This window comes from Bordetella genomosp. 11 (assembly GCF_002261215.1).
Classification (GTDB): Bacteria; Pseudomonadota; Gammaproteobacteria; order Burkholderiales; family Burkholderiaceae_B; genus Bordetella_C.
In genome coordinates this window covers 114,923-172,593 of record NZ_NEVS01000002.1, presented here as the reverse complement: position 1 = coordinate 172,593, position 57,671 = coordinate 114,923, and the positions used below count along the sequence as shown (strand labels likewise).

The following is a 57,671-nucleotide window of genomic DNA, read 5'->3' as shown; positions in this document are numbered from 1 at the left end:
CGGCACCACCGCGTGCGTGAACACCTGCATCCGGCTCGCGCCGGTCAGCGTCAAGGCCTCGACGGGGCCCATATCCATGTCCTCTATCACCTCGGCGAAAAGGCGGCCCAGCATCCCCACCGAATGAACGGCCAGCGCCAGGGCCCCCGGGAAGGGTCCCAGCCCCACCGCCGTCACGAACAGCAAGGCCCACACCAGGTCGGGCACCACCCGGCATACGCCGATTACCGTCCGCGCCGCGACGTACAGCGGTCGGGATGGCGTCACGTTGGCGGCGGCCAGCACGGCCAGCGGGAAGGCCAGCAAGACGCCGAACACCGTGCCGAAGATGGCCAGGTCCACGGTTTCCAGCGCCGGCTGCAGGCTGGGCATGAACTGGTCGAAGGCGGGCGGCAGGGAGCGCGCAAGGATGTCGGCCATGCCATGCACGCCGGTGATCAGGTCCTGCGGCCGTGCCTGGACGACGATGCAGGCCTGGACGAACACGGCAATCAGCAGGATCGCCAGCAGGGCCGGATAGACGGTACGTGTCCGGGACAGGACGGGGGACGGGCCGGAAGCGGGCAGGACGCGGGACATGGATGGCAATCAGGAAGCGTAGAGGCTGGAGATGCGCTGCATGGATACCCGGGATGCGGGATCGTCGAACTGCATGCGGCCGCGCCGCAGGCCCACCAGGCGGTCGGCGTACTTCGTCGCGAGCTCCGGCTGATGCAGGACGCACACCACGGCAAGCCCGTCGTCGGTGGACAGGCGGCGCAGCAGGCGCATGACTTCGTCGGCGGCTTCCGGGTCCAGGCTGGCGACGGGTTCGTCGGCCAACAGCACATGGGGCCGCTGCGCCAGCGCGCGCGCGATGGCCACGCGCTGCGCCTGGCCGCCGGAGAGCGTGCCCGCCCGCTGGCTTGCCAGGTGCAGCAAGCCCACTTCATCCAGGAAACCCAACGCCGGTTCGACCTCGACGCGCGGTATCCGGCCGCACATCGAGGCCAGGGTGCGATGCCGTCCGAGCGTGCCGGCGCAGACATTGGCCAGGACGCTGCGGCGCTTGACCAGGTTCGCGTTCTGCGAAATCAACGCGATCGGCATGCGCGCTGCCCGCAGCGCCTTGCCCGTCAACGTCGCGAGATCGCGTCCGGCAACCTCGACCGAGCCGCCGGTGGGCCGGTTCAGGCCCACCACGCACTTCATGAAGGTCGATTTGCCGCAGCCGTTGCTGCCCAGGATCACCACCATCTCGCCGGCCCGCACCGACAGGTCGAAGCGATCCAGCGCCAGATGCCCATCGGCATAGCGCATCGAGAGCTCGCGCACCGTCAGGCGTCCGTGGCGATCCGCGGCCATGGACCGCTCGAACGCCGAGGGGCCCGGACCGGAGCCCAGCAGCGTAGCGTCCAGGGCCATTTCCATAGGGGTTGCGTGTCCTAGGCTCATAGCTTGGTCAGGTCTATTTTCAGCGTCGATACCAGATCGCGGATCAGGTTGTAGGAATCGTCCGTCTGCGGCACCGTCTTCAGCGCGGGGGTCGCGTTGGCGGCCAGGAACTTCTGGTCGGCCTCGGGCAATTCGCGGAAGTCCAGCGATTGCAGGACGGCGGTCAGCCTGGCCTTGAAGTCCGCCGGCAGGTCGCCGCGCACCACCAGCGGATCCAGAGGAATCTCATCGGATTTCCACAAGGTCACGAAGCCCTTCGGATCGTATTCGTTGTGCAGCTTGGCGCTGGAAATCTCTTCGCTGTTCAGCTCGCCGGATTGCACCTTGTGGTTGCGCAGTGCCTCGTAGGAAGCGGTATGGCTGCCCGCGTAGATCGCCTTGACGCCATGATCCGGATCGATACCGTTCTTGCGCAGGCCGTAGGCGGGAAACAGGTGGCCCGAAGTCGAAGCCGGATCCGAATAGGCAAACGATTTGCCCTTGACGTCGGCGATCGTGGAGATGCCCGAGCCGGGCCAGGTCACGATCGAGGCATAGTAGGTCGCCGGCTTGCCGTTCGGGCCGACGAAACTGGCGACGGCCTGCGCCTGCGCCACCTGGTGCGCCAGGACGTAGCCCAGCGGGCCGAACTGCGCGAACTCCAGCTTCTTGTTGCGCATGGCCTCGATCTCGGCGTTGTAGCTCGTCGCGAGGTAGAGCGTCACGTCGCAGCCGATCTTGCTCCCTATCAGCTTCGCCAGGTCGGTATACACGGGCAGCAGGCGCTGCGAGGACTCGTAGGGCTCGACACCGAAGCGGACGGGGCCATCCACGGGACAGGTGCCGGCGGCGTGCGCGCCGTTGGCCAGGCCGCAGAAGAGCGCGAGGGTGGCGGAGATTTTCAGGAGTTTCATGATGGGCGGGAAATGGACGGGTGGAGTAAGGCAATGGCGAATCGCGATCTACTTTAGGCGCGGAAAATGATGGCAAGGTGACAACGTCCGGTCATACGTCTCATATATATTCCCGCGCGCGCGCGAGCCGACACGAAACCGCAACATTCGCCACGCGGCGGCCGCATCGTCAGCCACCGCGCCTGCGCAACAGCACCCTGGCCAGGATTTTGATGGCCAGCACCACCGCCACCACCAGCACCGCCGCGGCATAGGCGAGCGCATGCGCCGAAGGAAACGGCTGGTTGATGAAACTCCAGATGACATAGGTCAGGTAGCCGATGGGCTCCTGCGTCAGCCTGCCGGTCCACAGATAGTTGGACCACCCGACGGTGTAGATCAGCGGCGCGGTCTCGCCCACCGAGATCGCCAGCGACAGCAGAATGCCGGTAACGACGCCGGAGCGCGCGGCGGGAAGCAGGATGCGCAGCGTGGCGACGTATTCCCGGCAACCCAGCGCGTACGCGGACTCGCGCAGCGCCGGCGGATTCTGCCGCATGGAAAGCTCGGTGAAGCGGACGATGTAGGGCAGCACCAGAACGCCCAGCGTGATCACGCCCGCCAGGACGGAAAATTGCCAACCCAGCCAGACCACCATCGTGATGTAGCTGACGTAGCCCAACACGATGGAAGGCACCCCCACCAGCACGTCCGCCAGGAAGCGCACGATGGCGGCCCATGCGCCGTGGCCGTGCTCGGCCAGGTAGATGCCGGCCGCCACGCCGGCCGGCGCGGCCCACGCCAGCGCGCCCAGGCTGAGCACCAGCGTGCCTTCGATCGCGTTCAGCAGGCCGCCGCTGATGCCGTTCGTGACTTCGGTGAAGACGCTCCAGGTCAGCGCGTCGGCGCCGCGCGCGAACACCGTCCACAATATGCTGGCCAGCGGAAGGACCACCAGCGCGAATGCCACCAGGCACAGCAGTGTGAAGACGGCATCGCCGCGACGGCGCGCGGCCGCCATGGCGGGGAAGCGCTCACGCGTTGGCGCCGGCGAGAGCGTGTCGGGTAAGAAGGCGTGCGATGACATTGACGATGACCGAAATGACCAGCAGAACCAACGCGATCTCCGCCAGCGACCGCACGGCCATGCCGCTGGGGTCCTGCAGGGCGCTGTCCAGCTGCGAGGCGATGAAGGCCGCCATGCTGGTGATGGGGCTGTAGAGGGTATTGGGCAGATAGTTCAGCGCCCCGCCGCTGACCATGAGTACCGCCATGGTCTCGCCCAGCGCCCGCCCCATGGCCAGCATCGCGGAGCCGATCAAGGGCACGCGCACGGCCGGCAGCAGGATCTTGCGCACCATTTCGGTCCGCGTGGCGCCCAGCGCCATGGTCGATTCGCGCAGCTCGCGCGGCACCCGCTGCATGGCTTCCAGCAAGGTACTCGAAATGACGGGCAGCACCATCAGCACCAGGACCAGGCCGGCCGTCAACAGGCCATAGCCGGAGCCGGCGCGCGCCGAAAGGAACGGAACGAAGAAAAAGACCTTGGCGATCAGGGGCGCGATGTTCCTGTAGACCAGCGGCGCCAGCACTTCCAGGCCCCACAGGCCGTAGACGACGCTGGGGACCATGGCCAGGACCTCGACGATCTGCGCGAAGACATGGCGCACCGCCGGCGGCGTGTATTCGGAGACGAACAGCCCCACCCCGATCCCCATGGGCACCGCGATGACCAGCGCAATGGCGGAGCTGGCCAGCGTACCGACGATAAACACCCAGATGCCGTAATGCGCGCCGGCCGGGACCGCCTGTCCATCCCGCATCACGGGATCGGCGTACAGATTGCCCAGGCTCCAGGTATCGGAGACCAGGAAATGCAGGCCATTGAAGCGGATCGCCGGCCACGCATAGACGGCAAGGAAGACGAACAGGGACAACAGCGCCAGCGGCACGAGCGCGGCGAAGCATCCAAGACCGATACGGAAGAGTCGCATGAAAGGACGCCGGCGCCGCCCCGCGCGGATGACGTCGCGACGTCATCCGGCATGGGCGGCTTATGGGCAGTTACTGGATCTTCAGGATCTGGTCGCGGCTCAGGTCGGCGATCTTGGACGGCAGCGGCACGAAGCGCACGGCGTTCAGGTATTGATCGGAATTGCCGCCGGTCGCGCTGATGCTCCAGTTCAGGAACTGCTTCAAGGCGCTGGCGGCGGCGGCGTTGGCCTGGTGCGTATTGACGATGGCGTACTCGTAGTTGACGATGGGGTAGGAGTTCTCGCCCGGCGCGAAGATCAGGCTCAATCGCTCGTCCTTGGGCGTCTTCGCGGCCATCGCGGCGGCCGCCGCATTGACGGTGGCGGTGGTCGGCAGCAGGTACTTTCCGGAATGGTTCTTCAGCATCGCGGTGCCCAGGCCGGCCTCGTCGATCTGCTGATGGAAGCTCACCCCGATATAGGCGATGGAATACGGGGTTTGCTGGGCGGCCTGGACCATGCCGGGATTGCCGTTGGCGCCGACCGCGCCCTGCACGGCGGGCCAGCTCACCGACGTGCCGTAGCCGGCGGCATTCTTCCATGCCGGCGTGGTGAACGCCAGATACTGCGTGAAGATGAAGGTATCGCCGCTGCCGTCGGCCCGATGGATGGTGACGATGGGATGATCGGGCAGCTGCACGCCGGGATTCAGCGCGGCGATCTTCGCATCGTTCCAGTTCTTGATCGAACCGTCATAGATGCCGGCCAGCACCGGCCCGTCCAGCTTCAAATGCGTACCGTTCAGGCCGGGCAGGTTGTAGTTCACGGTCTGCGCCGAAATCGCCAGCGGGATGTTGACGATGTTCGGGTTCTGCTTCATCTGCGCATCGCTCATGTATGCGTCGGAAGCGCCGATCTGCGCCACGCCCGAGATCGCCTGCGCGATCCCGGTACCGCTGCCCGTCCCTTGTGTGGTGATCTTCACATCGGGATTGGCCTGCGTATACGCGGGCACCCACAGATTGAACAGCGGATACAGCAGCGTGGAGCCGGTTTCCAGCAGGTTGGTCTGGGCGGCGTGCGCGCCGCAGCTTACGGCGAGGGTGGCCGCGGCGATCAGCTGCTTGAAAGGAAGGCGTCGTGTGGTCGTCATGTCGAGCTCTCTTCGTTTTGATGGATGCCGGCGCAACAGCGCTGGCCATGAATCGAGCGCAACTTCAACACGAGCCGATGACGAGTCCGTGAACTTTTGTTTTCACGAAACTGAATCGTCCGCCGGCGGGCGGACGGGCATCCGCGGTGCGCGTGTCCCGACGCGCGCACCGCGAAAAAAGGAGATTTATTGAAGATCGGCCGCCGCCCCGGGCGCCTTCCCTCGCGGCAGCGAGAACGCTACTGGGTCAGGTGGCTGGACAGCTTGTCGACGGTGGCCTGCGCGCGCTTGACGGTCGCGGCGAATTCCTCCGGCGAGCTTCCCACCGGCTGGATCAACAGCGGCTGCAGCACTTTCAGGACTTGCGGATCCCTGGCGGCCAGGCGCATGCCGTCCGCAATCCTGCCGACGACGGCATCGGGCGTCTTTGCCGGAACGAAGATGCCATACCAGTTATTGGTGAAATCCACGTCGCCCAGGCCGCTCTCGGCATAGGTGGGGACATCCGGGACTTCCGGCAGCCGCTTGTCGCTGCTGAGTGCCAGGATTTTCATGGTGCCGGCCTTGTGATGCGGCACCACGGACGAGAGCCCTGTGACGACCATCGTGACCCGGCCGCCGATGATGTCATTGACGGCCGCCGACGTGCCGGCATAGCGCACGTTGGTCATGTCCTTAAGGCCCATTTTCTCCACCAGCCCCGTCCCCGCCAGCAAGGTAAACGGCTCGCCGCTGGCCCAGCTGCAGCGCGCGGCACTCTTGGCGCACGCTTTCTTCAGATCGTCGATCGTCCGGATGTCGGTTCCGCCCTTCACGACGATGCCGGTGGGACCCGATGCCAGCATGCTGACGGGACGCAATTCCACCAGCGGATCGGCGTCCATCGCCTTGTTGATGTACTTCAGCGCCGCGATGGCCGGGATCGAGATGAGCAGCGTGTAGCCATCCGGCGCTGCCCGCATGACCTGCCGGGTGGCGATCATGCCGTCCGCGCCGGGCTTGTTCTCGACGATGACGGGTTGCTTCCAGTACTGCGACAGGAAGTTCGCGGCGGCGCGCGCGATATTGTCGCTGCCCCCGCCCGGCGAATATGGCACGACCAGGGTCACGGGCTTGTCCGGGAAACTGTCGGCCTGGGCCTGTACCGCCGTACCGATGAACCCCAGCGTGGAGGCGATGAACGCTGCGATGATACGTTGCTTCATGGTTTGTCTCCAATGAAACCCTGGACGGCATAGCGGGATTCTTCCCGCGCGATACGATCCAGGCCGACGAAGCCGTTGAAGTCCTCGAAGGACGTCAGGCGGTCCGCGATGGCGTTGGTGGAGCATCCTTCGCGCATGAAGGTCTCCATCATTTCCTTGACGGCCTTGTGCATGGCGAGCATGGGTTCGACCGGGCACAGCGCATAGTCGAAGCCGATATCGTGGATCTCCTTCAGCGACAGATAGGGACTTTTGCCGGATCGCACCATGTTGAACAGGATGGGTTTGCCCAGCGGCTTCAACCGGCGCACGATCTCTCGCATCTGTTCGACGCTTTCCGGTGCGTCGGCGTACAGGCCGTCGACGCCGGTCTCCGAATACGCCTCCAGGCGATCCAGCGCATCGGCAAGCCCCGTGACGGCGATCGCGTCGGTGCGCGCCACGACGAAGAAGTTCGGGTCGGTGCGCGCGTCCAGCATGGCGCGCAGCTTCTGCGTCATCTCCTCTTTGGAAACCAGTTGCTTGCCGGCGAAGTGCCCGCACCGCTTGGGCACCGCCTGGTCTTCCAGGTGCAGGACGGAGGCTCCGGCCTCTTCCCACAGCTGGATGGTGCGCTGGGCATCGAGCACACCGCCGTAGCCGGTATCGGCGTCGGCGAACACGGGGATGCTGGTCACGCGGCAGATGCGGCGGATATGGTCGAACATCTCCGTCTGCGACAACAGCCCCACGTCCGGCTTGCCGGCCACGATGGCCGACGCGACGAAGCCGCTGACATAAATGGCCGGCGCGCCGGCCTGTTCGGCCAGCATGGCGGTCACGGCGTCGTGGGCCCCCATGCAGACGAACGGCGGTTTCCTGAGCAGTTCGCGAAATCGTTCAGAACGGGTCAAAGCAGTCTCCTCGTGGTGGTTTTTTTATTGCCGGCCGGCACGCATGCCGTGCCTCAGCCCTTGCCCGCCGCCTTGCCGCGGACCTCCACGCCCGCGGCCTGCTCGGCCAGGCGCACGATCTCGGTCATGTCGGCCTGGTCGCCCAGGCGCGCCACCGCGTCATCGAGCAGCTCGCGCACGGCGCGGCCGACGCGCAGCGGTACGCCGATCGCCTCGCTTTCCGCCAGGCACAGGCCGACATCCTTGGCGGACAGCCCCATGGCGAAGCCGAAGCCGAAGCTGCGGCTCAGGACGTACTTCGGAATCTTGTCTTCCGACGAGTTGCTGCGACCCGATCCGGAATTGATGACCTGCACCATGATGTCCGGGTCCAGTCCCGCCTTGACGCCCATCACCAGCGCTTCGGACGTGACCGCCAGCGCGGTCACCGAGACCAGGTTGTTGATCACCTTCATGGTCTGCGCCAGCCCGGGCTGTTCGCCGATGTAGAAGGACTTTCCCAATACCTCCAGCACCGGACCCAGCGTATCGCAGGCCTCCTTCGGCCCGGATAGCATCAAGGCCAGGGTGCCCTTGGCCGCGCCCCCTATTCCCCCGCTGACCGGGCAATCCACCGACGCGATCCCGTGTTCGCCCAGGCCTCGCGCCAGGCGTTGCGCCGCCTGGGCGCCCGACGTCGAAAGGTCGACGACGATGCGTACCGCCTTGCCATGCATCAGCCCCTCGGCCCCCAGCGCGACCTCGGTGACGATATCCGGTTTCGGCAACGAGACCAGCACGATGGACGCCGCGTCGGCCACCGCCCGCGGTGTGTCCGCGGCGCGGGCACCCAGCGCCACCAGGTCCTGTACCGCCTCGGCCTGCCTGTCGTGGATCGTTAGCGGGAAACCGGCTTCCAGCAGGCGCCGCGCCATGGGCGTTCCCATGCGGCCGATGCCCACGAAGCCCAGATGGGGTTTTGCCTTATCGTTCATCGTCGTCTCCATTCATTGCGATAGGTACAGGTGCTTGCGCCCGCGGGACCGCGGCGCCATTCATGCGGACGGGCCGCTCACGCGGCCGTCCAGCCGCCATCGACGGGCAACATGGCGCCCGTGATGTCGGCCCCGGCCGTCGAACACAGCAGCATCGCCATCGCGGCGACGCTTTCCATCGCCACGAAACGGCCGGTGGGCTGGCGTGCCCGCAGGTAATCCGACGCCGCCTCCGCCTCGGAGATGCCCCGACTGGCGGCGATACCGGCGATCCGTTCCACGATGGGCGGCGTCGGTACCGTGCCGGGCATCAACGCGTTGCAGGTCACGCCGGTACGCGCGGTTTCGATGGCGATGGCGCGCGTCATGCCGATCAGCGCCGTCTTGGTCGTGATGTAGGCGATCCTGTCCGGAGTGGCGCCGGCGCCGTAGACGGAGGACATATTGACGATGCGGCCCCAGCCCCGTTCGCGCATCCCGGGCAGGGATAGCCGCACGGCATGGAAAGCCGCCGACAGGTTGACAGCCAGGGCCTCGTTCCACTGCTCCGTGCGCAGCTGGTCCACCGGCGCGAAATGCCGGACCACGGCGTTGTTCACCAGGATATCGATACCGCCCAGCTCTTCCTCGGCCTGGGCCATCATCGCCTCGATCTGGCCGACGTCGGTCAGGTCCGCGCGCGACAGCAGTACCCGCGCGCCGGTTTCGCGCGCCAATCGATCCGCCGCCGCCCGCGCCACCTGCGGCGGTTCGAGGCCATGCAACATCACGTCCGCGCCGGCCGCGGCCAGGCTGGCGGCAATGGCATGGCCCAGTCCCGCCACCGACCCGGTCACCAGCGCACGTTTGCCGCGCAGCGATGGCGCAAGCGCCTCATCGTTCTCCATGATCGTTTTCGTCTCCAGCGGCCCGTGGCGGAAACCCGGGCGAGTCGATGTTCTGGTCCAGCATGAAAGTATGATTGTATTACTGGAATGTCATTGAAGTGATATATTCAGTCAATCATACAATCATCCAAGATAGCGCACCGTTACGCGCCGCGCGGCCGGCGATCCGCAGGCGATACCCCGCGCGTACCGCGCACCTCTCCATGGAGCAGATATGTCGCACGCATCCCGCCTGGACCACTTCGGCCCCCTGACACGGGACGTCGCCAGATTCGGGGCGGAGTGGCGCTGGGAAGACATCCCGGAGACGGTGCGCCATGAAGCGAGGCGTTCGCTGTTGAATTACTTCGCGGTGGCACTGGCCGGCGCCACCGACCCCACCCTGGACATCGCCGCCCGCGTCTTCGCGCCGTTCAGCGCCGGCGGGCAGGCCGATATCATCGGACGCGGCAAGCGCACCGATATCCTGCACGCAGCCAGCTTGAACGCGATGGCGGCCAACGTCTTCGATTTCGACGACACGCACCCCGCCACCATCATCCATCCGACCGCGCCGGTCGCGCCGGTGGTCTTCGCGCTGGCGCAATGCCGCTCCATCACCGGCGCGCAATTGCTGCACGCTTTCATACTGGGCGCGGAAATCGAATGCCGCATGGGCAAGGCGCTGACGCTGGGCCACTACACGCGAGGCTGGCATATCACGTCGACCTGCGGGGTATTCGGGGCGGCCATCGCCGCCGCCCGGCTGCTGGGGCTGGATCCTTGCCGTACCGGCTGGGCCCTGGCCAGCGCCGGCAACCAGACCGGCGGCCTGGTAGAGACCCTGGGCACGATGGCCAAGAGCATCGCGGTGGGCAATGCGGCCCGCAACGGCCTGCTTTCCGCGCTGCTCGCGCGCGAAGGCTACACGGGGCCCGACCAGCCGCTGGAAGGGCCGCGCGGAGTCCTGCAGGTGCTGTCGGATTCCCCGGACCCGGCGCAACTGAACGGCGAACTGGGCCAGCGCTGGGAGCTGGGCGGCAACACCTACAAGCCCTACCCTTGCGGCGTCGTGCTGAACCCGGTGATCGAGGCTGTGCTCGCCCTGCGCGGCGACCCGGCGCTGGGCGCCGTCGACCTGGCGCGCGTGGCGCGCGTGGACCTGCACGGCCACCCGCTGCTGCGCCAACGCACCGATCGCCCCGGCGCACGCACGGGGCGGGAATCGCAGGTCAGTGCCCAGCATGCCGTCGCCGCCTGCCTGCTGCATGGGCGCGCCGGCCTGGCCGAGTTCTCCGACGCCGCCGTCGCCGACCCGCGCGCACATGTCCTGGACACGCGGCTGCACTTCCACGACGACCCCCACTACGCCATCGATGCGGTGGAAGTCCGCATCGCGCTGGACGACGGCCGCATCTTCGCGCATCGGGTCGCCGCGGCGCGAGGGTCGGCCTCCAACCCGCTTGCCGACACGGACCTCGAACGCAAGCTGCGCGAGCTCTGCGCCTACGGCAATACCGGCTGCGACCCGCAAGCCATCATCGATGGCGTCTGGGCACTCGAACGGACAGCCGACGCCGGCAGCCTGATGGCGCACGCCGCCGGAAGGCCCAGGGGGCCGGAGGCCTGAGCGGCGACCCGGGCGATGCCGCGACGCAGGGCGACATGAGCAGGCGCATACCGCCGCGCACGCGGCCCATCAGAACATCCAGGCCGCGTTCGCACTTACGGCGTGGGATTGCACGCCCCGCCCCACCTGGCTCGTGTAGTCCAGGCTTAACCGCATTCCGCGATCCGCATGCAGCGTGGCGCCCGCCTCCAGCAGCATGACATCGCGAGCGAGCGGGGCGCCGCGCACATCGAAAGCGGCGCCCTGCTCGAAACGCATGCGCGCCATGGGGGTCGTTTCGCCATAGGCGTGCCGCCATCCCGCGCCACCGCGCAGCGACAGCCGCGTGCCGTCCCGCAAGGTCCGGCCGCCGGCAACACGCAGGCCCAGGGTCGAATACACCAGCCGCTGCCCGGCGGCGGCGGCGCGCAGGCCAGCGTCCCCCGATTCGTCGAAGGCGCGGCGGCGCGTATCGACATAGGCCAGACCGGCATGGGGTTCGAGCGTGACGGCACCCATGGCATAAGGCAAGCCCGCTTCGCCGAATACCTGCGCGCTACCCGCCTTGTAGCGGCCCGCGGCCGTCTGCAGACCGGCCGTATCGCGCCTGCTCGATACGGCGTGCCAGCTGTACGAGGCGCCGTAGCGCAGCGTGGCGCCCGCCTGGCCGCTGCCTTTGCCGGGCGTGCCCAACGGCGCGCTGCCGTAGCCTCCCAGCGTGTAGCTGTCGACCTTGGCGGTGCCGCGGCGATCGCCGACCCGGATACCGCCGCCGGTATACCCCGCCATCAGGCCGAGACGGGCGCCATCGCGCACGCCGCCCTGCAACGGCATGTCGGCGCCAAAGAACAGGCCCGAGCGGGTGGCATCGACGCCGGCCGCTTCGCCATCCCCGGACGCGCGATCGCGTACGCCCACATACTGCGCCCATGTTGCCTTGCCGGTCTCGTCCAGGACGACAGACTGCGGTTGCGCGGATGCGATACCGCCCGTCATCGCGCGCGCGCGGCCCAGCATGCCTTCGCGTGCCTGCGCGGACTGCGTGTTCAAAACGCCCAAGGTGCTGGCATGCGCTTCGCCGGACCAGCGATCGAAGCGGCGCGCCAGGCCGTCCACCTGTGTCGCCATCACCGTCAGGTCAAAAGGCGCGACGCCGGCGGCCGCCGTATCCAGCGCTCGCGCGACTGCCCGCTGGTTGGACGTATGCGCCGCCGAGGCAAAGGCCGTCGCGTTGCGGCGCACGGCAACGCGGTAGCGGGTGGGGTCCGCATCGCGCAGGCCTTGTTCCAGGTCCAGGAACAGATAGGGATCGGGCAGCCGCGCATAGTTTCCCTGGATGCCGCCGGCGGCCTGCAACACCGTATATTCCCGCCCGATGGCATGCGGCCCCAGGCCCGCGATCCGCAGCACCGCATCGTCCAGCCGTGCCTTGCCCCGCACCTGGATACGGTCCGACGACGTACCATCCGCGCTGATGACGGCAAGGTATACGCCCTGCGCATGCTGCACATAATCGCCTGCCACGCGCAAGGCAGCACCGGGCTGGCCGGGCGCCACCGTACCGAAGATTTCCGCGTCGCCGACCGTTCCCGAACCCGCCAGCGTACCGCCGCGCTCCACCGTCAAGGCCGATCGCGCGATCGAACCGTGCACGGCCAGCGTGCCGCCCTTCACCCTGGTGGGTCCCGTATAGCGGTTGTGCCCCATCATCGCCAGCAGGCCCGCGCCGCGCTTGGTCAGTCCTCCCTGCCCGTCGATGTCGTTGAACCACCAGGAGTCGTGGCCGCGCGTATCGACATCGAAGATGGGCGCGAACCCATCGCCGCCGAATAGCACCGGGCCTTTTACCGCACGGCCCAGGTCCAGCAGCCCCCAGCCGTAAACCATGCGGTCGGCCAGATGGCCCCCGCGGTCGGCAGAGGTCAATACGATCTCGCGAATCTGCCGCATGGTCATATACGGGAATGCCTGCTGCGTAACGGCAAGCGCGCCCGCCACCATGGGCGAGGCGAAAGAGGTACCGACCATGTACTCCGCCGAATAGCCCCCGTGCGTTTGCGGCATATACATGCCCGACGACTCCCACGATAGGCCGGGCTGCGGCTCGTCGCCGCCGGGCCCAGCGATGCACCAGCGCCACGCCACGCCGCAGCGGTTGCTGTACGACGCGATCCGCTTCGACGGGCCGACGGCGGCCACCGCGATTACCGCGGATTCCACATCGCCGAAGTCCAGGCGGCCCAGGCGGCTATCCGACGGGTCGAGCGCGGCATAATCCTCCGCGCGATAGCGCGGGTCGTAGAACACGTTTTCCTCGTCGACGATGCGGTACACGCCGGTGAAATGATTTGCCGGACGGATATAAGGCAGCAGCGGCGTGCTGGCCGGATGCGCCGCCGCGACCGGATGCCTGTCGAAATCGTTGCCGGCGGAATAGACCATGACCGCATCGTGCGCCGCCACATAGCGCAAGGCCTCTACCTCGTCGCTGTGCGCGGCCAAGCCGTCGCCGCCTTCCCGCAGATAGAACGACTGCATATGCTGCGAGCGCGGTTTCATATTCCCCTGGCCGTCATCGGCGTACAGGTCGGGAAAGACGTCGTAGCCGTAGCTGCCGTTGAGTATCCTGGCGCCGCGATCGATGGCATCGCGTATCGCCAGGGCCGATTGGGCCCGGGCCATCGTTTCGTTCGCGATCGGCACCAGGCTGGCATCGTAGGCAATGCCGTGCATGCCACGCCCGTCTTTCGCCGCCCCGAGAACGCCGGACACCGCGGTACTGTGGCCGCCCACCCGCCAGGCCGGTGCCGAGCGGCTCGGTCCGCTTTGCGTCCACGGGCCCACGCGGTCCGCGAACTCGGCGTGGTCCAGGAAGTCGCCATCGTCGATCACCGCGACCCGCACGCCCTTGCCCGTGTAGCCGAGCGCATACGCATCGGCGGCATGAACGGCTTCCAGCGCCCACAGTGCCCGGTATTCACCCGTACGGAAACCGTCCGGCGACGATCCGGCCGGCCGCCCATCCTGCCCGTATGCCGGTGCGGGAAGCAGCAGGCTGGCCGCCATGACGCCGCCGCCGATTCGCAGGCGCCATGCTGTTTTGCATCGCCGGCCTCCACCCATGACCGCAAGCACGGACGCCGGCCCGTCCGCTCGCCCGCCCATCGCCGTGGCGCGGCGGCCCCTCGCGCCGCCGCCCTGGTTCCTGCTGCACATACTGCTCGCCTGTAAGAAAGAGCAGCTTGTGTACGGGCGTCCATGCGAATGTTCCCGCAATTCGCCACGACGGAAGCGCGGGGCTCATCGACTTACCGGGCAGGAAAAGAAACGCGAAAACTCCGATCGCGCGGCCTGACCGGACAGTCGGCTGCCGTTAGCGGCCGGGGCGGCTGGCGGGTGGGTGCAGCCGGTCCAGCCGCAGGCGGTCGCGCGTATCCGTCAGTCGCCGCATGGCCGCATAGGCGGCGCCCATGGCGGCCAGCGCGCTGGCGCCGCACAGCAGGAACATCAGCAGGATCTGGTATTTGGCGGCTTCCACGGGATCCATCCCGGCGATGATCTGGCCGGTCATGATGCCGGGCAAGGTGATGATGCCGGCGGCCGACATCTGGTTGACGCTGGGAACGATGCCGCGCCGCACGGACTCGCGCAGCAGGCCCGCGAACGCCTGCCGCGCGGAAGCGCCCAGCGCCAGCCTGGCCTCGATCGCCCCGCGTTCGCGCCGCACGCCGGACAGGATGGTATCCAGGCTCAGGCTTGCGGAATTCAATACGCTGCCCAAGACGATCCCGACCAGCGCGATGCTGTAGCGCGGGTCGTACCAAGGATCGGGCCGCATCGCGGTATGCAGGACGAACATGGCCGTTACCAGTGTGGTGGACATCACGGTAAGCGCCGCGACGACGCCATTGCCGTGTCCCTTCATCCGGACCGCCGGCCGCGCGGCAACCTCGCGCGCGGCAAGGGCCATCATGACCACGCACACCAGGACGGTCAGCCATGCCGATGCATGCGCGAACACCAGGCGCAGGATATGCCCGACCAACAAAAGCTGCACGACCGTCCGCGCCGCCGCCCACAGGACCTGGCCGTGCAGGGCCAGGCGCATGCCCATGGAGATCAGCGCCGCCAGCGCGACCAGGCATGCGGCCAGCGCGATATCCGAGGCGCTCAGGTAAATCACATTCATCCGGCGTGCTCCAGGCGTCCCTGCTGCATATTCCAGAAATGCGTGGCCACGCGCCGCGCCTGTTCGGCGCTGTGTGTCACCCAAAGCACGGCCGCGCCATCGCGCCGGCAGGCTTCGATTTCCTGTTCGACCCGCAAGGTGGACTGCGCGTCCAGCGATGCGGTCGGCTCGTCCAGCAGCAGGACCGCGGGACGCAGTAGCAACGCGCGTATCAATCCCAAACGCTGCCGTTCGCCAGTCGATAGATCGTGCACCATGGCATCCAGCTTGTCGGGCGACAGCCCCAGGCGCGCCATGATGGCAAGCGCCGCGGCGCGATCGGGAAAATGGGACGCGACCTGTTCATGCCACCATCCCGCTTCCGCCTGGCAGTACACCACCTGCCGGCGCCATTGCGGCGCCGACATCCGCGCACGGTCGACACCGCGCAGGGCGACCGTGCCCTGGCCAGGGTCCAGGTCGGCGATCAGGCGCAGCAGCACGGATTTCCCCGACCCGGACGGACCCAGGACCGCGTGACAGTCACCGGCTTCGCAGCGCAGGTCCACCGGCGACAGGCGCGGGGACGAAAGCTGAGTCAGTTCCAGTAACGGCATGCCGGGGATCATACCTCGGCGAGACGCCCTTCGATCAGGCCGCGGCGTCCTCGAAAACGGGTGTAGCGCGGATCGGCCACGGGCCTCCTGCGCCATGGACTGCGCCGCCCTTCCCGGATCAGCCGCGACGGGCCTTCGCCCGCTTTGCCGGGATCATCGAAAAGAAAAATCATGTCGATTTCCCTTCAAGGGGCTGACGCCGTCCGGATCGCCGCCCGCCTGCCGCGCGGCGCCCGTGCGCATTTACCTACCTTTCATTTCGCCATACACCCGCGCGAGGACTTCCGGCTGGGCACACGCGCGCCGTCGCGGTGGAACGTCCGCCACAATTCCATGTCGAAGCAGCGGGGCCGAACGGACGCCCCGGTTCCGGAGCGCCGATGTGCGACTACTGCTGATAGAAGACGACGCGATGATCGCGGAAAGCCTGTTCGAAGCGCTGCGGCGCGCCGGCTACGCGGTCGACCGCGTGGGGGACGGACGGCAGGCGGAACTGGCCACGGCACACGATGTTTATGACCTGATCCTGCTCGACCTGGGCTTGCCGGTGCGTGACGGCATCGCGCTGCTGAAGGACTATCGCAAGAGAGGGGGACGGGTACCCGTCCTGATCGTGACGGCGCGCGATTCGGTGGCGGACCGCATCGGCGGACTCGACGCCGGCGCGGACGACTACATGGTCAAGCCTTTCGATATCGATGAATTGGGGGCCCGCGTGCGCGCGCTGCTGCGCCGCCGGCACGGCAACGCCATGCCAGTCCATGTCCATGGCGATCTGCGCCTCGATCCCATGGCGCACGAGGCCCACCTGGGCGACACGCCGCTCACCCTGGTGCCGCGCGAATTCGCCCTGCTGCATGCCTTGATAGAGGAACCGCGACGGGTATTCACCCGGGAACAGCTGGAGGAAAAACTCTACGGTTGGAACGAGGAAGTCGGCAGCAACACCATCGAGGTCTACATCCACAGCTTGCGGCGCAAAATGGGCGCCAAACGTATCGTCACCGTGCGCGGGGTCGGCTATCGCCTGGCGGCGGTGGAGCATGGCGCATGAGGTCCATGAAACGCTGGCTGCTCGCCTGGCTGATTTGCGGCTTCGCCGCCGTCAGTGCGATGGCGGGCTACCTGATCTTCCGTACCGCCACAATCGAGGCGGGGGAACTCTTTGACTACGAGTTGCATGCCGTCGCCATCTCCCTGCCCCATGGCGCGGACTCGGACGTCGCCATAGAGAAGTCTCCCGACTTCGAAGGCATCGCCGACGACGGCATCGCCATCCAGATATGGGACGCCGCCGGAAAAATCGGCTACCGCTCCCTGGCGAGCACCGGATTGCCCCCACTGGGCGATGGATTCCATGACGCCGAATTCCAGGGCAGGCGCTGGCGCGCGTTCGGCCTGACGGACGGCGACCGCGTGGTCCAGGTCGCGCAGCCGACCGCCATACGCAATGAACTCGCCCTGAAACTGGCGGCGCGCGTGCTATGGCCCCTGGCGCTGCTCTTTCCCTGCGCCATCCTGCTCGTGTGGTTCGTCGTTACGCGCGGGCTGCGCCCGCTTACCACCCTGTCGGACCTGATCGCCACGCGCTCGGCGGATGTACTGGACCCGCTGCGCCTGGACAATCGCATATCCAGCGAGTTCATGCCCCTGGTCGCGCGCATGAACGATCTGCTCGCACGCCTGGATACCGCATTGCGCAGCCAGCGGCTGTTCGTCGCGGACGCGGCGCATGAGCTGCGCTCGCCCCTGACCGCCCTCAAACTGCAATTCCAGCTCGCCGCCCGCGATGGCGCGCTCCAGGGCAATCCCGAGCTGCTGACCAAGATAGACGGGCGGCTGAACCGCACCATCCATCTCGTCCGCCAGTTGCTGACTTTGGCGCGGGAAGATGCCGGGGTAACGCCCAACGAAGGCGCGTTCGATCTTGCCCAGGTCGCGACACAGGTCGTCAGCGACGCCTCGATCCTGGCCGAGCAGAAAAATATCGACCTGGGATTGCTGCGCGACCGGCATCGACAGGTTCCCGCCGTCGGCGCCCCCGCGGCGATTACCGTACTGCTGGCCAATCTGGTGGACAACGCCATCCGCTACACGCCGGAGGGCGGACGCGTCGATGTTTCCATCGGATGGCAAGAGGAGTACGCCTGGGCCGATGTCACCGACAGCGGCCCGGGGATCCCGCCGGGCGAGCTCGAACGGGTATTCGACCGCTTCTATCGGGTGGCCGGGTCCGCCGCGCACGGCTCCGGATTGGGGCTTGCCATCGCCCGCCGAGTCGCCGACCGGCATCGGGCGGAATTGCAGCTCAGCAACCTCGAACCGGGACCGGGACTGCGCGCGCGGCTGGTGCTGTACTACCACGATGGCCTGCGCACCCAGCCGGAAATCGACGCCGCGCCCTCCCGCGTGGCAAGCCACGCCACAGCGGCGCCGCCGGGCTAGCCGCTGCCCATGGCACGGCCGGCCGGCCCGATCGGGTCCGGCGCCAGGGCCGCCTCGCGGGCAGCCGCCGCCGAGGCCGCGTTTTCCAGGGCATCCGCCACGCCGGCGCCATGGGTCGACAGGAAAGCCTCCAGACACATCATGGTGCGCCTGACGACGCCGGCATGGCTGGCGACGTAGCGCAGGCCGGCGGCCGCCATCGCGGCCCCGGCGGACACGTCGCCCAGCAAGCCGGCCGCGGCATCGATTGCCGCGCCGGCGGAAGGCCGGCGTAGCGCGGCCCCGGCGGCGATGGCCTCATCCGTGACCTGCTGGAAGTTGCGCGCATGCGGGCCGACCACAACCGGCACGCCGGCGGCGCACGCTTCGATAAGATTCTGCCCGCCTTCGGCGATAAAGCTGCCCGCGACGATGGCGACATCGCTGGCGGCATAGTAGGTCGCCAGCTCGCCCATGCTATCGCCCAGTAGCACCTGCGTGTGCGCCGGCTGCGGCTGCCAGGGATCTATCGCCGTGCGGCGCGCCACACGCAGGCCGCAGGCTTGCAATTGCTTTTCCACGGCGTCGAATCTTTCCGGATGGCGCGGCACGACGACCAGCAACGCATTTCCCAATTCCGCCGCGCGTCCCGCGACCGCGCGCGCGAATTCCGCTTCCTCGCCTTCGTGCGTACTGGCCACCGTGATGACGGGCCGGTCCCACGCGGCTCGCCAGGCACGGCCTCGCGCCATCTGATGCTCGGAGGGCACCGAGTCGAACTTCAGGTTGCCGCAGGTCTCGACACGGCGCGCGCCGGCCGCGCGCAGGCGTTGCGCGTCCGCCTCGGACTGCGCGAGCACAATGTCAAGTCCGGCGTAGGCCTCGCGCAGCACCCTGCCCGCATGCAGGCCGCGCCGCGCCGAACGCGCCGACAGCCGCGCGCTGGCCATGATCATCGGAACGCTACGCCGATTGGCCTCGTGGATCAGATTCGGCCAGACCTCGCGTTCGATCAGCACGCCGCAGACGGGATTCATCGTCGCGAAAAAACGGCTGCAGGCGCCGGGCAGATCGTAGGGCAGCCAGGCTTGCCGCAACTGGCCCCGCTCGATCGCGACGGCAAACAGCTTGCTGCCTTCGCGGCGCCCCGTCGCGGTCATGTGCGTAAGCAGCACCGGGATCTGGCGATCCAGCAGCGCCTGTATCAACGGCTGCGCGGCGCGGGTCTCGCCCAGGCTGACGGCGTGCACCCATACCGGCCGCGCGCGCATCGCCCTGCCGCCGGCGAACGCGCCGGTATGCATCGCATCGCGATACCACCCGAACCGTTCGCCGATCGCCGTGCCGTACGAAGAATCGAAACGGGCCCGCATCAACACACGCGCGGCCAATAGCGGCGCGAGAGCCCGCGCCAGACAGCTGTAGAGGGTCCGATTCATCGCGCCCTCTCTTCACGAGCATTCCGGCCGCATCCGCGGCAGGACAAACAATCCGCACCGATAAACAAAGCGAACTCCCGAGCACTTCCTCTCTTGCGAGCGGTGTGGCAAACCCACGCCGGGCATTGTCTTCAGTGAATGATTAAGAGACCCTTAAGCAGCGACGCGGTCGCGCGGCCGCGCGCCGCTCGGACCGGAATGCATACGGTGGACATTTTTGATGCGACAGCGGCAACGCCCGCGCACGACATATCGCCGACGAAAAATTCGATGAGAATTCGACACGGCCGAAGCCATACTCGCCAACGCCCCGTCAACTGCAACGCATCAGGAAGGACTGGACGAACAGCCATGGACGCAGACCCGAAGACCACCTTCGCCAAAGTCCCCGAGGTCGTCCTCGGCTTCTGGCTTATCAAGATCGCCGCGACCACGCTCGGGGAAACCGGCGGTGACGCGGTATCGATGTCGATGAACCTGGGCTATCTCGTCAGCACGGGGCTGTTCGCCGTGCTGTTCCTGATCGCGGTCACCGCGCAGATCAGGTCCAGGAAGTTCCACCCCTTCCTGTACTGGACGACCATCATCGCGACCACCACGCTCGGCACGACGCTGGCCGATTTCGCCGATCGCTCGCTCGGCATCGGCTATGCGGGCGGCTCGACCCTGCTGCTGCTGTTGCTGCTCGCCTCGCTGTTTGCCTGGCACCGGACGCTCGGGTCGATTTCGGTAAGCACCGTCAATTCTCCCGTCGCCGAAGCGTTCTACTGGATCACGATCATGTTCTCGCAGACGCTGGGCACGGCACTGGGCGATTGGACGGCCAGCATGGGGGACATGGGCTACGGTCGCGCGGCCATGCTGTTCGCCGCGGCGCTTATCGTGGTCGCGGTGGCTTATTACCGGACGCGCGTGTCGCGCACCCTGCTGTTCTGGATTGCGTTCGTCCTGACGCGGCCGCTCGGCGCCGCCGTCGGCGATTTCCTGGACAAGCCGGTCAGCGATGGCGGCCTGGACTTGAGCCGCTACTCGGCATCCGCGGTACTGCTGGCCTGCATCCTGCTGATGATTCTGCTATTGAAGCCGCGCGCGGCCAGAACCGCGCACTGACATTCGGGCTCCGCGCGCGCTGGGACGCGGTATCTTGAGCGGCGCACTGAAGCCGCGTCCGGAACCAAGGCGATCAACGCCGCCATCGCTGGAAAAACAAAAAGGACCTACAGCGCAAAAAAAACTGTAAGTCCTTGATTTGAATGGTCGGGGCGGCGGGATTCGAACTCGCGACCCTCTGCTCCCAAAGCAGATGCGCTACCAGGCTGCGCTACGCCCCGACGGCCGTCCGCAATCCGGACGGGCCTGCATTGTACCCGAGACTCCGCAGCCCGCTATCCAGGCAGCCAGAGGCCTTGCTCCGGGGCCTTCCGCTTCTGTACGGAAGGCGAAAGAGATACCGACACACCGCCTGCTGACCATCGCCCGCCCACGCGCACGACCATGTTTGCGCACCGCATCATCGGGCGTGAACGCCAGGCACGCGGGTACCCCATGTCATCGACAGAGATCAAACCCCGCTGTCGAACGATTGCTTGACTTCCATCAATGCGAACCAGGTGGCTTTACAGGTACGCTGCACCACCATAAATAAATAAGCGTACCCCGCATACGCATAGACAGGTGGAGGCCTATGAGCCACTTTCTCGATCGACTGCGTTATTTCTCCGCATCACGCACGGAATTCTCCAATGGCCATGGCGCCGTGACGGATGAAGACCGCAAATGGGAGGACGCTTACCGGCAGCGGTGGCAGCACGACAAGATCGTGCGTTCCACGCATGGGGTGAACTGCACGGGCTCCTGTTCCTGGAAGATCTACGTCAAGGGCGGCATCGTCACTTGGGAAACCCAGCAGACGGACTATCCCCGCACCCGCCCCGACATGCCCAACCATGAGCCGCGCGGCTGTTCCCGCGGCGCGTCCTATTCCTGGTACCTGTACAGCGCCAACCGGCTCAAGTATCCCCTGGTACGCAGCGCCCTGGTCAAGCTGTGGCGCGAACGCCGGCGTTCGATGCAGCCCGTCGAGGCCTGGCAATCCATCGTGGAGGACGACGACGCCCGCCGCGGCTACCAGGAGCGACGCGGCCTGGGCGGCTTCGTGCGATCCGACTGGAACGAGGTCAACGACATCGTCGCGGCCGCCAATGTGTACACCGTCAAGCGCCACGGGCCGGACCGGGTGGTGGGGTTTTCGCCGATACCGGCGATGTCCATGGTGTCCTATGCCGCGGGCTCGCGCTATCTGTCGCTGATCGGCGGCGTCTGCCTGAGCTTCTATGACTGGTATTGCGACCTGCCGCCGGCGTCGCCGCAAACCTGGGGCGAACAGACGGACGTGCCGGAATCGGCGGATTGGTACAACTCCACCTTCATCATGATGTGGGGCTCCAACGTCCCGCAGACTCGCACGCCCGACGCGCATTTCCTGACCGAGGCGCGCTACAAGGGGACCAAGATCGTCTCCATCTTTCCGGACTATTCGGAAGGCGCCAAGTTCGGCGACATCTGGCTGCACCCCAAGCAGGGCACGGATGCCGCGCTGGCGCTGGCCATGGGGCACGTGATCCTGAAGGAATTCCACCTGGCGCGGCAAAGCGAATACTTCATCGACTACTGCCGTCGCTACACCGACATGCCCTGTCTGGTACGACTGGTGCCGCACCAGGGCGGCCTGGTGCCCGAGCGGCTGGTGCGTGCCTCGGATTTCGAAGGTGCGCTGGGGCAGGCCAGCAATGCCGAATGGAAGACCGTCGTCATCGACGATGCCACGGGCGCGCCGGCGGTACCGACGGGCTCCGCGGGTTTTCGCTGGAACCAGCAGGACGGCGAGGACCGCGGCAAATGGAACCTGAAATCCGAATCTGCCCAAGGCGAACCGCTGCGGCCGCGCCTGTCCTTCACCCTGGCCCACGATGAAGTCGTCGAGGTGCTTTTCCCCTACTTCGGCAACCAGCACCATCCGCATTTCAACAACACCGCGCACGCCTCCACGCTGGCGCGCCGTATCGCCGCGCGGCGCCTGCGCACGCCCGGCGGCGATATGCTGGTGGCCACGGTCTACGACCTGTTCATCGCCAACTACGGGCTGGACCAGGGGCTGGGCGGCGCCAACGTCGCCGCCAGCTACGACGACGACATCCCGTACACCCCGGCCTGGCAGGAAACCATCACCGGCGTCAAGCGCGCCGACGTCATCACGGTGGCGCGCCAGTTTGCGGAGAACGCCGAGAAGACGCAGGGCAAGTCCATGGTCATCATCGGCGCCGGGATCAATCACTGGTTCCACATGGACATGTCGTACCGCGCGATCATCAATATGCTGATCATGTGCGGATGCGTCGGCAAATCCGGCGGTGGCTGGTCGCACTACGTCGGCCAGGAAAAGCTGCGGCCGCAGACCGGCTGGACGGCCCTGGCCTTCGCCCTGGACTGGCACCGTCCGCCGCGCCAGATGAACTCGACGTCGTTCTTCTATGCGCATACCGACCAGTGGCGCTACGACCCGATGGACCCGGCCGCGCTGCTATCGCCCCTGGCCGACAAGAACCTTTTCCAGGGCGCGCCCATCGACTACAACGTGCGCGCCGAACGCATGGGTTGGCTGCCGTCCGCGCCGCAACTGGGCCGCAACCCGCTGCAGGTGGGACGCGAGCTGGCCGACCCGGCCACGGCCGCGGCCGATATCGCTCGACAGATCCAGCAGGGCAGCCTGAAGATGGCTTGCGAAGCGCCGGACGACCCGGCCAACTTCCCCCGCAATCTCTTCGTCTGGCGCTCCAATCTGCTGGGTTCGTCCGGCAAGGGACACGAGTATTTCCTCAAGCATCTGCTGGGCACCACGCACGGCGTGCAGGGCCGGGAGGTTGTCGGCGACGGCGGCGTGCGCCCGCGCGAAGTGGCCTGCGACAGCGAGGCGCCGCGCGGCAAGCTGGACCTGCTGGTGACCCTGGATTTCCGCATGTCGACCACCTGCATGTATTCCGACGTCGTCCTGCCCACCGCGACGTGGTACGAGAAGGACGACATGAACACCTCCGACATGCATCCCTTCATCCATCCCCTGAGCGCGGCGGTGGACCCGGCATGGCAGTCGCGCAGCGATTGGGACATATTCAAGGGCATCGCGCGCCGTTTTTCGGAATTGGCTGAAGGCCATCTGGGCGTTGAGCGCGACGTCGTGCTGGCGCCCATCGCGCACGATTCCCCGGCGGAGTTGTCGCAGCCCTTCGAAGTCAAGGACTGGAAGTGCGGCGAGTGCGATCCGGTGCCGGGCAAGACCATGCCCTCGGTCCTGGTGGTGGAACGCGATTACCCCGCGACCTATGCGTGCTACACCTCGCTGGGCCCGCTGATGGACAAGCTGGGCAACGGCGGCAAGGGCATCAGTTGGGATACGAAGGACGAAGTCGCGCTGCTGGGTGAACTGAACTACCGCGTTCCCGACGACAACGGCTCGCGCGGCCGGCCGCGCATCGACTCGGCCATGGACGCCGCGGAAGTCATTCTGGCGCTGGCGCCGGAGACCAACGGCGCGGTGGCGGTAAAGGCATGGCAGGCGATGTCCGCCAGCACGGGGATCGATCACGCCCACCTGGCCGAGGCGCGCGAGGACGAGAAAATCCGCTTTCGCGATATCCAGGCGCAACCGCGCAAGATCATTTCCTCGCCCACCTGGAGCGGTATCGAGTCCGAGCACGTTTCGTACAACGCCGGCTATACCAATGTGCACGAGCTGATACCGTGGCGTACGCTCAGCGGGCGCCAGCAGCTGTACCAGGATCATCCCTGGATGCGCGCCTTCGGCGAGTCCCTGTGCGTCTACAAGCCGCCCATCATGACCGGCAGCTACGAGCATATGCTGGGCACGCGTTCGAACGGCAATCCGGAGATCGCGTTGAACTTCATCACCCCGCACCAGAAGTGGGGAATACACAGCACGTACACCGATAACCTGCTGATGCTGACGCTGTCGCGCGGGGGTCCGATCATCTGGATATCGGAAGACGACGCCCGGCGCATCGGTATCGTCGACAACGATTGGATCGAGGGCTACAACTCCAACGGCGCGCTCTGCGTGCGCGCGGTGGTCAGCCAGCGCATCCCGCCCGGCATGGTCATGATGTACCACGCCCAGGAAAAGATCGTGAATACGCCGGGGTCGGAAATCACCGGTACGCGCGGAGGCATCCACAACTCCGTCACACGAGTGGCGCTCAAGCCCACACATATGATCGGCGGCTACGCGCAACTGTCATACGGCTTCAACTACTACGGTACGGTCGGCTCGAACCGCGACGAATTCCTGATCGTGCGCAAGATGAAGCGCATCGACTGGCTGGACGACGCACCGCCGGACCCCATCAATCCGGCCACCGAGCACAAACTGCGGCAAGGCGAAGACAGCCACGCGGCGGCCGCCGCGCGGAATGTCCGCCCGGCGGCGGATAAAGGAGACGCCGCATGAAAATCCGCGCTCAGATCGCCATGGTGCTGAACTTGGACAAGTGCATCGGCTGCCATACCTGCTCGGTAACGTGCAAGAACGTATGGACCAGCCGCGAGGGCATGGAATACGCCTGGTTCAACAATGTCGAGACCAAGCCAGGCATCGGCTATCCCAAGGACTGGGAAAACCAGGACCGCTGGCAAGGCGGCTGGACGCGCAAGACCGACGGCAAGATAGAACCCCGCCTGGGCGGCAAATGGCGATTGCTGGCCAAGATCTTCGCCAACCCGCGCCTGCCTGAAATCGACGACTACTACGAGCCGTTCACCTTCGACTACGCGCATTTGCAGGATGCCGGCGACGCGCGCGCCATGCCGGTCGCACGGCCACGCTCGCTGATCAGCGGCGAACGCCTCGAAAAGATCGAGTGGGGACCCAACTGGGAAGAAATCCTGGGAGGCGAGTTCGAGAAACGCGCCCACGACTACAACTTCGACCAGGTACAGAAGGATATCTACGGCCAGTTCGAAAACACCTTCATGATGTACCTGCCGCGTCTGTGCGAGCACTGCCTGAACCCTGCCTGTGTGGCGTCCTGTCCATCGGGATCGATCTACAAGCGCGAGGAAGACGGCATCGTGCTGATCGACCAGGACAAATGTCGTGGCTGGCGCATGTGCGTATCCGGCTGTCCCTACAAGAAGATTTACTTCAACTGGCACAGCGGAAAGGCGGAAAAATGCATCTTCTGCTACCCCCGCATCGAAGCAGGTCAACCCACGGTATGTTCAGAAACCTGTGTCGGGCGCATCCGCTACCTGGGTGTACTGCTTTACGATGCGGACCGCATCGAAGCAGCAGCCAGCGTGGCGAACGAACAGGACCTGTACGAATCACAGTTGTCGGTGTTCCTGGACCCCGACAACCCGGAGGTCGCTGCGCAGGCCGAACGCGACGGCGTGCCGTCCTCGTGGATCGAGGGCGCCCGCCGGTCACCCGTCTACAAGATGGCGATCGATTGGCGTATCGCCTTCCCCCTGCACCCGGAATATCGCACCCTGCCCATGGTGTGGTACGTGCCGCCGCTGTCGCCGATCAATGCGGCGGCCAATAGCGGCGACCTGGGTATGAACGGCTACTTGCCGGATGTGGATGCGCTGCGCATTCCCCTGCGCTATCTGGCGAACCTGCTGACCGCCGGCAAGGAAGCACCCGTGAAGCTGGCCCTGGAACGCCTGCTGGCCATGCGCGCCTACATGCGCGCCCGGCACGTGGACGGTGTCGAAGCCCCCGCGGTGCTGCGCCAGGCAGGCCTGGACGTCGCCCAGGTGGAGGACATGTACCGCTACCTGGCGATCGCCAATTACGAGGACCGCTTCGTCATCCCCACTTCGCACCGCGAGTACGCAGAAGACGCGTTCGACCTGCGCTCGTCCTGCGGCTTCTCCTTCGGCAACGGCTGTTCCGACGGCCGTTCCGAGATGAGCCTGTTCAGTTCGAAGAAGCACAACCGCAAGATCCCGATCCGCCAGGAGCTTTGACATGGCCTCGTCCCTCCCACCGTCCGGCACCGTGTACGCGGCCTTGTCGGTACTGCTCGACTACCCCGGCGAGGACCTGCGACAGGCGCTGCCGGAATTGCGGGCGTGCCTGGACGAGGCGCGGTTCCTGCCGCGCGATGTCCGCGCCGGACTGCGGCGCTTCATGGATTACCTGGCCCAGCGCGACCTCCTGACGTTGCAGGAAAACTACGTGGCCTTGTTCGACCGGGGCCGGGCGACCTCGCTGTATCTGTTCGAACACGTGCACGGGGAGTCGCGCGACCGGGGCCAGGCCATGGTGGACCTGATGCGCATGTACGAAGGCCAGGGCATGTACCTGCGCAACGGCGAATTGCCGGACTACCTGCCGGTGTTCCTGGAATACCTATCGCGCCTGCCCCCCCGCGACGCGCGCGACCTGCTGGCCGAGACCGCCGACATCCTGCAATCGATCACGGCGCAACTGGCCAAGCGGGGCACGCATTACAGCCTCGTCACGGCGGCGCTGCTGCCGCTGGCCGGAGGCGAACCCGCCGCGACGCCGGACCAGGCCCACGACGACGATGCCGGGGACCTTCCCGACGCGGAGCACTACGGCGCCCTGGACGCCGCCTATGCCGACGAGCCGGTGCGCTTCGTCGGCGCGGCGACGCCTGCCGCCGTTCCCATCAGATTCCACGAGAAACGGCCGCAACGCTGAGACGGCCATGGCCGGCGAAGCCGGCCGCCACCGCAGACGAGGAGACTCGCGATGGACACCTACCTGCACGATTTCCTGTTCGGCATCTATCCCTATATCTGCCTGGCCGTGCTGCTGTTGGGCAGCCTGGTCCGCTTCGACCGCGAGCAATACACCTGGAAGAGCGACTCCTCGCAACTGCTGCGGCATGGCGCCCTGCGGCTGGGCAGCAACCTGTTCCATTGGGGCATTCTCGTCGTGGTGATCGGCCATTTCGTCGGCTTCCTCGTGCCTCACTGGATGGTTTCGCCTTTCCTGAATGCATCGGCCCATCAGTTGCTGGCCATGGTGTTCGGCGGAGCGGCCGGCGCCGTCGCCATCGTCGGGCTGACGATATTGATCTGGCGCCGGCTGTCCGATCACCGCATCCGCCGCAACAGCCGGGTGTCGGACATCGTCGTCGTGCTGATGCTGTGGGTACAGCTGGCGCTGGGCCTGGGTACCGTCGTGCTGTCCACCCGCCACCTGGACGGCGTGCTGTTCGAGCAGCTGACCAGCTACGTCAAGGGTGTCGTGACCTTCCAGCCCGGCATCGCCGGCCTGCTGGCCGGCGTGCCCCTTACCTACCAGTTGCACATCCTGCTGGGCTTCACGATCTTTCTGATCTCGCCTTTCACCCGCATGGTCCATATCTGGAGCGGCATCGCGTCCGTCGCCTACCTGATCCGGCCTTACCAACTGGTACGCAGACGCTAAGAGGCCGCCACGATGAACGACGTCATGGAAAGCGTGGAAGTCTTCCGCAGCGGGCACGGCCCACAAGAGGCGATACCGCAGCCCGACGCGGGGCCGCCGGCGATGCCGGAACCCGCGGCCCGGGCGACGACGCAGGCCCCGCAAGAGGCCGCGCCGACTCCCCCGGCCGGTCCGGTCCGCGTCAACGGCCATCTCATCGAAGCCGGCGCCATCGCCGAGGAAAGCGCCTCGCACGGCGAGGCGCGGGATCCCATTGCGGCAGCCGCCCGCGCGCTTGCGATACGCGAACTGCTGCGCCAGCGCGCCGCCGCTCTCGGCCTGATCGGCGGCGATGGCCTGCTGGGCGACGAGGCGCTGGACGCGATGCTGGACCGCGAGCTCACCCTGCCCCGATCCACGCCCGACGATTGCCGGCGCTACTACGATGCCCATCCCGCGCGCTTTCGCCGCAACGACATCGTCTACGCCAGCCACATCCTCCTGGCCGTGACGGACCGCGCGCCCCTGGCGCTGTTGCGCCGCAAGGCCGAAGAAACGCTGGCGCAGGCGGTGGCAGCACCCGCCGCGTTCGGAGACCTGGCGCGCGAACGATCCAACTGTCCCTCCGCCGCCGTGGGCGGCAGCCTGGGCCAGTTGCTGCGCGGGGACAGCGTGCCGGAATTCGAGCGTGCCCTGTTCGATACCCGGGAGACCGGCATCCTGCCGCGGCTCGTCAATACCCGGTTCGGTTTCCATATCGTCCGGATCGAACGCCGCGTCGATGGCGAGCCGATTCCCTTCGATACCGTACAGCCGGACATCGCCCGATTCCTGGAGGCCCGCGCGCGGCACCAGGCGACGCGGCAATACATCCAGATCCTGGCGTCACAGGCCCGCGTGGAAGGCATCGCGCTGGGCGGAGCCAACGGCCCGCTGGTCCAATGACGATGTTCCATGCCGCCCGGACACCCCTCACGAGATGCCCATCATGAACTCCAACGGCGATACCGCCAGCCTGGCGCCGGCCGGCCCATCCGTTTCCGTCCCGGTGTCCGGCGACGCACCCAAGGTTGGCGCGCAGGCATGGTCGGTTCTGTTCGCAAGCACGCTGGCCTTCCTGGTCTGCTTCGTCGTCTGGATGATGTTCGGCGTGCTCGGCGTGCAGTTGCGCCAGGAGCTGCAACTGAACAACACGCAGTTCGGCCTGCTCACCTCCACGCCGGTGCTGACCGGCGCGGTGATGCGCCTGCCGCTGGGCATATGGACGGACCGCTTCGGCGGCCGCACCGTCATGACCCTGCTGCTCGTCATTTGCGCGATACCGGTCTACATCGTCAGCTATGCCACGGCGCTATGGCAGTTGCTGCTGATCGGCCTGTTCCTGGGCTGCGTGGGTGCGTCCTTCGCCGTCGGTACCCCTTATGTCGCGCGCTTTTTCCCGCCGGCGCGGCGCGGCTTCGCCATGGGATTCTTCGGCGCGGGCACCGCGGGCGCGGCGGTCAACCTGTTCGTCACGCCATCGCTGCTGGCGGCCTACGGCTGGCGCTTCGTTCCGCGCGCCTACGCGGTGGCCCTGCTGGTCACCGCGGCGATCTTCTGGCTGGCATCGGCGCGCGACCCCGGCGCGGGTAAGACCCAGGGCTCGCTGCTGGATTCGTTCAAGGTATTGCGGGACCCGCGCGTGTGGCGGCTCTGCCAGTACTACTCCATCACTTTCGGCGGCTTCACGGCGCTGTCCCTCTGGATGCCGCAATACCTGCAAGGCCAGTACGGCATATCGCTGGTCGCGGCATCCGCCTTCGCGGCAGGTTTCTCGCTGCCCGGATCGGTGCTGCGCGCGGTCGGCGGCGGATTGGCCGACCGCTTCGGCGCCCACAGCGTCACGTGGTGGGGCCTGTGGGTGGCATGGATTTGCCTGTTCCTGCTGTCCTATCCGCCCACGGATTTCGCCATCCATACGCTTGACGGCACCCTGGCTTTCCAGCTGCACACGCCGCTGATGGTCTTCATCGCGCTGACATTCGTCCTGGGCGCGGTATTCGCCTTCGGCATGGCGTCCACCTTCAAATACGTCGCGGACGATTTCCCCGCGAACATGGGCGTCGTCACGGGCATCGTCGGCCTGGCGGGCGGCCTGGGCGGCTTCCTGCTGCCCATCCTGTTCGGCGCCATCCAGGACCTGGTCCGGATACGCTCCACCTGCTTCATGCTGCTTTACGGCATCGTATGGGTATCGCTGATCCTCATCTACTTGTCCGAAGTGCGGCGCACCCCCATAACGGGCCGGGCAGGCGGCTGACCGCCTACGCCGCCAGGCCGCGCTACGCCGCGACAGCTGGCCGTGGGCTCCGGCAGACATGCATGGCGGACCTTTGCGGCATGCGCCGCCTTCGGCTTAACCGAAACGGCCCGTGATGTAGTCTTCCGTTTCCTTGCGCTTGGGCTTGACGAAGATCTGGTCGGTTTCGCCGAACTCCATCAGTTCGCCCAGGTACATGTACGCCGTGTAATCGGAGCAGCGCGCCGCCTGCTGCATGTTGTGCGTGACGATGACCACCGTGTACTCGTTCTTGAGTTCGGCGATCAATTCCTCGATCTTGGCGGTCGAAATCGGGTCCAGCGCCGAGCAGGGTTCGTCCAGCAGCAGGACTTCCGGCTTGATGGCCACGCCGCGGGCGATGCACAGGCGCTGCTGCTGCCCGCCCGACAGGCTGTTGCCGCTCTGATGGATCTTGTCCTTGACCTCGTTCCACAACGCGGCCTTGGTCAGTGCCCATTCCACGCGCTCGTCCATTTCGCCCTTGCTCAGGCGCTCGAAAAGGCGCACGCCGAAGGCGATGTTGTCGTAGATGCTCATGGGAAACGGCGTCGGCTTCTGGAACACCATGCCGACCTTGGCGCGGATCAGCGAGATATCCGTGCGCGTGGTCAGCAGGTTCTCGCCATCCAGCAGGATTTCGCCTTCGGCGCGCTGGCCCGGATACAGCTCGAACATCCGGTTGAACGTGCGCAGCAGGGTCGACTTGCCGCAGCCGGACGGCCCGATGAAGGCAGTGACTTTCTTTTCCCGGATCGACATGTTCACGTTGCGGATCGCGTGGAACTTGCCGTAGTAGAAATTCAGGTTCCTGACCTCGAGCTTCGAGGAGAGGGCTTGCAGGGTGTTTTCCATATCGTTTCCCAAGTGCCGCGCCGACGGGCGCGAGCGGCGGATCAGGTCGGTCGGGTCAGGACTTGCGGAACATGTTGCGGGCGACGATGTTGATCGCCAGGACGACCAGCGTGATCAGGCCGGCGCCGGCCCAGGCCAGGTTGTTCCATTCCTTGAACGGGCTGGCCGCGAACTGGTAGATCACTACCGGCAGGTTGGCCATGGGCGCGTTCATGTTCAGGGACATGAACTGGTTGGACAGCGCCGTGAACAGCAAGGGCGCGGTCTCGCCCGAGATGCGGGCGACGGCCAGCAGGATGCCGGTCATGATGCCGGAACGCGCCGCGCGGTAGCAGACCAGGGTGATCATGCGCCACTTGGGGCAGCCCAGCGCGGCGGTTGCCTCGCGCAGGCCGTTGGGCACCAGCAGCAGCATGTTGTCGGTGGTGCGCACGACCACCGGCACCACGAGGATGGCCAGCGCCAGCGACCCCGCCCAGCCGGAGTAGTGGCCGACCTGGGCGACATACACGGCGTAGATGAACAGGCCGATGATGATCGAGGGTGCCGACAGCAGCACATCGTTGAGGAAGCGCGTGGCGGGCGCCAGCCAGCCGGCGCGGCCATACTCGGCCAGGTAGGTGCCGGCCAGGATGCCCACCGGCGTGCCTATCAGGGTCCCGACGCCCACCATCATCAAGCTGCCCATGATCGCGTTGATCAGGCCGCCGGCCTGCCCGGGAGGCGGCGTGATTTCGGTGAACAGGGCGAACGAGACTGCCGCGCCGCCTTTCAGCAGCAGGGTGGCGATGATCCAGAACAGCCAGAAGAGGCCGAACACCAGCGCGGCCATCGACAAGGTCAGCATGACCTTGTTGACGACACGGCGGCGCCGGTAGATGGCGTTCTGCATAGTGATGACGGATACGGCCATGACGATTTTCCGACGCCTCAGTTTTTCTTGCCTTCCTGCAGCGCCAGCCGAGCCAGCAGCAGCTTGGAAAGCGCGAGGACGATAGTGGTGATGATGAACAGCACCAGGCCCAGTTCCAGCAGCGCGGACTTCTGCAGGCCGCCCGCTTCGTTGAACTCATTGGCCAGGGCGGAGGCGATCGAATTCCCCGGCGAGAACAGCGAACCGCCCAGCGAGAAGGAATTGCCGATGACGAAGGTCACCGCCATGGTCTCGCCCAGGGCGCGGCCCAGTCCCAGCATGATGCCGCCGATGACGCCCGACTTGGTGAACGGCAGGACGACCCGCCACATCACTTCCCAGGTGGTGCTGCCCAGGCCGTAGGCCGATTCCTTCAGCATGGGCGGTACGAGCTCGAAGACGTCGCGCATCACCGCCGTGATGAAGGGGATGATCATGATGGACAGGATCAGCCCGGCGGTGAAGATGCCGATACCGAACGGCGGGCCGGCGAACCAGCCGCCGATCAGCGGGATATTGCCCAGCACTTCGATCAGCGTCGGCTGCACATACTGCTGGAAGACCGGCACAAAGACGAACAGGCCCCACATGCCGTAGATAATGGACGGAATCGCCGCCAGCATCTCGATGGCCGTGCCCAGCGGCCGGCGCAGCCAGGTGGGCGAGAGCTCGGTCAGGAAGATCGCGATGCCGAACGACACCGGCACGGCGACGAGCAGCGCGATGGCCGATGTCGCCAGCGTGCCGTAGATCGGCACGACGGCGCCGAAATTGCGCTTGACGGGGTCCCAATCGTTGGTGAACAGGAACGACAGGCCGTACTGCGCGAGCGTTTCGCGGCTGCCGTAGATCAACGACACAAGAACCGCGGCCAGCAGGCTGAAAACCAGGAAGGCAAATAGACGCGTAAGGTTCTTGAACAGCGCATCCATCAGCGCATTGTTGTTTTGCTTCATTGGGGAAGGTGTGCCGTAGGCTACGGAGGTGTCCGCGTCATGCGGAATCGGCACATTATTATCCACTACCGCGCTCATGGATGGGCTTTCCTAGAGGAAGAGAAAGGCCCGGGCATGGGCGCCCGGGCCTTGCGGGGACAGCGTTACTTCCAGACAGCCTTGCCGTCGGCGGACTTGATGCCGCTCCAGGAGGCGCGGATCTGCGTCGTCACCGCCTCAGGCAGCGGCACGTAGTCCAGGGCCGCGGCCGAATTCTGGCCGTTCTTGAAGGCCCAGTCGAAGAACTTCAGCACGGCCTCGCCCTGCACCGGCTTGTCCTGGACCTTGTGCACCAGGATGAAGGTGGCGGAGGTCACGGGCCAGGACTTTTCGCCCGGCTCGTTGGTCAGCACCACGCCCATGCCGGGCGCGCTCTTCCAGTCCGCGTTCGCGGCGGCCGCGGCGAAGGCAGCCTGCTCCGGCTGGACGAACTTGCCGGCTTCGTTCTTCAGCTGCGTCCAGGCAAGCTTGTTCTGCTTGGCGTAGGCGTATTCGACGTAGCCGATGGAGTTCTTCAGCTGGCCGACGTAGGCGGACACGCCTTCGTTGCCCTTGCCGCCCTGGCCGACCGGCCACTTCACCGCCTTGCCTTCACCGACTTGCGACTTCCAGTCGGGGGAAACCTTGGACAGGTAGTTGGTCCAGCCGAACGTCGTGCCCGAACCGTCGGAACGATGCACCACGATGATGTCGGCCGAAGGCAGCTTCAGGTCCGGATTCATCGCCTTGATCTGGGCATCGTCCCACTTCTTGATCTTGCCCATGAAGATGTCGGCCAGCACGGGGCCGGACAGCTTCAATTCGCCGGCATTCACGCCGTTGATGTTCACCACGGCGACGGTGCCGCCGATCACGCCGGGGAACTGCAGCAGACCGTTCTTGTCCAGGTCCGCGCCGCTCATCGGGTCATCCGACGCGCCGAAGTCCACCGTCTTGGCGATGATCTGTTGCTGGCCCCCGCCCGATCCGATGGACTGGTAGTTGACCGCGCTGCCCGTCGCCGCCTTGTAGTCCGACGCCCACTTGGCGTAGACCGGGTACGGGAACGAAGCACCGGCGCCGGTGATATCGGCAGCCTGCACGGCAAATACCGCAGCGCTCAGGGCGATGCCCAGGGAGATCTGCTTGAACACACGCATTGTGGTTTCCTTATCGTTTGTGGGTGAATGACCGCGGGACAGGCCCCGCTTGTTCGTCATGCCCCGCATGTTAAGAGGCGAAAATGACAAGATAGTGACAGTCATAATTGTCTACCCCCGAAGCGCTGCGCGCTTCTCCCTTAAGGGGGCGACGCTAGAGGACCGGCGGAGCCGGATCCTCGGCGTCCCCGATTGGGGGCACCTGTTTTTTGCGGGGCGGGGTGGTGGCTAGTCCCACCCCCGAAGCGCTGCGCGCTTCCCCCTTGTGGGGGCGACGCTGGAGGACCGGCGGAGCCGGATCCTCGGCGTCCCCGATTGGCGGCACCTGTTTTTTGCGGGGCGGTGTGGTGGGTGCGCACCGCCGAAGTGCGGCGTGCTTCTCCCCAGGGGGCGACGCTGGAGGGACGGCGGAGCCGGACCCTTGGCGTCTCCGGTCGGGTGGCACCTGTCCGGTTCGGTCGGGGGGCTGCCCGGCATATTTTAGCCGGGTAAAATTTGGGACTAGGCCGTGCTGCCGTTGCCTAGCTTGCGCATCAGGTGCTCATGCAGGTTGAACGGCGCCGCGCGGCTGCGCACCCGTGTGTAGTCCCCGTCCGCCTGCTGTTGCCACGCCAGCTGGTTGTCCCGCAGCGCATAGGTGAACGCCTCGTCGATGACCCGCTTCTTCAACGCTTTGTCCTTCACCGGAAAGGCGATTTCGACACGGCGGAAGAAATTGCGGTCCATCCAGTCGGCGGAGGACAGATACACCGTTTCCTTGCCGTCCGCGTAGAAATAGAAGACGCGCGAATGCTCCAGGAAACGGCCGACGATCGAACGCACGCGGATATTCTCCGACAGGCCGGCGACGCCGCTGCGCAGGGCGCAGACGCCGCGCACGACCAGGTCGATCTTCACGCCGGCCTGGCTGGCCTCGTACAGCTCTTCAATGACCCCGGTTTCCAGCAGGGAGTTCATTTTGGCCATGATGCGGGCCTTGCGGCCCTGCCGGGCCGCCTGGGCCTCCGCGCGGATCAGGGCCACCATGCTTTCGTGCAATGTGAACGGGGATTGCAGCAGCGCCTTCAGCGTGCGGCGGGCCCCCAGGCCGGTCAACTGGGCGAACACTTTGTCCATGTCCTCGCAGATGTCCGGATCGGCCGTCAAAAGGCCGAAATCGGTGTACAGGCGCGCCGTGCGGGGGTGGTAGTTGCCGGTTCCCAGGTGCGCGTAGCGCCGCAGCCGGCCCTGCTCGCGCCGCAGAACCACGGCCATCTTGGCATGGGTCTTGTGCCCGACCACCCCGTAGACGACGTGGGCGCCGACTTCCTCCAGGCGCGCGGCCCAGTTGATGTTGGTCTGCTCGTCGAAACGGGCCATCAGCTCGACGACGACCGTGACCTCCTTGCCTGCCCGCGCCGCCGCCAGCAGGATCTGCATCAGTTCGGAATCCTCGCCGGTCCGATAGATCGTCTGCTTGATGGCCATCACGTCCGGATCCAGCGCCGCGGCGGTCAGGAAGTCGATCACCGGCTGGAAGGACTGGTAGGGGTGGTGCAGCAGCCGGTCGCCCGCGGCGATCGCGGCGAACATGGTGGCGGGATTGACCGAGGGCTGGTCGAACGGGGCCGGCACCGGCGCGCGGTATTCCGGAAACAACAGGTTGGGCCGGTCCCGCACGTTGCACAGCTGCATCAGCCGCGACAGGTTGACCGGCCCGTTGACCCGGTAGGTGTCGCTCTGTGCCAGCGAGAACTCGCGCTGCAGGAAGGCCTCCAGGTCGGGCGGGGTCAGCTTGTCGATTTCCAGCCGCACGGCGGAACCGAAGTTGCGCTGCGACAATTCGCCCTGCAGCGCCTGCCGCAGGTTGGTGACTTCTTCCTCGTCGACGAAGAGATCGCTGTTGCGCGTCACCCGCCACTGGTAGCAGCCCTGCATCTCCATGCCGGGGAACAGCTCGCCGACGAAAGCGCGCATCAGCGATGTCAGCAGCACATAGCCATCGGGATGGCCGGACAGCTCCGGCGGCATGCTTATCAGCCTGGACAGCGCGCGCGGCGCCTGCACGATGGCAATGGACGCTTTGCGTCCGAAGGCATCGACGCCGCGCAGCGGCACGATGTAATTCAGGCTTTTGTTGTACACGCGCGGAAACGGGTGGGCCGGGTCCAGCCCGATCGGCGTCAGCAGCGGCATCACGTCGCGATGAAAGGTCTCGCGCGCCCAGGCCTGCTGCGCCTCGTTCCATTCCGAGGCATGGTGCAGCACGATGCCCTGTTCGTTCAGGCGGGGCAGGATTTCGTCGTTGAGCAGGTCGTACTGGCGTCCCACCAGGATATGGACGGCAGCCTGCACCTGCTCGTAGGCCTCGCCCGGCGTCAGGCCGTCCGCGCCGACCAGGTTCGGCGTCTGCCGCTGCTGCTCTTTCAGGCTGGAAATACGAATCTCGAAGAATTCGTCCAGGTTCGAACTGACGATGCAGACGTAGCGCAGCCGCTCGAGCAAGGGGGTCGAGGGATTCTGCGCCATGGCCAGGACGCGCTCATTGAACTTGAGGAGCGAGAGCTCCCGGTTCAAGAACAAGGGCGGGGATGCCACATTCGAAGTCATTCGGAATTCCGTATCTTGTAAGCCAGCGGACGGGTTTTACGTCAGTTTTGTGACTATTCCATGACAGCCTGGTGTCAAACTCTGCAAGCCTACGCCCAATTTTCCCTGCGCGCGACCGCGGGAAAAATCACCTCTCTATAATGGCGCGTCTCTCCCGCTTTCTTGCTTTCAGCCGCATGGATCATCTACTGGCCGCCGTCGACCTTGGTTCCAACAGTTTCCGCCTGTCCATCGGGCGGGTCGTCCAACAGGAAGGCGCGGCCCAGATCTACCAGATCGACAGGCTGAAGGAAACCGTTCGCCTGGCGGCCGGCCTGGATGCCGACAAGCGCCTGTCCGGCGAGGCTGTCGAGCGCGCCATCGAGGTCCTCGAAAGATTCGGCGAAAGACTGCGCAGCTTCCACCCCAGCCGGGTGCGCGCCGTCGCCACCAATACCTTCCGGGTCGCCCGCAATACCGCCGAATTCCTGCCGCGCGCCGAAGCCGCGCTGGGCTTTCCCATCGAGGTCATCGCCGGTCGCGAGGAAGCGCGCCTGATTTTCTCCGGCGTGGTCCATACCCTGCCCCCCTCCCCCAACAAGCGGCTGGTGATCGACATCGGCGGCGGGTCCACCGAAGTCATCATCGGCAAGGGCTACGAGCCGGGCCTGATGTCCTCGCTGTACATGGGGTGCGTCAGCTACAGCCGGCAGTTCTTCCGCGACGGCGTGGTCGATGCGCATCAGATGAAGCTGGCCGAACTGGCCGCGCGCCGCGAGGCCGAAGTCATCGCCAAGCAGTATCGCAAAATGGGGTGGAAAGAAGCCTACGGGTCCTCCGGCACGGCCAAGGCCCTGTACGCCATCCTGACGGAATGCGGGTTTTCCAACCGCGGCATCACCCGCGCGGGCCTGAACAAGCTCAAGGACCGCATCGTCCGCGCCGGGCGGGTCATCCCCTCCGAACTGCCCGGCATCAAGGTGGAACGCGCGGACGTGCTGCCCGGCGGCCTGGCCATCATGAGCGCGCTGTTCGACGAGCTGAACATCGACGTCATGCACACCGGCGACGGCGCCTTGCGGCTGGGTGTCCTTTACGACCTGCTGGGCCGGGACGATCAGCACGACAAGCGCGACGAATCCGTGCGGCAGTTCATGAAGCGCTATCACATCGACGTCAATCAGGCCGCGCGCGTGCGCCGCGCCGCATTGACGCTGTTCAAGGAATCGGGCATCGAAGACGGCGGCGATCGCCACGAACTGGCGCACGCGCTGGGTTGGGCGGCGGACTTGCACGAAATCGGCCTGTCGATCGCGCACAACGACTACCACAAGCATTCCGCCTACGTGCTGGGCAACGCGGACATGCCGGGTTTCTCGCGCGACGACCAGCGCCTGCTGGCCCTGCTGGCACTGGGCCACCACGGCAAGCTCGGCAAGCTGGAACCGCTGGTGCGCAACCGCGAGGAATGGCTGGCCATCCTGTGCCTGCGCCTGGCGGTATTGCTGTTCCGCCGGCGCGAAGACCTGGACACCCTGCCCCTGTCGGTCTCCGTGCGAGGCGATTCCATCGTCGTGCGCGTGCGGCACGAATGGCTGACCGAACACCCCTTGAGCGACTTCACCCTGCGCGCCGAGGAATCGGAATGGCGCAAGGTGGGTTTTTCGTTCGAACTGCTGGAGTTCTAAGGCCGCCCACGCAGGGTCGGCGGGATCAGTCCACGGCGGACGGCCCGCAAGGCCGTCCGGATCAGGCCGCCTTGCGCACCGGGTTGCCCGTGCCCTGCGCCGTGGCCGCGATCGACGGATCCAGCCCGAAGTGACGGCGATACCGCTCGTCCATGCGCTTCATTTCCAGCAGGACAGGGAAATCGGCGGCGTTGAAATCCGGATCCCAGGCCGGTTCGCCGCAGATCTTGGCGCCCAGCTTCAGGTAACCCTTGATCAGCGGCGGCACGCGGGCGGGCAGCGTGGTGCTGTTGAGCTTTTCCAGCGGATAGCGATGTAGCGGCTGCACACGGGGCAAGGTCGTATCGCCCATGTGCCCGGACACCGCGCGCCACACCTCCGCGGCGGTGACGCCGTCGTCGCGCAGGCTGACGCTGGCGCAGCCGAGCAGGTAATCGTACCCGCCGCGCCGCATGACCTCCGCCACGCCGGACCACAGCAGCATGATCACCGCGCCGTTGCGAAAGTCGGGATGCGTGCAGGACCGGCCAGCCTCGACCATCCGGTCGCGAACGGCACCCAGCCCGGACAGGTCGAATTCGGATTCGGAATAGTAGCCACCCGCCTCGCGGGCATTTTCGGGGGTCAGCAGGCGATAGGTGCCGACCACCCTCCCGGTATGCAGTTCGCGCACCATGACGTGCTCGCACCACGCATCGAAGCGGTCCTGGTCTATGCCATCCAGCGCGTCCGGGAATACCGCGCCCATGTCCTCGGTAAAGACCCGGAAGCGCAGGCGCTGGATTTCCTCGATCTCTTCCGCCGTACGCGCCAGGCCGACGACGAGGCCGCCGGCGGCGGGATGGGTCCACGCATCGGGCGTGGCGGTGCGATCGGGGTCGATGCGGACTAGTTCAAGCATTCGGCCAACTCCTAGGTGTCCGGGTAGTGTGGGCGTCATGTATGTCAGGTATTTGACCGACATGTTACGTGACTGTGAACCAACCCGCTTCGAACCCTGGCCAGGGGAAGGGCTAATTCTTTGACCACAACAAAATGTAACCGTTATCCCGCCAAACCGGCGGCCAGGCTCTGCGCGCAGGCCATGGCCAGAGCGGATTCCTCCGCTTCGACCATCAGGCGTAGTTTCGGTTCGGTCCCGGACGCGCGAATCAGCACGCGGCCCCTGCCCGCGAGTTCAGCCTCCACATCCCGCCGCGCGGCCAGCAAGCCCGGATGGGTCTTCCAGTCCTGCCCCGGCGCCAGCGGCACGTTGATCATCTGCTGCGGATACATACGCAAGTCGGCGATCCATTCCGCCAGTGTGGTGTCGTTGCGGCGCAGCGCGGTCAGCACCTGCAAGGCGGCGATGATGCCATCGCCCGTGGTGTGGCAATCCAGGCAGATCAAATGGCCGGAGCTTTCGCCGCCGTACAGCCAGCCGCGCGCCTGCATCTGCTCCATCACATAACGGTCGCCCACATCGGCGCGGTGGAACCCCACGCCGACCTGCTCCAACCGGCGCTCCAGCCCGTAGTTGGTCATCAGCGTGCCGACCACCCCGGCGACGGCGCCCCGCTGCATGCGCTCCTTCAGGATGGCGTAGAGAAGCTCGTCGCCGTTGTAGATGCGCCCGCTCGCGTCCACCATTTGCAGGCGGTCCGCGTCGCCGTCCAGCGCGATGCCCAGCTGCGCCCCCCGGGCGCGCACTTCGGCGGCCAGGGCTTCCGGATACAGCGCGCCCACACCCTTGTTGATGTTGAAACCGTCCGGCTGGACCCCCACCGCGTGGACGTCCGCGCCCAGTTCGCGGAATACGTGGGGAGCGATGTGATAGGCGGCCCCATGGGCCGCATCCACCACCAGGCTCAGCCCGTTCAGGTCCAGATCGTTGGGAAAGGTGCTTTTGCAGAATTCGATGTAGCGGCCCGCCGCGTCGTCCAGCCGCCGCGCGCGTCCCAGCGCCTCGGAGCTGACGCAGCCCAGGGGCTCGTCCAGCGCTGCCTCGATGGCCGCCTCGACATCGTCGGGAAGCTTCATGCCGCCACTGGAAAAGAACTTGATGCCGTTGTCGTGATAGGGATTGTGCGATGCGCTGATAACGATGCCGGCGGTCTGGCGCAGCACGCGCGTCAGGTAGGCGATGGCCGGCGTCGGCAGCGGTCCGGCCAGCAGCACATCGATGCCCGCCGCCGAGAAACCCGCTTCCAGCGCCGATTCCAGCATATAGCCCGATATCCGCGTGTCCTTGCCGATCAGCACCTTGGGGCGGCTGGTGCCGCGCATGCCGCGCGCGAAGACCTTGCCGGCCGCATAACCCAGCCGCAGGGCGAATTCCGCGTTGATGACGGGACCGCCTACCTCACCCCGCACACCGTCGGTGCCGAAGTATTTGCGTGTACTCATGTATCGATTCCTGTGGCAAAGCGCCGGATTATTTCCCGGTTTCCCTGATAGGATTCCGGACATCGGTGGGAATGCCGCCCTGCTCGACCGCCTGCCAGACCTTCAGCGCATCGACGGTCGCCGCGACATCGTGCACGCGCACGATGGCCGCACCCCGGGCCACGCAGCCCAGGGCTGCCGCGATACTGCCGGGCACGCGGCTGCGCACATCCCGGCCCGTGGCATGGCCGATCATGGATTTGCGCGAGACGCCGACCAGCAGGGGGTAACTGGATACGCGCAGGCTGCCCAGGCGCCTGGCCAATTGGTAGTTCTGGTCCGCCGTCTTGCCGAACCCGAAGCCCGGGTCCAGCACGATGCGGCGGGGATCCACCCAGGCACTGCGCAGCTTCTGCACGCGCGCGCCCAGGAAAAGGCCGATTTCGCCCAGCAGATCGCTGTACTCGGGTCTTTCCTGCATGGTCCGGGGTTCGCCCTTCATGTGCATGACGCACAGCCCGCAGCGCGACCCGGCCACGGCTTCGATCGTGCCAGGCTGCCGAAAACCGTAGATGTCATTGATCATGTCGGCGCCGGCATCCAGGACCGCGCGCATGACGCCCGCCTTGAAGGTGTCCACCGAAAGCGGCACGCCGCAGTCGCGCAGCGCCTCGATGATGGGCAGTACACGCGCCAGCTCCTGTTCCTCGGACACCGGGGCAGCGCCGGGACGGGTCGATTCCCCGCCTATATCCAGGATATGCGCGCCTTCTTCGACCAGTTGACGGGCGTGGGCAATGGCGGCATCGGTATTGTCATGCTCCCCGCCGTCCGAAAACGAATCGGGAGTGACGTTGACTATACCCATGACCAGCGGGCGCTCGAGATCGAACTCGTAGCGCCCGCATAGGAACGTATTGGCCATCTAACGTATCGCGTCCAAACCGCTATCAGACCGCCGGTGCGGTACTGCTGCCGCCGGGGGCCAGGCCGCTGGGCGGCGTGTCGGCGGTATCCGACGGACCTTGCGGGGTCTTGGGGGGCCGCGGCGGACGGCCGGAGATGATGTCCTCGATCTGGTCCGCGTCGATGGTTTCCCATTCGAGCAGGGCGGCAGCCATCGCTTCCACCTTGTCGCGGTTGCCTTCCAGGATCTTGCGCGCCACATCGTATTGCTCGTCGATGATGCGGCGTATGGAGGCATCCACCTTCTGCATGGTGGCCTCGGACACGTGCGTCGTCTTGGTGACACTGCGTCCCAGGAAGACTTCGCCTTCGTTTTCCGCGTACACCATCGGGCCCAGTTCCTGGTCCATGCCGTAGCGCGTGACGATGTCGCGCGCGATGGCGGTGGCGCGTTCGAAGTCGTTCGAGGCGCCCGTCGTCATCTGGTCCATGAACAGTTCTTCGGCGATGCGCCCGCCGAACAGCACGGCGATGGTGCTGAGCAGGCGCTGCTTGTCCATGCTGTAGCGGTCGCTTTCAGGCAACTGCATGGTCACGCCCAGCGCGCGGCCGCGCGGGATGATGGTGACCTTGTGCACGGGGTCGGTCTTGGGCAGCATGCGCGCCACGATGGCGTGGCCGGACTCGTGGTACGCGGTGTTCTTGCGCTCTTCCTCGGGCATCACGATGGAACGGCGTTCCGCGCCCATGATGATCTTGTCCTTGGCCTTTTCGAAGTCGGACATGTCCACCGTGCGGCCGTTGCGGCGCGCGGCAAACAGCGCGGCCTCGTTGACCAGGTTGGCCAGGTCGGCGCCCGAGAACCCCGGGGTGCCGCGGGCCAGGACGGAAGCGTCCACGTTGGGCGACAGCGGAACCTTGCGCATGTGCACCTTCAGGATCTGCTCGCGGCCGCGGATGTCCGGCAGCGGCACCACGACCTGGCGGTCGAAGCGCCCCGGACGCAGCAGCGCCGGATCCAGCACATCGGGACGGTTGGTCGCGGCGATCACGATGACGCCCTGGCCGGATTCGAACCCGTCCATTTCCACCAGCATCTGGTTCAGCGTCTGCTCGCGTTCGTCATTGCCGCCGCCCAGGCCGGCGCCACGCTGGCGGCCGACCGCATCGATTTCGTCGATGAAGATGATGCACGGCGCGTGCTTCTTGGCGTTCTCGAACATGTCGCGGACGCGGGCCGCGCCCACGCCGACGAACATTTCGACGAAGTCGGAACCCGAAATGCTGAAGAACGGCACCTTGGCTTCGCCCGCGATGGCCTTGGCCAGCAGCGTCTTGCCGGTACCGGGCGAACCCACCATCAGCACGCCGCGGGGAATCCGGCCGCCCAGCTTCTGGAACTTGCTGGGATCACGCAGGAAATCGACCAGTTCCTGCACGTCTTCCTTGGCCTCGTCGCAGCCGGCAACATCGGAGAACGTAATCTGGTTGGTATTTTCGTCCAGCATGCGCGCGCGCGACTTGCCGAAGCTGAAGGCCCCGCCGCGTCCGCCGCCCTGCATTTGCCTCATGAAGAATATCCATACCCCGATCAACAACAGCATGGGGAACCATGAGACGAAGATATTCATCAGCAGTGATTGCTCTTCGCGTGCCTTGCCCGAAACCTGGACCCCATATTTGAGCAGATCCGAAACCATCCACAGGTCGCCCGGCGAGGTCAGGGTGTAGGGACGGCCCGCGTCCGGCGTCACGTAGAGCATGTCGCCCTGCACGTCGACCTTGCGGATGCGCCCCGCCTTGGCGTCGTCCATGAACTGCGTATAGCTCACGCCGTCCTGGGACTGGGTGCGCCCGTCGAATTGCTTGAAGACGGTGAATAGCACCAGCGCTATCACCATCCACACCGCAACTTTGGAAAATGAATTATTCAAGGTCGATCTCCTGCTTTCGATTCCGACCAGTGATTGCGGCAGCCTCTGCCATAGGACACAACCACAAGGATGTCAATAGCGATTCTACCCCGTCGAGGGGCACACGTGGGACGTTCCCCGCGGAACGCCGTTTATAGGGCTTTTCGGGGCTTTTGGCCGAATGCAAATGTAAAAAGCAGGCACGCGGGGCTGGGGCCTGGAAACCGCCCGAAACGGCAGGGCTTCCCGGTAACCGCGAGATCCGCAATATCAGCCTGGGTGCTTGAGGTTCCTCGCGACAAGAAAGGTTTCCGACGAATTGGGCCGCGACGCCTTCGGCTTGCGCTCGACCACCCGTTTGAAATGTTGCTTGAACGATTGCACGATCTGCGAAAACCCGCTTCCGTGGAAGGCTTTCACGATCAGGGCGCCGTCCGGCTTCAAATGAGCCAACGAAAATTCGAGCGCAAGGTCGCAAACGTGCTGGATACGCGCCGCATCGGCGACCCCCACACCGGACAGGTTGGGGGCCATATCCGAAATCACAAGGTCGACCGCCTGCCCGTCCAGGGTTTTTTCCAGGATTTCCAGCACGGATTCCTCGCGGAAGTCGCCCTGGATGAATTCCACCCCTGCCACGGGTTCCATCGGCAGGATGTCGAGCGCGACGATGCGCCCCTCGACGACCCCGCCCGGACCGACCAGACGCTCGCGGGCGACCTGCGACCAGCTGCCCGGGGCGGAGCCCAGATCCACCACCACATCGCCGCGGCGCATGAGTTTCTCGGTTTCCAGGATTTCGATCAGCTTGAAAGCGGCGCGGGCCCGGTAACCCTTCTGCTGCGCCAGCTTTACATAAGGATCGTTGATATGCTGGTGCAACCAATCCTTGGAAAATTTATTCTTGGCCATTCCCGTACAATTCCGACATGCCTATATTAGAAATTACATCCCGAGAGCGCAGCGCGCTGCGGTCCGCCGCCCACGCCCTGCGTCCTGTCGTCCTGATCGGCGATAAAGGACTGTCGGATGCGGTCCTGAAGGAAATCGACGCCAACCTGACCTCGCACGGCCTGATCAAGGTGCGGGCCGGCGGAGAAGACCGCGGCACGCGCGAGGAAATGCTGGCGTCCATATGCGATGCCTTGTCCTGCGCGCCTGTCCATCATCTGGGCAAGGTCCTGATTCTGTACCGCCCCCAGCCCGGCATGCCTTCGCTGCTGGCCCCGGCCGCCCCGCCCAAGCGCAAGGCATCCGAGCCCTATACCCCGAAAAAACTGGCCGCGGAAGGCAAAACCCTGGCGAAACCGACCCGCGCGTCGCGCAAGGCCGCCGCTGGGGAAGAAGACCGCCGTCCGGCACGCACGGAACTCAACGACGCCGGCAAACCGATGCGTCCGAGTACGCGCAAGACCGCCCCGGCCCACGGCATCCCGCGTCGCGCCGGCAGCGCGCTCAGCCTGCGGGCTGGCGCCCGCGGTGGTGTACAGCGCCCGGCGCGCAAAACCGTCAAGCGCTAGGCGATGCCGCCGCCGATGGCGCGGCACTGCCCACGACGCTTGCCGCTTACAGGTAGCGAACGCTGATCACCTCGTACTCGCGGACCCCGGACGGCGCCTGGACCTCGACGACGTCGCCTTCACTCTTGCCGATGAGCGCGCGCGCCACCGGGCTGGAAACGGAAATCTTGTTCGCGCGGATATCCGCTTCGACATCGCCCACGATCTGGTAGACGACCCTGTCGCCCGAATCCAGGTCTTCGATTTCCACGGTCGCGCCGAACACGGCCCGGCCGTCGGCATCGAGCTCACCCGGATTGATCACATGGGCATTGGACAGGGTGGCCTCGAGTTCCGCGATGCGTGCCTCGATAAAGCCCTGGCGCTCGCGCGCGGCATCGTATTCGGCGTTTTCAGACAGGTCGCCCTGGGCGCGCGCCTCCGCGATGGCACTGATCACGGAAGGCCGCTCAGTGGTCTTGAGCCGGTGCAATTCTTGTCGCAGGCGCTCGGCGCCGTCTACCGTCAACGGAATGGCTGACATATCGCAATCTCTACTAAAAGTGGAAAACGCCCCCGCCGGGGCGTTTCGGTAACGGTCGAAGCACGGCGGCAGCATGCCGGCCAGCAGCGCACAAACAGGGACGCATTTCCGCATGCGGCGGCGGCAATGGGGCCGCCGCCGCAGCACGCCCCAGCACCCGCCTTCCAGGGAAGGAACCGCCGGTTCTCCTCGCCGTGCCCGCTCTTTCACGCCGGCGTCCACGCCAGCGGCGGCAAGCTTCGACCAAAACAAAACCCCGGCTCAGAAACCGGGGCGATCAAGTGACATTGTGGTCAAAGTCGGACTGAATTGCAAGCCGCCCCTAAGGCTGAGAACCGGCGCGTCCCTGTTTTCAACCAGCCGGTGGAGCGGTCGTACTTACGAAGCCCGCCCGGCTGGCGCGAGGGGCCGCAACAGCGCATAAAGGATAATGGCGCCGAAGGTGGCCGTGCCGATACCGCCCAGGGCGAAGCCGCCCAGCCGGACGGTGAAATCGCCGGCGCCCAGGACGAGGGTCACCGCCGCCACGATCAGATTGCGGTTATCGCTGAAATCCACCCGGTTGACCACCCAGATCCGTGCGCCCGCCACGGCGATCAACCCGAACACGACCACGGACATGCCGCCCAGCACAGGGCCGGGAATGGTCTGGATCAGGGCGCCGAACTTGGGCGAAAACCCCAGGAGAATGGCGATCAGGGCCGCCACCGCGAACACCACGGTGGAATAGATCCGGGTCACCGCCATGACGCCGATGTTTTCGGCGTAAGTCGTCACGCCCGTCCCCCCTACCGCGCCCGAGACCATGGTGGCGACACCGTCGCCGACGAAGGCGCGTCCCAGGTAGCGATCCAGGTCGCGCCCGGTCATGGCGCTGACCGCCTTGATGTGGCCCAGGTTTTCCGCGACCAGGATAATGGCCACCGGTATCAGCAGTCCCATCGCGGAGGCCTGGAATACCGGGGTGGCGAAATGCGGCAGGCCCAGCCATGCCGCGTGCGCCACGCCGGAGAAATCCATCGGCTTGCCCAGCCCCAGACCGTTGGCGCAAATCGCATAAATGATGCAGGCCAGTATCAATCCGGCCAGGATGAGCAGTCGCTGCAGCATGCCGCGCGTATACACCGCGATGCCGCCCACGCACAGTATCGTCACGACGGCCATGGCCGCATCGAAGCCGGATGCCCCCATGGCGCCTTTGGCGGCGACCGGCGCCAGGTTCAGGCCGATGACGGCCACCACGGCGCCCGTGACGACCGGCGGCATCAGCGCCTCGATCCAGCGCGCGCCGCCGCCCGTGCCGGCGCTGGCCGTCCATACCAGCACACCGATCAGGGTATAGGCCAGCCCGCAGAGGATGATGCCGCCCAGGGCGACACCGATATTGGGATTGGGGCCGGCGCCGGCATAGCCGGTCACGGCGATCACCCCGCCGATGAAGGCGAAACTGGAGCCCAGGTAGCTCGGCACCCGGCCCCCGACAAAGACAAAGAAAATCAGCGAACCGACGCCGGACATCAGAATGGCGACGTTGGGGTCGAACCCCATGAGCAAGGGTGCCAGCACGGTGGAGCCGAACATGGCGACCACGTGCTGCAGGCCCATCGCGACGGTCTTGGGCCAGGGCAAGCGTTCATCGGGCGCCATCACGGCGCCGGGCGCCATATCGCGCACCAGGCGCCAGCGCGGGAAATACGATCCGGACATACCTTCCCCTCGGTTATGTATACAAGGCGGCCGCAAGTTTATCGGGGCTCAAGTTTTTAGGGTAGCGTGCCGTTACTCATCCATGGCGGACCGCCGTCGACGTGAGATCGACGGACCCAGTCCTGGCGTGCGCCGGCAGGCGCCTTCCGGCCGGCCGACGCCGACCGGAAGGCGGCGTGCGCGGGGCTCGGGTCATGCCATCTTCCCAGGAAACGGACATGACGATTTCGGTGATTACTTCCACACTGGCGTCCGCCTACGGCTCGACGCTGCTGGGACCGCGCGCGCTGCAGAACAACAGCACCGCGCCGGACGACGGCAAAGCGGCCTTGAACGGCGATGCGTCCACAGCGGGCGGCAATGGCACGCCCTCGGCCGGCGGCCAGCGCACCAGCACGAACTTCCAGGCGAGATCGGCGTCTGCTACCCCGGCGCCCAGCGACAGCGGCGGCGACGACGCCACCAGCCAGACGATCAAGCAGCTGGAACGGCAGCTGCGCCAGGTGCTGCAGCAGATCCAGCGCCTGCAGGCCAGCTCGATACCCGATGAGCAAAAGGCCCCCCAATTGCAGGCGCTGAACGCCGAGGCGGCAACGCTGCAGGCGCAGATCTCGGCGCTGATCGAGCAACAGGTCCAGGCCGCCAAGGGCGTGACCACGGCCTGAACGGCGGGCGCGGGTTTTTTCGCGGATACTATCGGGTTTTCGGCGCCCGCCGCATGGCGGTTGCCGCAAGCTTCCTATTCCTCGAACGCTTTCCTTTGCCATGACAGAAATCTGGCTGATCCGCCACGGAGAAACCGACTGGAACCGGGCGCGCCGCCTCCAGGGATGGAAGGACACGCCGCTGAATGCCCATGGCCTGAACCAGGCCCGCCTGCTGGCCGAGCGCTTGGCGCAGGACGCGCGCAACGGCCCCTTCGACGCCTTGTACAGTAGCGACCTGCAGCGCACCCTGCAGACGGCCGAGCCGGTCTCGACACGGCTGGATTTGCGGGTGCGGCCGGAACCCGGCCTGCGCGAGCGCTGCTACGGCGTGCTGGAAGGCATCGCCATGGACCGGCTGGATGTCGAACAGCCCGAGGCGTCCGCCGCCTGGAAAAGCCGTGAACCCGATCGCGCCCTGGATGGCGGCGAAACGCTGCGCCAATTCCATAACCGCATCGTCGCCACCATCGACGACATCGCGGAACGCCATGGCGAGGAACGGGTGCTGGTCTTCACCCACGGCGGCGTACTGGACATCGTCTGGCGCCACGCCCACGGCATACCGCTGACGCATGCGCGCGACGCGGCGCTATTGAACGCGGGCGTCAACCGGCTGGCGGTGGACAACAGGCGCTGGCACGTCATGGGCTGGGGCGACGTTACGCACATCGCGGCGCTGGCCGCCGACGACATCGTATAGGCGCCATAAGCGGCAGGGTCCATGCCGCCGCGGCCTGTCTTATCGCGGCCCGCCTTGCCTGGGCTTGCGCGGCGCGTTGCGCGCCAGGCGATCGTATAGCGCATCGGGCAGCAGCCGCATCAGCTTCGCAGCCACGCCCATCTGCCAGGGAATCACTCGATAACTGTGCCCGCGGGCGATGGCCGTGGCGGCGCGCGCCGCGAAATCGTCGGCTTCCATCAGGAAGGGCATGCGATAGGGGTTGTGCTCGGTCATCGCCGTGCGGATATACCCCGGCGCGATCGTGACCACACGGATACCGTCGCGCGCCAGCTCGGTGCGCAGGCTTTCGCAATACACGGCCACCGCTGCCTTGGAAGCGCTGTAGGCGCCCGCTCCGGGCAATCCCCGCACCCCCGCCACGCTGCCGATGCCCACCAGCCGCCCTGCCCGCGCCCGGCGCATGCCGGCGATGAAGGGTTCGAAGGTGGCGACCGTGGCCAGCAGATTGGTCTGGACGATGGACTGGAAGACGTCGAAATCTTCCGCTTGCTGGGTAAGCGTGCCGGCGCTGATGCCGGCGCTGGCGATCACCACATCCACCGTACCGCCACAGCGCGAAAGGAAATCGGCCGCCGACGCATGCAGCGCCGCGCGGTCGCGCACGTCCATCGCGTACCAGGAGTGCTCGCCGGGCAAGGTCGACGCCAATTCACGCAGGGCATCCTCGCGCCGCCCTACCAGCCCCACGCGCGCGCCGCGCCCCGCGTAATGCCGCGCCAGGGCGCGGCCCAGGCCGCTGCTGGCGCCCGTGATGAAAACGTGGCGCAAGGCCGGCGCGGAAGATGGCATCAGGGCCAGAAGATCCAGGCCATGATCGCCAGCACGACCGCCCACTTCATGATGTAGTAGAGCGGCTTGCTTTTCTTCTTGACCCGCTTGCCGAAGCGCCGCACCGCGTAGACAGAACCGAAGATGCGGTTGATACCGCCCGTGCGGTCGCCTTCCTGGTTGGGCGAGGTAGCCGCGCGCAACAGCACGCCGCCAATGAAGTGATTGACCGCCTGCGCCCAGCGGTAGCGCATGGGGCGTTCGATATCCGCGAACAGGATGATCCGATTGATGTCGGTCTTGTTCTCGGCGTAGTGAATGAAGGTTTCGTCGAACACGACGGCCTCGCCATCGCGCCAGTAGTAGGTCTGGCCGTCGACGTCGATATAGCAGTCGGCATCGTTGGGCGTGATCAGCCCCATGTGGAATCGCAGCGAACCCGCATAAGGATCGCGATGGCGCGGCAGCCGGCTACCTGGCGGCAGCGCGGTGAACATCGCGCCTTTGATGGTCGGAATATCGGCCAGCAGGCCGGTGGTAATCGGACACAGGGCGCGCGCCGAGGGATGGTCGGTGTCGTACCACTTCAGGTAGAACCGCTTCCAGCCGCTCTTGAAGAAGGAATTGAATCCCGCGTCGTTATAGGCATTCGCCACTTTGATATGGCCGGCCGTAAACAGCGCCTCGGCTTCCGCGCGGATGTCCTGCCAGCGCTGCTGCAGGATCTTGAGTTCGGGGAACTCCGCCAACGACAGATAGGGCTTGTTCGGTACGCGCGAGAACGCGTACATGAAAACGTTGATGGGAGCCGTGAATGTGGAGTGATCCAGGACCTGGCGGGAGAACCGATGTCGTACCCTGCCGCGATAATGCACCACGATCGCGCAGACGATAAAAAGCGCGAGTATCCACCATTTCATTTCGACCTCCAGCGCCCCGCGCTGCTCTTCCTATCCTCGGTCGTCCGACGGGTCCCTGGTCGGCAAAGCATTTTGTCGCCAGGGGCCCGACACGGCCATGCGGCGGCTCAAGCCGCCGGTTTCAGTGATGCGTGCAATTCCTGCAAAGGATACACCTGTAACCCATGTCCTTGCCGCAGATACTGCATGCCTTCGACGGCGGCTCGGGCGCCGGCGATCGTGGTGTAGAAAGTCACCCGGGCCGCCAGCGACTGCGTGCGGATCGCGCGCGAATCGGCAATGGCATTGCGGCGTTCCTCTACCGTATTGATGACCAGCGAGACCTCACCGTTCTTCAGCATATCGACGATGTGCGGACGCCCTTCCGTGACCTTGTTGACCACCTGCACGGGAATGCCCGCCGCTTCGATCTCGGCCGCGGTGCCGCGCGTGGCCACCAGCTTGAAGCCCAGGGCATGCAGGCCGCGGGCGACTTCGACGGCGCGAGGCTTATCCTGCGGCTTGACGCTGATGAAGGCCGTGCCGGTCTCGGGCAGACGCACGCTGGCGGCCAGCTGCGACTTCACGAAGGCCTCGCCGAAGCTGGCGCCCACGCCCATGACTTCGCCCGTCGATTTCATTTCCGGTCCCAGGATGGTGTCCACGCCCGGGAACTTGACGAAGGGGAAGACCGCCTCCTTCACCGAGAAATAACTGGGGACCACTTCGCGCGTGACGCCCTGCGAAGCCAGCGTCTTGCCGGCCATGGCGCGCGCGGCGATCTTGGCCAATTGCAGCCCGGTCGCCTTGGACACGTACGGCACGGTACGGGAAGCACGGGGATTGACCTCCAGCACGTAGACGTCGCCGTCCTGGATGGCGAACTGCACGTTCATCAGGCCGATGACGTTCAAGGCCTTGGCCATCATGGACGTCTGGCGCTTGATCTCCGCGATGATGTCCTCGGACAGCGAATACGGCGGCAGGCTGCAAGCCGAATCCCCCGAATGGACGCCGGCCTGCTCGATGTGCTCCATGACGCCGCCGATGAAGACGGTTTCGCCGTCGGCCAGGCAATCGACGTCCACTTCCGTCGCGTTGTTCAGGAAGCGATCCAGCAGCACCGGCGAATCGTTGCTGACCTTGACCGCTTCGCGCATGTAGCGCTCCAGGTCCTGCTGCTCGTGCACGATTTCCATGGCGCGGCCGCCCAGCACATAGCTGGGACGGACCACCAGGGGATAGCCGATCTCCGCGGCATGGGCCAACGCTTCGGCTTCCGTGCGCGCGGTGCGGTTGGGCGGCTGGCGCAAGCCGAGCTTGTTCAGCAGCTTCTGGAAGCGCTCGCGGTCTTCCGCGACGTCGATGGACTCGGGGCTGGTGCCGATAATGGGCACGCCGTTGGCTTCCAGGGCGCGCGCCAGCTTCAGCGGTGTCTGCCCGCCGTATTGGACGATCATGCCGACGGGATTTTCCTTGTGGACGATCTCCAGCACGTCTTCCAGCGTCAGCGGCTCGAAATACAACCGGTCGGAGGTATCGTAGTCGGTCGATACCGTCTCGGGGTTGCAGTTGACCATGATGGTCTCGTAGCCGTCATCGCGCAGCGCCAGCGCCGCATGCACGCAGCAGTAGTCGAATTCGATGCCCTGCCCGATCCGGTTGGGGCCGCCGCCCAGCACGATGATCTTCTTGCGGTCGGTCGGCGCGGCCTCGCATTCTTCCTCGTAGGTGGAATACATATACGCGGTGCGCGTGGCGAACTCGGCCGCGCAGGTATCGACGCGCTTGTAGACCGGCCGCACGTTCAACTGGTGGCGCAGGCGGCGCACTTCCGATTCGGACGTGTCCAGCAGGAAGGCCAGCCGGCGGTCGGAGAAGCCGCGGCGCTTCAGGTGCCACAGCGTGTCGTAATCCAGCTCGGCCAGGGTCTTTTGTTCCAGCGCCAGCTCGATGTCGACGATTTCCTTGATCTGCGCGAGGAACCAGGGATCGATGTGCGTCAGGCTGTAGACTTCGTCCAGCGTGAAGCCCTGGGCGAAGGCATCGCCCACATACCAGATGCGTTCCGGACCGGGTTCGCCCAGTTCGACCTGCAGCTTTTCGCGATCGGTGGTTTTCTGGTTCAGTCCGTCCACGCCCACTTCCAGGCCGCGCAGGGCTTTCTGGAAGGATTCCTGGAACGTCCGGCCGATCGCCATGACTTCGCCCACGGACTTCATCTGGGTGGTCAGGCGCGCGTCGGCGGTGGGGAATTTTTCGAAGGCGAAGCGCGGCACCTTGGTGACCACATAGTCGATGGTCGGCTCGAAGGACGCCGGGGTCGCGCCGCCGGTAATTTCATTGCGCAGCTCATCCAGCGTATAGCCGACCGCCAGGCGCGCCGCCACCTTCGCGATGGGGAAACCGGTGGCCTTGGAAGCCAGGGCCGACGAACGCGAGACGCGCGGATTCATCTCGATGACGATCATGCGGCCATTGGTCGGGTTGACCGCGAACTGCACGTTCGAACCGCCGGTATCGACGCCGATCTCGCGGAGCACCGCGATAGAGGCGTCGCGCATGATCTGGTATTCCTTGTCGGTCAGCGTCTGCGCCGGCGCGACAGTGATGGAATCCCCCGTGTGCACACCCATCGGGTCCAGGTTCTCGATGGAGCAGACGATGATGCAGTTGTCGGCGCTGTCGCGCACGACTTCCATCTCGAATTCCTTCCACCCCAGCAGCGATTCCTCGATCAGCAGCTCGCTCGTGGGCGAGGCTTCCAGCCCGCGCCGGCAGATCGTTTCGAATTCCTCGGCGTTGTAGGCAATGCCGCCGCCGGTGCCGCCCAGCGTGAAGCTGGGCCGGATCACAGCGGGAAAGCCCGACGTGCCCAGTTCGGTCGCGATGCGCTTCTGGACTTCCCATGCTTCGTCCATGGTGTGCGCCACGCCGGACTTGGCGGACTCCAGGCCGATATCGGTCATGGCCTGCTTGAACTTCTGGCGGTCCTCGGCCTTTTCAATGGCCTGCTCGTTCGCGCCGATGAGTTCGACCTTGTAGCGCTCCAGCACGCCGTTGTGTGCCAGGTCCAGCGCGCAGTTCAGCGCGGTCTGGCCGCCCATGGTGGGCAGCAGCGCATCGGGCCGCTCTCGCTCGATGATCTTTTCCACCGCCTGCCACGTGATGGGCTCGATGTAGGTGACGTCCGCCGTTTCCGGGTCCGTCATGATCGTGGCCGGGTTGCTGTTGACCAGGATGGTGCGGTAGCCCTCGGCCTTGAGCGCCTTGCAGGCCTGGGCGCCCGAATAGTCGAATTCGCAGGCCTGTCCGATGATGATGGGGCCGGCCCCGATGATCAGTATGCTTTTTATGTCTGTACGCTTGGGCATGGTGCAATCTTTACGCGGTCTTGGCTTGGCCGGCCATCTGGCTGATGAACTTGTCGAACAGCACGAGGATGTCGTGCGGCCCCGGGCTGGCTTCGGGGTGACCCTGGAAGCAGAACGCGGGCCGGTCGCTCAGTTCGAAGCCCTGCAACGTACCGTCGAACAACGAAATATGGGTAATCCGGGCATTCTTGGGCAAGGTAGCCGCATCGACCTCGAAGCCGTGGTTCTGGCTGGTGATGAAGACGCGCTTGCTGCCGACGTCCTGCACGGGATGATTGGCGCCGTGATGGCCGGTTTTCATCTTGCGGGTCTTGCCGCCCACGGCCAGGCCCATGATCTGGTGTCCCAGGCAGATGCCGAAGACCGGCAGCTTGCGGTCCAGGAAGGCGCGCGTCGCCTCGATGGCGTAGTCGCAGGGTTCCGGATCGCCAGGGCCATTGGCCAGGAACAGCCCGTCGGGATTCAGCTTGAGCGCGTCCTCGGCCGGGGTTTGGGCGGGCACCAGCGTGATGTGGCAGCCACGATCGGCCAGCAGGCGCAGGATATTGCTCTTGACCCCGAAGTCGTAGGCGACGACGTGGTACTTGCCGGTCTTGGGATGGGCATAGCCCTCCCCAAGGTGCCACGTGCCTTCGTCCCATTCGCCCCGGGTTTCGATGGACACCGTCTTGGCCAGGTCCTGGCCCGACATGCCGGGGAAAGCGCGGGCCAGCGCCACGGCCTGGTCGACGTCGGTGCCGACCAGGATGCAGCCGCCCTGGGCGCCCTTCTCGCGCAGGATGCGCGTCAGCTTGCGGGTATCGATGCCTGCAATGGCCACGATGCCCTGCGCGTTGAGGTATTCAGGCAACGAGCTGGTGGCGCGGAAATTCGACACGCGCGCCGGGCAATCACGCACGATCAGCCCCGAAGCGAACACTTGGCGCGATTCGACGTCCTCGGCATTGACGCCGGTGTTGCCGATATGCGGATAGGTCAGCGTGACGATCTGGCCGGCATAGCTGGGGTCGGTCAGGATTTCCTGGTAGCCGGTCATGGACGTGTTGAACACGACCTCGGCCACGGTATGCCCCGGCGCGCCGATGGAGATGCCTCGGAACACGGTACCGTCCGCAAGAGCCAGAATTGCAGGAGAAGGCCGATGCACGCCATCGGACCTCTCGGAAAAAAGCCCTGGAAAAAGTTGCGGCAGCACGATAAACCCCGGTTTCAGAATCAGTAAACAAACCTTGGGATTATACCGCGAACGGCCTTTTTCCCCCGAAAGCCGCGCCAGCCGGTCCTTTCCGGCCGATCCACCCCACCCGCACCCCGCCCCAAAAAAGAGGAAGCGCGCAACACTTCGGGATGAAACAACCCACCACACCGCCACGCAAAAAACAGGTGCCGCCAAGCGGGGACGCCGAGGATCCGGCTCCGCCGGTCCTCCAGCGTCGCCCCCTTTGAGGGGGAAGCGCGCAGCGCTTCGGGGGTGGGACAACCCCACGCAAAAAACAGGTGCGGCCAAGCGGGGACGCCGAGGATCCGGCTCCGCCGGTCCTCCGGCGTCGCCCCCTTGAGGGGGAAAGCGCGCAGCGCTTTCGGGGGTGGGCTACCTGGGGTGGGCTAGACTTTTTCCGTTTCGCCGGCGCGCGGCTGCCACTTCATCAGGCGGCGCTCGACCAGCGTCACCAGGCCGTCCAGCACCAGGGCGAATGCCGTCAGCACCACGATGCCGGCGAATACGGTGTTCACGTCCAGCGTGCCTTCCGCCTGCAGGATAAGGTAGCCCACGCCGCTGGCCGAGCCCAGGTACTCGCCGACGACCGCGCCGACGAAGGCCAGGCCTACCGACGTGTGCAGGCTGGAAAACACCCAGCTGGTGGCCGAAGGCAGGTAGACGTAGCGCAGCAGCTGGCGACGGTCTGCGCCCAGCATGCGGGCATTGTCCAGCAGCGTCGTGCTGACTTCGCGCACACCCTGGTAGACATTGAAGAATACGATGAAGAACACCAGCGTGACCGCCAGCGCCACCTTGGACCAGATACCCAGTCCGAACCACATGCCGAAGATGGGCGCCAGGATGACGCGCGGCATGGAATTCGCGGCGGTGATGTACGGGTCCAGGATGGCGCTGGCCTTGGGCGACAGCCCCAGCCACAGGCCGCAGGCCAGGCCGGACACCGTGCCGATCCCGAAGGCCAGTACGGTCTCGGCCAGGGTGACCCACAGATGCCGGTAGATATCCCCGTCGGTGACGAACCAGGCCCAGATCCGCTGGGCGACTTCCCAGGGCTGGCCGAAGAAAAACGCGATGTTGGGGCTGCGCGAGGCGATATGCCAGCCCAGCAGCAGCACTACCAGGAGCGACACCTGCCAGATGCGCAGGGATTTGGAACCGGTTTTGATCATAATGGACGCGGAAGCGCGAGGCTCCTTCCGTTAAGGCCGTCAGGCCCGTTTCTGCTGGGCGTAGCCCTTGAGCACTTCCTCGCGCAGCACATCCCAGATGGCGGCGTGCAGTTCGACGAAGCGTGGATGCGTGCGGACTTCCGCCACGTCGCGCGGACGCGGCAGGTCGATGGAGAATTCGCCGATGGGATGCGTGGCGGGCCCCGCCGACAACACCACCACCCGGTCGCTCATCGCGATCGCCTCGTCCAGGTCGTGCGTAATGAAAAGCACGGCCTTGCGCTTGGCCATCCAGAGTTCCAGGACCTCGTTTTCCATCAACTGCCGCGTCTGGATATCCAGGGCCGAAAACGGCTCGTCCATCAGAATGATGTCGGGATCGCGGATCAGCGTCTGGGCCAGCATCACGCGCTTGCGCATGCCGCCCGACATCTGGTGCGGGTAGCGCTGCTCCGAACCGCCCAGGCCCACGCGGCGCAGCCACTCGCCGCCGCGTTCGGCGGCTTCCTGCGGCGATATGCGGGCGAACTGCAGCCCGGCGGTCACGTTATCCAGCGCATTGCGCCAGGGCATCAGCGCCTCGCCCTGGAACATATAGCCCGCCCGGCGATTGATGCCGGACAGCGGCTCGCCGAACACGCGCACCTGGCCCGACGACGGCGCCAGCAGGCCGGCCCCGACATTGAGCAGCGTGGATTTGCCGCAACCGGTCGGCCCCACCACCGATACGAATTCGCCGGGGGCGATGGACAGGCTCGCTTCCCGGACGGCGGTGTAGCGCGCGCCGCCCTCGCGGGAAACGAATGTGCAGGTGATGTTGTCCAGCGACAGTGCGGCGTCAGCCATTCGGATACTTCTCGTTAGCGCGCTTGGCGAACTCGTTGGTCCACATCTTGGACGGGTCGACCTTCTTGGGATCGAAATCGGGCACGAAGGCCGCCAGCGCCTTGACGGCCGTGGCCGCGCCGTCCTCGGGGAACATGCCATCCGGCGAAAAGCCATCCATGCTGGCGCGCAGCGAGGCCTTGTAGACCTCCGGCTCGCCAAGCAGGTAGCTCTTGGGCACCGCGTTCGCGATGGCGTCCAGATTGTTCTTCTGCGCGTGGATCCACTTGTCGGCACGCACGATGGCATTGGCCAGCGCCTGCACGGTATTCGGATTGGCATCGATGTAGCTTTGCGCGCAGTACAGGCAGCCGGCCGGCATATTGCCGCCGAAGATTTCGCGCGTATCCTTGAGCGTGCGGGTATCGACGATGACCTTCAGGTCGCCCGAGTGCTCCAGGGAAGTGACCAC

General features: G+C 65.8%; 47 protein-coding genes and 1 tRNA gene (2 of these 48 running past the window's edge). 14 read left to right on the top strand and 34 right to left on the bottom strand.

Annotation, left to right across the window (positions count from 1 at the left end; translation table 11 throughout):
- The 10 genes from phnE to CAL28_RS07270 all read right to left on the bottom strand — a co-directional run.
- Positions 1–579 carry the 5' portion of a phosphonate ABC transporter, permease protein PhnE gene (gene phnE, locus CAL28_RS07315; RefSeq protein ID WP_094840781.1) on the bottom strand. The gene continues 225 nt to the left of window position 1, outside the view, so the window shows 579 of its 804 coding nt (coding positions 1–579); it begins with the start codon at positions 577–579; the stop codon falls past the left edge of the window.
- A 9-nt stretch (positions 580–588) separates the two neighbouring features.
- Positions 589–1,410, bottom strand: a complete 822-nt coding sequence (locus CAL28_RS07310) for a phosphonate ABC transporter ATP-binding protein (RefSeq protein WP_254926037.1) — start codon at positions 1,408–1,410, stop codon at positions 589–591.
- Between the two features lie 20 nt (positions 1,411–1,430).
- Positions 1,431–2,327, bottom strand: a complete 897-nt coding sequence (locus CAL28_RS07305; protein WP_094840780.1) for a phosphate/phosphite/phosphonate ABC transporter substrate-binding protein — start codon at positions 2,325–2,327, stop codon at positions 1,431–1,433.
- Between the two features lie 169 nt (positions 2,328–2,496).
- Positions 2,497–3,393: a phosphate ABC transporter permease PstA gene (pstA, locus tag CAL28_RS07300; RefSeq protein WP_217906545.1), complete on the bottom strand. Its 897-nt coding sequence runs from the start codon at positions 3,391–3,393 to the stop codon at positions 2,497–2,499.
- Positions 3,341–4,300: a phosphate ABC transporter permease subunit PstC gene (gene pstC / locus CAL28_RS07295; protein ID WP_094840778.1), complete on the bottom strand. Its 960-nt coding sequence runs from the start codon at positions 4,298–4,300 to the stop codon at positions 3,341–3,343. The genes pstA (CAL28_RS07300) and pstC (CAL28_RS07295) overlap by 53 nt, the downstream gene beginning before the upstream one ends.
- A 70-nt stretch (positions 4,301–4,370) precedes the next feature.
- Complete coding sequence (gene pstS, locus CAL28_RS07290; RefSeq protein WP_094840777.1) at positions 4,371–5,432, bottom strand: phosphate ABC transporter substrate-binding protein PstS; 1,062 nt, start codon at positions 5,430–5,432, stop codon at positions 4,371–4,373.
- A 239-nt stretch (positions 5,433–5,671) separates the two neighbouring features.
- Positions 5,672–6,637, bottom strand: coding sequence for a Bug family tripartite tricarboxylate transporter substrate binding protein (locus tag CAL28_RS07285; protein WP_176463912.1), 966 nt, complete (start codon positions 6,635–6,637; stop codon positions 5,672–5,674).
- Positions 6,634–7,530 carry an isocitrate lyase/PEP mutase family protein gene (locus CAL28_RS07280; protein ID WP_094840775.1) on the bottom strand — a complete coding sequence of 299 codons (897 nt, stop codon included), beginning with the start codon at positions 7,528–7,530 and terminating at the stop codon, positions 6,634–6,636. The genes CAL28_RS07285 and CAL28_RS07280 overlap by 4 nt, the downstream gene beginning before the upstream one ends.
- A 53-nt stretch (positions 7,531–7,583) precedes the next feature.
- Positions 7,584–8,504, bottom strand: a complete 921-nt coding sequence (locus CAL28_RS07275) for an NAD(P)-dependent oxidoreductase (RefSeq protein WP_094840774.1) — start codon at positions 8,502–8,504, stop codon at positions 7,584–7,586.
- Positions 8,505–8,581: 77 nt separating this feature from the next.
- The gene (locus tag CAL28_RS07270) at positions 8,582–9,391 is read right to left on the bottom strand and encodes an SDR family oxidoreductase (RefSeq protein ID WP_094840773.1); all 810 of its coding nucleotides are present in this window, start codon (positions 9,389–9,391) and stop codon (positions 8,582–8,584) included.
- 214 nt (positions 9,392–9,605) lie between these two features.
- On the opposite strand from CAL28_RS07270, the gene CAL28_RS07265 reads away from it, so the two are divergent.
- A complete protein-coding gene (locus CAL28_RS07265; RefSeq protein WP_094840772.1) occupies positions 9,606–11,000 on the top strand; it encodes an MmgE/PrpD family protein in 1,395 nt (464 codons plus the stop codon).
- Positions 11,001–11,069: 69 nt separating this feature from the next.
- Here the strand turns inward: CAL28_RS07265 and CAL28_RS07260 are convergent, their stop codons facing one another.
- The 3 genes from CAL28_RS07260 to CAL28_RS07250 form a co-directional block, all read right to left on the bottom strand.
- Positions 11,070–14,045: an autotransporter domain-containing protein gene (locus tag CAL28_RS07260; protein ID WP_176463911.1), complete on the bottom strand. Its 2,976-nt coding sequence runs from the start codon at positions 14,043–14,045 to the stop codon at positions 11,070–11,072.
- Positions 14,046–14,352: 307 nt separating this feature from the next.
- The gene (locus tag CAL28_RS07255) at positions 14,353–15,168 is read right to left on the bottom strand and encodes an ABC transporter permease (RefSeq protein WP_094840770.1); all 816 of its coding nucleotides are present in this window, start codon (positions 15,166–15,168) and stop codon (positions 14,353–14,355) included.
- Positions 15,165–15,764, bottom strand: coding sequence for an ABC transporter ATP-binding protein (locus tag CAL28_RS07250; RefSeq protein WP_254926036.1), 600 nt, complete (start codon positions 15,762–15,764; stop codon positions 15,165–15,167). The genes CAL28_RS07255 and CAL28_RS07250 overlap by 4 nt, the downstream gene beginning before the upstream one ends.
- Before the next feature lie 382 nt (positions 15,765–16,146).
- Here CAL28_RS07250 and CAL28_RS07245 point away from each other — a divergent pair, with 382 nt between their 5' ends.
- Both CAL28_RS07245 and CAL28_RS07240 read left to right on the top strand, forming a co-directional pair.
- A complete protein-coding gene (locus CAL28_RS07245; RefSeq protein WP_094840768.1) occupies positions 16,147–16,818 on the top strand; it encodes a response regulator in 672 nt (223 codons plus the stop codon).
- Positions 16,815–18,209, top strand: coding sequence for an ATP-binding protein (locus CAL28_RS07240; RefSeq protein WP_094840767.1), 1,395 nt, complete (start codon positions 16,815–16,817; stop codon positions 18,207–18,209). Before CAL28_RS07245 ends, CAL28_RS07240 begins: the two co-directional genes overlap by 4 nt.
- On the opposite strand, the gene CAL28_RS07235 is transcribed toward CAL28_RS07240, so the two are convergent.
- A complete protein-coding gene (locus CAL28_RS07235; RefSeq protein WP_094840766.1) occupies positions 18,206–19,627 on the bottom strand; it encodes a 3-deoxy-D-manno-octulosonic acid transferase in 1,422 nt (473 codons plus the stop codon). The genes CAL28_RS07240 and CAL28_RS07235 overlap by 4 nt on opposite strands.
- 351 nt (positions 19,628–19,978) lie before the next feature.
- On the opposite strand from CAL28_RS07235, the gene CAL28_RS07230 reads away from it, so the two are divergent.
- Positions 19,979–20,737, top strand: coding sequence for a COG4705 family protein (locus CAL28_RS07230; protein ID WP_094840765.1), 759 nt, complete (start codon positions 19,979–19,981; stop codon positions 20,735–20,737).
- 144 nt (positions 20,738–20,881) lie between these two features.
- Here CAL28_RS07230 and CAL28_RS07225 read toward each other — a convergent pair.
- A tRNA-Pro gene (locus CAL28_RS07225) sits at positions 20,882–20,958 on the bottom strand.
- A 353-nt stretch (positions 20,959–21,311) separates the two neighbouring features.
- Here CAL28_RS07225 and CAL28_RS07220 point away from each other — a divergent pair.
- From CAL28_RS07220 to CAL28_RS07195, 6 genes are all read left to right on the top strand, one after another.
- Entirely contained in the window at positions 21,312–25,148 is a 3,837-nt protein-coding gene (locus CAL28_RS07220; protein WP_094840764.1) for a nitrate reductase subunit alpha, read from the top strand.
- The gene (gene narH, locus CAL28_RS07215) at positions 25,145–26,671 is read left to right on the top strand and encodes a nitrate reductase subunit beta (RefSeq protein ID WP_094840763.1); all 1,527 of its coding nucleotides are present in this window, start codon (positions 25,145–25,147) and stop codon (positions 26,669–26,671) included. The genes CAL28_RS07220 and narH overlap by 4 nt, the downstream gene beginning before the upstream one ends.
- A gap of 1 nt (position 26,672) precedes the next feature.
- Entirely contained in the window at positions 26,673–27,371 is a 699-nt protein-coding gene (gene narJ / locus CAL28_RS07210; RefSeq protein WP_094840762.1) for a nitrate reductase molybdenum cofactor assembly chaperone, read from the top strand.
- Positions 27,372–27,422: 51 nt separating this feature from the next.
- Positions 27,423–28,106 (top strand): respiratory nitrate reductase subunit gamma, encoded by a 684-nt coding sequence (gene narI / locus CAL28_RS07205; protein WP_094840761.1) that lies wholly within the window; start codon positions 27,423–27,425, stop codon positions 28,104–28,106.
- 102 nt (positions 28,107–28,208) lie between these two features.
- Complete coding sequence (locus CAL28_RS07200; RefSeq protein WP_094840829.1) at positions 28,209–29,030, top strand: peptidylprolyl isomerase; 822 nt, start codon at positions 28,209–28,211, stop codon at positions 29,028–29,030.
- Between the two features lie 43 nt (positions 29,031–29,073).
- On the top strand, positions 29,074–30,384 hold the full coding sequence (locus tag CAL28_RS07195) for an MFS transporter (RefSeq protein ID WP_094840760.1): 1,311 nt from the start codon (positions 29,074–29,076) through the stop codon (positions 30,382–30,384).
- A 96-nt stretch (positions 30,385–30,480) separates the two neighbouring features.
- On the opposite strand, the gene pstB is transcribed toward CAL28_RS07195, so the two are convergent.
- From pstB to ppk1, 5 genes are all read right to left on the bottom strand, one after another.
- Entirely contained in the window at positions 30,481–31,257 is a 777-nt protein-coding gene (gene pstB, locus CAL28_RS07190) for a phosphate ABC transporter ATP-binding protein PstB (protein WP_094840759.1), read from the bottom strand.
- A 55-nt stretch (positions 31,258–31,312) separates the two neighbouring features.
- Positions 31,313–32,170, bottom strand: coding sequence for a phosphate ABC transporter permease PstA (gene pstA, locus CAL28_RS07185; protein WP_094840758.1), 858 nt, complete (start codon positions 32,168–32,170; stop codon positions 31,313–31,315).
- A 17-nt stretch (positions 32,171–32,187) separates the two neighbouring features.
- On the bottom strand, positions 32,188–33,204 hold the full coding sequence (gene pstC, locus CAL28_RS07180; RefSeq protein ID WP_094840757.1) for a phosphate ABC transporter permease subunit PstC: 1,017 nt from the start codon (positions 33,202–33,204) through the stop codon (positions 32,188–32,190).
- A 65-nt stretch (positions 33,205–33,269) separates the two neighbouring features.
- The gene (gene pstS, locus CAL28_RS07175; protein WP_094840756.1) at positions 33,270–34,304 is read right to left on the bottom strand and encodes a phosphate ABC transporter substrate-binding protein PstS; all 1,035 of its coding nucleotides are present in this window, start codon (positions 34,302–34,304) and stop codon (positions 33,270–33,272) included.
- Positions 34,305–34,805: 501 nt separating this feature from the next.
- On the bottom strand, positions 34,806–36,893 hold the full coding sequence (gene ppk1 / locus CAL28_RS07170; protein ID WP_094840755.1) for a polyphosphate kinase 1: 2,088 nt from the start codon (positions 36,891–36,893) through the stop codon (positions 34,806–34,808).
- A gap of 176 nt (positions 36,894–37,069) precedes the next feature.
- Here ppk1 and ppx point away from each other — a divergent pair, with 176 nt between their 5' ends.
- Complete coding sequence (gene ppx / locus CAL28_RS07165; protein WP_094840828.1) at positions 37,070–38,560, top strand: exopolyphosphatase; 1,491 nt, start codon at positions 37,070–37,072, stop codon at positions 38,558–38,560.
- Between the two features lie 61 nt (positions 38,561–38,621).
- Here ppx and CAL28_RS07160 read toward each other — a convergent pair whose 3' ends face one another.
- From CAL28_RS07160 to CAL28_RS07140, 5 genes are all read right to left on the bottom strand, one after another.
- Entirely contained in the window at positions 38,622–39,461 is an 840-nt protein-coding gene (locus CAL28_RS07160; protein WP_094840754.1) for a GNAT family N-acetyltransferase, read from the bottom strand.
- A gap of 143 nt (positions 39,462–39,604) precedes the next feature.
- A complete protein-coding gene (gene glmM, locus CAL28_RS07155) occupies positions 39,605–40,945 on the bottom strand; it encodes a phosphoglucosamine mutase (protein WP_094840753.1) in 1,341 nt (446 codons plus the stop codon).
- 28 nt (positions 40,946–40,973) lie between these two features.
- Entirely contained in the window at positions 40,974–41,849 is an 876-nt protein-coding gene (gene folP, locus CAL28_RS07150; RefSeq protein WP_094840752.1) for a dihydropteroate synthase, read from the bottom strand.
- Between the two features lie 25 nt (positions 41,850–41,874).
- Positions 41,875–43,764, bottom strand: a complete 1,890-nt coding sequence (gene ftsH, locus CAL28_RS07145) for an ATP-dependent zinc metalloprotease FtsH (RefSeq protein WP_094840751.1) — start codon at positions 43,762–43,764, stop codon at positions 41,875–41,877.
- Positions 43,765–44,013: 249 nt separating this feature from the next.
- The gene (locus CAL28_RS07140) at positions 44,014–44,655 is read right to left on the bottom strand and encodes an RlmE family RNA methyltransferase (protein WP_094840750.1); all 642 of its coding nucleotides are present in this window, start codon (positions 44,653–44,655) and stop codon (positions 44,014–44,016) included.
- A gap of 17 nt (positions 44,656–44,672) precedes the next feature.
- Between CAL28_RS07140 and CAL28_RS07135 the strand changes: the two genes are divergently transcribed.
- Positions 44,673–45,263 carry a YhbY family RNA-binding protein gene (locus CAL28_RS07135; protein WP_094840749.1) on the top strand — a complete coding sequence of 197 codons (591 nt, stop codon included), beginning with the start codon at positions 44,673–44,675 and terminating at the stop codon, positions 45,261–45,263.
- Positions 45,264–45,309: 46 nt separating this feature from the next.
- Here the strand turns inward: CAL28_RS07135 and greA are convergent, their stop codons facing one another.
- Positions 45,310–45,786: a transcription elongation factor GreA gene (gene greA / locus CAL28_RS07130; protein ID WP_094840748.1), complete on the bottom strand. Its 477-nt coding sequence runs from the start codon at positions 45,784–45,786 to the stop codon at positions 45,310–45,312.
- Between the two features lie 378 nt (positions 45,787–46,164).
- Complete coding sequence (locus CAL28_RS07125) at positions 46,165–47,493, bottom strand: solute carrier family 23 protein (protein WP_094840747.1); 1,329 nt, start codon at positions 47,491–47,493, stop codon at positions 46,165–46,167.
- Between the two features lie 218 nt (positions 47,494–47,711).
- Between CAL28_RS07125 and CAL28_RS29690 the strand changes: the two genes are divergently transcribed.
- Both CAL28_RS29690 and CAL28_RS07115 read left to right on the top strand, forming a co-directional pair.
- Positions 47,712–48,158 carry a FlxA-like family protein gene (locus tag CAL28_RS29690; RefSeq protein WP_176463909.1) on the top strand — a complete coding sequence of 149 codons (447 nt, stop codon included), beginning with the start codon at positions 47,712–47,714 and terminating at the stop codon, positions 48,156–48,158.
- Positions 48,159–48,258: 100 nt separating this feature from the next.
- Positions 48,259–48,900: a histidine phosphatase family protein gene (locus CAL28_RS07115; protein ID WP_094840746.1), complete on the top strand. Its 642-nt coding sequence runs from the start codon at positions 48,259–48,261 to the stop codon at positions 48,898–48,900.
- A 39-nt stretch (positions 48,901–48,939) separates the two neighbouring features.
- Here the strand turns inward: CAL28_RS07115 and CAL28_RS07110 are convergent, their stop codons facing one another.
- The 7 genes from CAL28_RS07110 to CAL28_RS07080 all read right to left on the bottom strand — a co-directional run.
- Complete coding sequence (locus CAL28_RS07110; RefSeq protein ID WP_094840827.1) at positions 48,940–49,710, bottom strand: SDR family oxidoreductase; 771 nt, start codon at positions 49,708–49,710, stop codon at positions 48,940–48,942.
- Positions 49,711–49,730: 20 nt separating this feature from the next.
- Complete coding sequence (lpxO, locus tag CAL28_RS07105; RefSeq protein WP_094840745.1) at positions 49,731–50,630, bottom strand: lipid A hydroxylase LpxO; 900 nt, start codon at positions 50,628–50,630, stop codon at positions 49,731–49,733.
- Between the two features lie 107 nt (positions 50,631–50,737).
- Positions 50,738–53,983 carry a carbamoyl-phosphate synthase large subunit gene (gene carB, locus CAL28_RS07100; RefSeq protein ID WP_094840744.1) on the bottom strand — a complete coding sequence of 1,082 codons (3,246 nt, stop codon included), beginning with the start codon at positions 53,981–53,983 and terminating at the stop codon, positions 50,738–50,740.
- 10 nt (positions 53,984–53,993) lie between these two features.
- On the bottom strand, positions 53,994–55,178 hold the full coding sequence (gene carA, locus CAL28_RS07095; protein ID WP_094840743.1) for a glutamine-hydrolyzing carbamoyl-phosphate synthase small subunit: 1,185 nt from the start codon (positions 55,176–55,178) through the stop codon (positions 53,994–53,996).
- A gap of 410 nt (positions 55,179–55,588) precedes the next feature.
- The gene (locus CAL28_RS07090; RefSeq protein ID WP_094840742.1) at positions 55,589–56,374 is read right to left on the bottom strand and encodes an ABC transporter permease; all 786 of its coding nucleotides are present in this window, start codon (positions 56,372–56,374) and stop codon (positions 55,589–55,591) included.
- 39 nt (positions 56,375–56,413) lie between these two features.
- On the bottom strand, positions 56,414–57,220 hold the full coding sequence (locus CAL28_RS07085; RefSeq protein ID WP_094840741.1) for an ABC transporter ATP-binding protein: 807 nt from the start codon (positions 57,218–57,220) through the stop codon (positions 56,414–56,416).
- Positions 57,213–57,671 carry the final stretch of an ABC transporter substrate-binding protein gene (locus tag CAL28_RS07080; protein ID WP_094840740.1) on the bottom strand. 588 nt of this gene lie beyond the right edge of the window, so only the last 459 of its 1,047 coding nucleotides appear in the window; its start codon lies beyond the right edge, outside the window; its stop codon occupies positions 57,213–57,215. The genes CAL28_RS07085 and CAL28_RS07080 overlap by 8 nt, the downstream gene beginning before the upstream one ends.

Bases quoted from the DNA above. Each gene is read 5' to 3' on its own strand.
- CAL28_RS07310 (WP_254926037.1), bottom strand. From the start codon at position 1,410: ATGGAAATGGCCCTGGACGCTACGCTGCTGGGCTCCGGTCCGGGCCCC.
- CAL28_RS07305 (WP_094840780.1), bottom strand. From the start codon at position 2,327: ATGAAACTCCTGAAAATCTCCGCCACCCTCGCGCTCTTCTGCGGCCTG.
- pstA (WP_217906545.1), bottom strand. From the start codon at position 3,393: ATGTCATCGCACGCCTTCTTACCCGACACGCTCTCGCCGGCGCCAACG.
- pstC (WP_094840778.1), bottom strand. From the start codon at position 4,300: ATGCGACTCTTCCGTATCGGTCTTGGATGCTTCGCCGCGCTCGTGCCG.
- pstS (WP_094840777.1), bottom strand. From the start codon at position 5,432: ATGACGACCACACGACGCCTTCCTTTCAAGCAGCTGATCGCCGCGGCC.
- CAL28_RS07285 (WP_176463912.1), bottom strand. From the start codon at position 6,637: ATGAAGCAACGTATCATCGCAGCGTTCATCGCCTCCACGCTGGGGTTC.
- CAL28_RS07275 (WP_094840774.1), bottom strand. From the start codon at position 8,504: ATGAACGATAAGGCAAAACCCCATCTGGGCTTCGTGGGCATCGGCCGC.
- CAL28_RS07270 (WP_094840773.1), bottom strand. From the start codon at position 9,391: ATGGAGAACGATGAGGCGCTTGCGCCATCGCTGCGCGGCAAACGTGCG.
- CAL28_RS07265 (WP_094840772.1), top strand. From the start codon at position 9,606: ATGTCGCACGCATCCCGCCTGGACCACTTCGGCCCCCTGACACGGGAC.
- CAL28_RS07260 (WP_176463911.1), bottom strand. From the start codon at position 14,045: ATGGCGGCCAGCCTGCTGCTTCCCGCACCGGCATACGGGCAGGATGGG.
- CAL28_RS07255 (WP_094840770.1), bottom strand. From the start codon at position 15,168: ATGAATGTGATTTACCTGAGCGCCTCGGATATCGCGCTGGCCGCATGC.
- CAL28_RS07250 (WP_254926036.1), bottom strand. From the start codon at position 15,764: ATGCCGTTACTGGAACTGACTCAGCTTTCGTCCCCGCGCCTGTCGCCG.
- CAL28_RS07240 (WP_094840767.1), top strand. From the start codon at position 16,815: ATGAGGTCCATGAAACGCTGGCTGCTCGCCTGGCTGATTTGCGGCTTC.
- CAL28_RS07235 (WP_094840766.1), bottom strand. From the start codon at position 19,627: ATGAATCGGACCCTCTACAGCTGTCTGGCGCGGGCTCTCGCGCCGCTA.
- CAL28_RS07230 (WP_094840765.1), top strand. From the start codon at position 19,979: ATGGACGCAGACCCGAAGACCACCTTCGCCAAAGTCCCCGAGGTCGTC.
- CAL28_RS07220 (WP_094840764.1), top strand. From the start codon at position 21,312: ATGAGCCACTTTCTCGATCGACTGCGTTATTTCTCCGCATCACGCACG.
- narH (WP_094840763.1), top strand. From the start codon at position 25,145: ATGAAAATCCGCGCTCAGATCGCCATGGTGCTGAACTTGGACAAGTGC.
- narJ (WP_094840762.1), top strand. From the start codon at position 26,673: ATGGCCTCGTCCCTCCCACCGTCCGGCACCGTGTACGCGGCCTTGTCG.
- narI (WP_094840761.1), top strand. From the start codon at position 27,423: ATGGACACCTACCTGCACGATTTCCTGTTCGGCATCTATCCCTATATC.
- CAL28_RS07200 (WP_094840829.1), top strand. From the start codon at position 28,209: ATGCCGGAACCCGCGGCCCGGGCGACGACGCAGGCCCCGCAAGAGGCC.
- CAL28_RS07195 (WP_094840760.1), top strand. From the start codon at position 29,074: ATGAACTCCAACGGCGATACCGCCAGCCTGGCGCCGGCCGGCCCATCC.
- pstB (WP_094840759.1), bottom strand. From the start codon at position 31,257: ATGGAAAACACCCTGCAAGCCCTCTCCTCGAAGCTCGAGGTCAGGAAC.
- pstA (WP_094840758.1), bottom strand. From the start codon at position 32,170: ATGGCCGTATCCGTCATCACTATGCAGAACGCCATCTACCGGCGCCGC.
- pstC (WP_094840757.1), bottom strand. From the start codon at position 33,204: ATGAGCGCGGTAGTGGATAATAATGTGCCGATTCCGCATGACGCGGAC.
- pstS (WP_094840756.1), bottom strand. From the start codon at position 34,304: ATGCGTGTGTTCAAGCAGATCTCCCTGGGCATCGCCCTGAGCGCTGCG.
- ppk1 (WP_094840755.1), bottom strand. From the start codon at position 36,893: ATGACTTCGAATGTGGCATCCCCGCCCTTGTTCTTGAACCGGGAGCTC.
- ppx (WP_094840828.1), top strand. From the start codon at position 37,070: ATGGATCATCTACTGGCCGCCGTCGACCTTGGTTCCAACAGTTTCCGC.
- CAL28_RS07160 (WP_094840754.1), bottom strand. From the start codon at position 39,461: ATGCTTGAACTAGTCCGCATCGACCCCGATCGCACCGCCACGCCCGAT.
- glmM (WP_094840753.1), bottom strand. From the start codon at position 40,945: ATGAGTACACGCAAATACTTCGGCACCGACGGTGTGCGGGGTGAGGTA.
- folP (WP_094840752.1), bottom strand. From the start codon at position 41,849: ATGGCCAATACGTTCCTATGCGGGCGCTACGAGTTCGATCTCGAGCGC.
- CAL28_RS07140 (WP_094840750.1), bottom strand. From the start codon at position 44,655: ATGGCCAAGAATAAATTTTCCAAGGATTGGTTGCACCAGCATATCAAC.
- CAL28_RS07135 (WP_094840749.1), top strand. From the start codon at position 44,673: ATGCCTATATTAGAAATTACATCCCGAGAGCGCAGCGCGCTGCGGTCC.
- greA (WP_094840748.1), bottom strand. From the start codon at position 45,786: ATGTCAGCCATTCCGTTGACGGTAGACGGCGCCGAGCGCCTGCGACAA.
- CAL28_RS07125 (WP_094840747.1), bottom strand. From the start codon at position 47,493: ATGTCCGGATCGTATTTCCCGCGCTGGCGCCTGGTGCGCGATATGGCG.
- CAL28_RS29690 (WP_176463909.1), top strand. From the start codon at position 47,712: ATGACGATTTCGGTGATTACTTCCACACTGGCGTCCGCCTACGGCTCG.
- CAL28_RS07115 (WP_094840746.1), top strand. From the start codon at position 48,259: ATGACAGAAATCTGGCTGATCCGCCACGGAGAAACCGACTGGAACCGG.
- lpxO (WP_094840745.1), bottom strand. From the start codon at position 50,630: ATGAAATGGTGGATACTCGCGCTTTTTATCGTCTGCGCGATCGTGGTG.
- carB (WP_094840744.1), bottom strand. From the start codon at position 53,983: ATGCCCAAGCGTACAGACATAAAAAGCATACTGATCATCGGGGCCGGC.
- CAL28_RS07090 (WP_094840742.1), bottom strand. From the start codon at position 56,374: ATGATCAAAACCGGTTCCAAATCCCTGCGCATCTGGCAGGTGTCGCTC.
- CAL28_RS07085 (WP_094840741.1), bottom strand. From the start codon at position 57,220: ATGGCTGACGCCGCACTGTCGCTGGACAACATCACCTGCACATTCGTT.